We start from the raw sequence: 57671 nt of genomic DNA on the forward strand, positions 1-57671 counted from the left end.
CGCCGAACGGTCGGCTGACGCTGTTCGACAAGCGCACTTCCTGAATCAGGCCTTTCGGTACTTCGCGCACGAAGCGCGAAACCTTGTTGTAGGTCTCGCTGCCGTACAGGCGTCGGGTTTCAGCATAGGTCATCACCAGATTCTGCATCGCCCGGGTAATCCCCACGTAAGCCAGACGCCGCTCTTCTTCGAGACGCCCCGGTTCTTCCAGGCTCATCTTGTGCGGGAACAGGCCTTCTTCCATGCCCACGAGGAACACGTAAGGGAATTCCAGGCCTTTGGCGCTGTGCAGGGTCATCAGCTGAATGCTGTCTTCGTGTTCGTCAGCCTGAGTGTCCCCGGCTTCCAGCGAAGCATGGCCGAGGAACGCCGCCAGTGGCGTCAGCTCTTCGTCCTCTTCGGTGTTCTCGAAGTTGCGCGCGGCGCTGACCAGTTCCTCAAGGTTTTCTACCCGGGCCTGGCCTTTCTCGCCTTTTTCCGCTTCGTGATAGGCGATCAGGCCGGACTGCTCGATGACGGTTTGCGTCATCAAATGCAGCGGCATTTCCAAGCACTTGGCGGCGAGATTTTCGATCAGCTCGATAAACGCACCCAGCGCCCCGGCGGCGCGACCGGTCAGGCCTTTGTTGGCGACCAGTTGGCGCATCGCTTCCCACATCGACACATCGCTGTGGCGTGCATGGTCGCGAATCGCTTCGACGGTTTTTTCACCGATGCCACGGGCTGGAACGTTGATTACCCGCTCCAGCGCCGCATCGTTGCCACGACCTTCGAGCAAACGCAGGTACGCCATGGCGTTCTTGATTTCCGCCCGTTCGAAGAAGCGCTGGCCACCATAAATGCGGTAGGGAATGCGCTCACGCAGCAAGGCTTCTTCGAGAACGCGCGACTGGGCGTTGGAGCGGTACAGAATCGCGATATCGCTGCGGGCCAAGCCGGTTTTCAGCGCGCTTTCGATGGTTTCGACAACATAGCGTGCTTCGTCGTGCTCGTTGAACGCGGCGTACAGATTGATCGCTTCGCCGTCGCCGCCGTCGGTCCACAGCTCTTTGCCCAGACGTCCGGTATTGTTGGCGATCAAGGCGTTCGCGGCCTTGAGGATGCCGGCGGTGGAGCGGTAGTTCTGCTCCAGACGAATGGTCACCGAATCCGCGAAGTCGGAAGAATACTGATGAATGTTCTCGATTTTCGCGCCGCGCCAGCCGTAGATCGACTGGTCGTCGTCGCCGACCACCATCAGGCTGTCGCCACCCTTGCCAAGCAAGCGCAACCAGGCGTACTGCACGGCGTTGGTGTCCTGGAACTCGTCCACCAGAATATGGCGGAAGCGCTTTTGATAATGCGCCAGCAGGCCCGGGTGATCGCGCCACAGGTCGAGGGCACGCAGCAGCAGTTCGGAGAAATCGATGACGCCGGCACGCTGGCACGCCGCCTCATAGGCCTCATAGATGCCGCGCATGGTCGCCAGGTACAAATCGCCGCTGGCCTGAATGTGTTGCGGACGCAGGCCTTCGTCTTTCTGGCCATTGATGAACCACTGCGCCTGACGCGCCGGCCAGCGTTGCTCGTCGAGGCCGAGTTCGCGGATCACCCGTTTGACCAGTCGTTGCTGGTCATCGCTGTCGAGAATCTGGAAAGTCTGGCTCAGGCCTGCTTCCTGCCAGTGCGCCCGCAGCAAGCGGTGCGCCAGGCCGTGGAAAGTGCCGACCCACATGCCGGCCGGGTTGATCCCCAGCAACTGCTCGATGCGATGACGCATCTCGGCAGCGGCCTTGTTGGTGAAGGTCACCGACAGAATGGAGTGGGGCGAGGCGTTTTCGACCTGGATCAACCAGGCGATACGGTGCACCAGCACTCGGGTTTTACCGGAGCCAGCACCGGCCAGGACCAACTGACGGCCAACGGGGGCTGCTACGGCCTGGCGTTGGGCATCGTTGAGGGAGTTCAGCAGAAGGGAGAGATCATCGCGCATCGGGGCATTCTAGGGTGCGCCGCAGGCCCGGGCAAACCGAGCTTTGCATTAGCCGATGAAACTCCTGTCGATGACGACCGGTCGGTCACTGGCTACAGGCATTGGCCCGCCGCGTTCCCAGGGTTTGGCCGCTGGCAAAGGACGGAAAAGTTTAAGTGAAATTATGATCTTGAGCAGTTTGGCAACGGGATCTGCTTGTGTATGCTCCGTCCACGTTTCGGGCGCACGCCCTCCTTATAAGAACAAGAACGTTGCCCATGACCCTCAGCTCCGAACTGTCGGGCCCCTCCGTGGATCCCCGGGTTATCCGCAAGCACTATGCCGTCGAGATGGCGGTCGAGCGCACGCGTCTGCTGTATCAGGGCTCGTTGTTGCCCACGCTGTTCATGTTGATCAATGGTCTGGTCTGCGCCGCTTTGCTCTGGAGCCCGCAGCGCTATTTCGTGGTCAGCGTCTGGCTGGTGTGGTTGCTGTCGCTGGTGGCGTTGCGGGTGATTCAGGTGGCGGCGTTCGATTCGGCGATCCCTGATCGTCAGGCGCAACCGATCTGGCGGCGGATGTTTCTGCTCGGGTCGACCATGACCGGTCTGACCCTGGCCGGTGCCGGCATCGCCCTGGTGCCCGCCGACAACTTCATTCAGCAAGCCTGGGTATTCGGCCTGATCGGCGCCGCAACCCTCTCGGCTAGCGTCGCCTACGCGGTGAGCCTGCCGGCGTTTCTGTCGTTTACCTTGCCCTGCCTGTTGCCGGCGATCGGTTATCTGTTCTGGGGCGGTGACGAGCAGGCGCGCGGTTGGGGCTGGCTCGGGCTGATCCTGCTCGGCTCCCTGAGCGTGGTGGCGTGGCAGGTCAATCGGCTGATTGATCGCGGTTTGCTGCGGCGCTTCCAGAATCAGCACTTGATCGAACACCTGCAGCAAACGCAGGCACGCAGCGAACAGCTCAATCAGGAATTGGCCAAAGAAATCGACCAGCGCCGCTGCGCCGAGGGCAAATTGCGTGAAGCGCAGGTCGAACTCGAAGACCGCGTGGCCCAGCGCAGCCTTGAACTGGACGCGGCCAATCAGGCCCTGAGCAAAAGCGAAGCGCGGCTGGCGCTGGCGTTGAAGGCCAGTGAGCTGGGGCTGTGGGACTGGAACCTGCAAACCGACGAAGTCCACCACACGCAGATTCAGGAGCTGTTCGGCCTCGCTCCGGAATACGTCACGGCGCTTTTGCGCGACCTCAAGCCACGTCTGCATCCAGACGATGTGCCGACGCTGAAGTACGCATTGATCGAGCACTTGAAGGGGCGCACCGAGGACTATCAGATCGAATACCGCGTACGTCACGGCGATGGCCATTGGGTGTGGATCGAAGACCGAGGCCGCGCCGTAGAGCGCAGCGACAGCGGCCGGGTGATCCGCATGGTCGGCACCCGCCGCGACATCAGCGCCAGCAAAAGCCTCGAAGAGCAGCAGCGCCTGGCGGCGACCGTATTCGAAGCGGCCAGTGAAGGCATCGTGATTCTCGACCCGAACTATGCGCTGATCGCGATCAATCAGGCGTTCAGCCGGGTTACCGGTTACGACATCGAGGACATGCTCGGGCGCAACGTCGTCGAGCTGCCGTGCAGCCGCGACGCCCGCCGTCATTACGTGGCGATACGTCATGCCTTGGAGCAGCACGGCAGTTGGCAGGGCGAACTGGTGGAGACGCGCAAGAATGGCGAGCTGTATCCGCAGTGGCTGCAACTGAATGCAGTGCGTGATGGTCGGGGAAATGTCAGCCATATCGTCGGCTTCTTCGCCGATCTGTCAGCACGCCGCGAATCCGAAGAGCGCATGCGCTATCTGACCCATTACGACGAGCTCACCGGGTTGGCCAACCGCTCGCTGTTCCGCGAGCGCTTGCATGAAGCGCATCAACGTTCGCGTCAGGGCCGGCGCAGCCTGGCGTTGCTGCACATCAATCTCGATCGCTTCAAATTGCTCAACGACAGTCTCGGCCATGAGATTGCTGACCAGTTACTGCAGAAAATGGCGCGCCGGCTGGTCAACGCCTTACCGGAAGCGGATACCATCGCCCGCTTGTCCGGTGACGAGTTCGCCGTACTGTTCGATGCCTACGGCAATCTCTCAAGTCTGGCCCGGGTCGCCACGCGCCTGTCGAGCAAGTTGCGCCTGCCACTGACGGTCGAAGGGCATGAGCTGGTGGTCAGCGCCTCGATGGGCATCAGCATGCTGCCGGACAACGCCCGGGAAATCTCCGCACTGGTCAGCCAGTCGAACATGGCCATGCAACATGCCAAGCATCTTGGCGGGAACAACTTCCAGTTCTACACCGACAGCCTGCAGGCCAGCACCCTTGAGCGCTTGCAGCTGGAAAACCATCTGCGCAAGGCCATCGAAGACAAGCAGCTGAAAGTGTTCTATCAACCGAAGCTGTGCCTGCAAACCGGGCGTTTGAATGCGGCAGAGGCACTGGTGCGCTGGGATCATCCAACCATGGGCCAGGTGCCGCCGGGGGACTTCATCGGGCTGGCCGAGGAAACCGGTCTGATCGGGCCGATCGGCGAATTCGTCCTGCGTCAGGCGTGCTGGCAGGCCTGCGAATGGCAGCGTCAGGGGCTGGAGCCGATTCGTGTTTCGGTGAACCTGTCGGTGCATCAACTGCGTCAGGGCAAACTGGTCAGTCTGGTGCGGCAGGTGCTAGAGGAAACTGGCCTGGCGTCGCACTACCTCGAACTGGAACTGACCGAGAGCCAGTTGCTCGACAGCGTCGAGCACATCATCGCGACCTTCCAGCAACTGCGCGATCTGGGGGTGAAACTGGCCATCGATGATTTTGGCACCGGCTATTCGTCGCTGAGTTACCTCAAGCGCATTCCGGTGGATTACGTGAAGATCGATCAGGCATTCATTCGCGGTTTGGGGGAGGGCAGTGAAGATGCGGCGATCACTCGCGCGATCATTGCCATGGCCCATGGGCTGTCACTGAAAGTGGTCGCCGAAGGTGTCGAGCGCCAGGAGCAGCTGGAATTTTTACGCGCCGAGCGTTGCGATGAAGTGCAGGGTTACCTGATCAGCCGGCCGGTGGAGGCGAGCGGTCTGGCCGGGCTTTTGCGCGAACAGGAAAAACCGTTTTAAGGGCTACATGCATCCCATCGCGCCTGATATGGGGACATGGAGTTACGCATTGAGCAGGCAAAAAGCCAATTCATGTAGTATAACTACAAGCGTGCTACATCCTTGCCCATAAGAAGAGTCCAGCCCCTTGAATCTGCTGCAACACATCGCCCAGTCACGTCACCTGTTACGCAAGTCGGAGCTCAAGGTCGCCGACCACGTGCTGCTTGACCCTGCGGCGGTGATGCACAGTTCCATGGCCGACCTGGCCCACAGCGTTGGCATCAGCGAGCCGACCATCGTGCGCTTCTGTCGCGCCATTGGTTGCTCCGGTTTCCAGGATCTCAAGCTCAAACTGGCGCAAAGCCTGGCCGCCGGAGCCAGCTTCGGTCAGTTCGCAATCCATGAAGACGACTCGGTTGCCGATTACAGCCTGAAGATTTTCGACACCACATTGCACACCTTGATGGAGGTTCGCGAGAAGCTCGATCCGGTTGAGCTGCAGCGTGCGGTGACGTTGATGTCGCAGGCGCAGCGCGTCGAGTTCTACGGCTTCGGCGCGTCGGGCGCGGTGGCGGCGGATGCGCAGCACAAGTTCTTCCGTTTGCTGCTGACGGCGGCGGCGTATTCCGATCCGCACATGCAGGCGATGTCGGCGGTGACGTTGAAACCGACCGATGTGGCGATCTGCATTTCCCAGTCGGGGCGTTCCAAGGACCTGCTGATTACCGCCAATCTGGTGCGTGAGAGCGGCGCTTCGCTGATTACTCTGTGCCCTAGCCAGACGCCGTTGGCCGAACTGTCGACCGTCAATCTGGCAATCGATGTGCACGAAGACACCGAAATCTATACGCCGCTGACTTCGCGTATTGCTCACCTGGTAGTGATTGACGTGCTGGCGATGGGCGTGGCGATGGCGCGTGGGCCGAGTCTGGTCAATCACCTGAAGAGCGTGAAGCGCAGTCTGCGCAGCTTGCGCTTGTCGCCGAAAGCCGTGAAAGCGCTGGATGACTGAAGTTATCTAAGTAATCGCGAGCAGGCTCGCTCCCACAGGGGATTTCCTGTGAACACAGATTCTGTGTCATACCGAGATCAGATGTGGGAGCGAGCCTGCTCGCGAAGGCGTCCACAAAAACACCACAACCCTGCGCAAGTTTCATCGCACTGTCATCCCCGCGCAGCCAAACCGTCATCCCTCCCGCCTATGGTGAAACTCCCGTAATCGCCTTGGGAGACTCGAAATGGCTCAGCCCTACGAAGAACGCAACAGCGCCGCGAAAACCCGTCGTCAGCAGGAAGACCAGCGCCGCATGGAGTTTCGCCGCGCTATCGAAGATCGCTTCGAACTTCGCCAGCTACAAGCCGAAATCGGCGATTTTCCCGAGATCAACCATTGGCAGGCAGCACCCGCAGCTTCCCGTCGAAGCGCTCAACCAACGCGCTGATCTGCACCCGTTCGCTGCGGATAAACGCCAGGAAGGCGTGTGCCACCGGTGACAAGCGTTTGGCCTTGGCTTGCACCAGACACCAGCTACGGAATAGCGGCAATTCCTCGACCGGCAACTCGACGAGGCCGCCGGTCGCCAGTTCCAGGTTCAGGGCGTGGCGCGTCAACAGCGCCAGGCCCAGACCCGCCTGAACACATTCACGCTGAGCTTCGGCCGAGGCCACTTCCTGAGTCTGGGTGAAGTGCACGCGTTTCTCTTTGAAGTACTCTTCGCAGGCCAGTCGTGTGCCCGAACCGGGCTCGCGGATCAGCAGCGTGTAGGGTTCCAGATCCTGCAACCGCAGCGGGCCCATGTGTGCCAGCGGGTGATCCGGGCGCGCCACGGCAACAATCGGGTTGTTGAGGAACGGCAGGAATTCCAGACCCATGTCCTGCGGCACCATCGACATGATCACCAGATCGTCGCGGTTGTCGGACAGCCTGCGAATCACCTGGCCACGGTTGACCACGGTCAGTTGCAGATTCACTTCCGGGTGCTGACGCTTGAACGCGGCGAACAGGTGCGGCACGAAGTATTTGGCGCTGGATTCCACCGCCAGTTTCAATTGGCCCTGCAGCGAACCCTGCATGTCGGACAGTTGCATATCGAGGTTTTCCAGACGCCCGAAGATGTCCCGGCTGGCGCGCTGAAGTGCTTCGGCGGCTTCGGTCATGTAGAGTTTTTTGCCGACGTAATCGAATAATGGCTGCCCGATCAGCTCTTCGAGCTGACGAATCTGTAGGCTGACGGCCGGTTGCGTGAGCGACATTTCCTCGGCTGCGCGGCTGTAAGAGCGTAAATCACACACTTCGTTGAAGATCTGCAACTGACGCAATGTCATACGCATCAATGACTTACGCATTTCTTATAGGCTCTGTCGGCAGGCTGATTGTTTAACTATAAGTCTTTACTTATGGCTAACCCAATTTTTATTCATTTTTGTTAATCCCTCATGAGCGCTAGTGTGGACCTGCGACTGAATTGAAACATTTGGTCACGCGTCGACCTGGGTCTAGCAGGTCGTGGTGCCACCGGCTCAAGGGAACCTCCAAGTGATAACAAAGATCCTGATCGCCAACCGTGGTGAGATTGCCGTACGAATCGTGCGAGCCTGCGCCGAAATGGGCATTCGCTCGGTTGCGATTTTTTCCGACGCCGACCGCCATGCGCTGCATGTGAAGCGCGCGGACGAGGCCCACAGCATCGGTGCCGAGCCACTGGCCGGTTACCTGAACCCGCGCAAACTGGTGAACCTGGCGGTTGAAACCGGCTGCGATGCGTTGCACCCCGGTTACGGTTTCCTTTCGGAAAATGCCGAGCTGGCAGACATCTGCGCCGAGCGCGGCATCAAATTCATTGGCCCGTCGGCGGAAGTCATTCGCCGCATGGGCGACAAGACCGAAGCCCGGCGCAGCATGATCAAGGCCGGTGTACCGGTGACGCCGGGCACCGAAGGTAACGTCGCCGACATCGAAGAAGCCTTGGCCGAGGGCGACCGCATCGGTTACCCGGTGATGCTCAAAGCCACTTCCGGTGGTGGCGGTCGCGGTATCCGTCGCTGCAACAGCCGCGAAGAACTCGAACAGAATTTCCCTCGGGTGATTTCCGAAGCGACCAAGGCCTTCGGTTCGGCGGAAGTGTTCCTGGAAAAATGCATCGTTAACCCCAAGCACATCGAAGCGCAGATTCTCGGTGACAGCTTCGGCAACGTCGTGCATCTGTTCGAGCGGGACTGCTCGATCCAGCGCCGTAACCAGAAGCTCATCGAAATCGCCCCGAGCCCGCAACTGACCCCGGAACAGCGCGCCTACATCGGCGACCTGTCGGTGCGTGCGGCCAAGGCTGTCGGTTACGAGAACGCCGGTACCGTGGAGTTCCTGCTCGCCGAGGGCGAGGTGTACTTCATGGAGATGAACACCCGGGTGCAGGTGGAGCACACCATCACTGAAGAAATCACCGGGATCGACATCGTCCGCGAGCAGATTCGCATCGCCTCCGGCCTGCCGTTGTCGGTGAAGCAGGAAGACATTCAGCACCGTGGTTTCGCCTTGCAGTTCCGTATCAACGCCGAAGACCCGAAGAACAACTTTCTGCCGAGCTTCGGCAAGATCACCCGTTACTACGCCCCCGGCGGCCCGGGCGTGCGCACCGACACAGCGATCTATACCGGCTACACCATTCCGCCGTTCTACGATTCGATGTGCCTGAAGCTTGTGGTCTGGGCGCTGACCTGGGAAGAGGCGATGGACCGTGGCCTGCGCGCCCTCGACGACATGCGTCTGCAAGGTGTGAAGACCACCGCCGCGTACTACCAGGAAATCCTGCGCAACCCGGAATTCCGTAGCGGCCAGTTCAATACCAGCTTCGTTGAAAGCCACCCTGAACTGACCAACTACTCGATCAAGCGCAAACCCGAAGAGCTGGCCCTGGCCATCGCCGCCGCCATCGCCGCCCACGCAGGCCTGTGAGGAATACAACAATGTCCAAGAAGATCTTTGTCACCGATACCATCCTGCGCGACGCTCACCAATCGCTGCTCGCCACCCGCATGCGCACCGAAGATATGCTGCCGATCTGCGACAAGCTCGACAAAGTCGGCTACTGGTCGCTGGAATGCTGGGGCGGCGCGACGTTCGACGCCTGCGTACGGTTTCTGAAAGAAGACCCGTGGGAGCGTCTGCGCCAACTGCGCGCGGCGCTGCCTAACACGCGCCTGCAAATGCTTCTGCGCGGGCAGAACCTGCTGGGCTACCGCCACTACAGCGACGACGTGGTCAAAGCCTTCGTCGCCAAAGCAGCGGTCAACGGCATCGACGTGTTCCGCATCTTCGATGCGATGAACGACGTGCGTAACCTGCGCGTGGCGATCGAGGCGGTGAAGGCTGCCGGCAAACATGCCCAGGGCACCATCGCTTACACCACCAGCCCGGTGCACACCATCGATGCGTTCGTCACTCAGGCCAAGCAGATGGAAGCCATGGGTTGCGACTCGGTGGCGATCAAGGACATGGCCGGCCTGCTGACTCCGTACGCCACTGGCGAACTGGTTCGCGCGTTGAAAGCCGAGCAATCGCTGCCGGTGTTCATCCACTCCCACGACACGGCCGGTCTGGCGACCATGTGCCAGCTCAAGGCGATCGAAAACGGCGCCGATCATATCGACACCGCGATCTCCAGCTTCGCTTCGGGCACCAGCCACCCGGGCACCGAGTCGATGGTTGCAGCGCTCAAGGGCACCGAGTACGACACCGGCCTGAACCTCGAACTGCTGCAAGAGATCGGTCTGTACTTCTACGCCGTGCGCAAAAAATACCACCAGTTCGAAAGCGAATTCACTGCCGTCGACACCCGTGTGCAGGTCAACCAGGTGCCGGGCGGGATGATCTCCAACCTTGCCAATCAGTTGAAAGAGCAGGGCGCCCTTAACCGCATGGCCGAAGTGCTGGCGGAAATCCCACGCGTGCGCGAGGACCTCGGCTTCCCGCCACTGGTGACCCCGACTTCGCAAATCGTCGGCACCCAGGCGTTCTTCAACGTGCTGGCCGGCGAGCGCTACAAGACCATCACCAACGAAGTGAAGCTGTACCTGCAGGGCGGTTACGGCAAAGCGCCGGGCGTGGTCAACGAGAAGCTGCGTCGCCAGGCGATCGGCAGTGAAGAGGTCATCGATGTGCGTCCGGCCGATCTGCTCAAGCCGGAAATGACCAAGTTGCGTGCTGATATCGGCGCCTTGGCCAAGTCCGAAGAAGACGTGCTGACCTTTGCGATGTTCCCGGACATCGGCCGCAAGTTCCTCGAAGAGCGTGCCGCCGGCACCCTCACCCCTGAAGTACTGCTGCCGATTCCGGAAGCGGGCGGTGTGACCAAGGCGGGCGGCGAAGGCGTGCCGACCGAGTTCGTCATCGACGTCCACGGCGAAACTTACCGCGTCGATATCACCGGTGTCGGCGTCAAAGCTGAAGGCAAGCGTCACTTCTACCTGTCCATCGACGGCATGCCGGAAGAAGTGGTGTTCGAACCGCTCAACGAATTCGTCGGCGGTGGCAGCAGCAAGCGTAAGCAAGCCTCTGCACCGGGCCACGTCAGCACCACCATGCCGGGCAACATCGTTGATGTGCTGGTCAAGGAGGGCGATACCGTCAAGGCCGGCCAGGCTGTGCTGATCACCGAAGCGATGAAGATGGAAACCGAAGTCCAGGCAGCGATTGCCGGCAAGGTAACCGCCATTCATGTGGCCAAGGGTGATCGGGTCAATCCGGGTGAAATTCTGATCGAGATCGAAGGCTGAGATAACGGCCGCGATCCAACGTTTTAAACCTCGGGGGGGCATGTGCTCCCCTTTTTTTTCATCCGGAATTTGTCTGCATCACATGAGGCCTATGTGGGAGCGAGCCTGCTCGCGAAGAGGAGTGTCAGTCGATATTTATTCAACTGACCGATCGCATTCGCGAGCAGGCTCGCTCCCACAGTGACGATGTTCAATCCGTCAGAACGCCATGCGCCATTGGCCCATTACGCCATGAGTGCGGCTGTCAGTGGCCATTTCACCCGTGAGACCCACACCGACCGTGTGATTGGCAGACAGCCCGAGATCGAGGCCGGCATCCACCGACAGGCTGTTGCGATCCAGCGCGGCACCGGCAATTTCAAAGCGTTTGCCACCCTTGACCAGTTGCTGGCGGGTGTCGCTTTCGATCTCGCCAAAGGTGTGTTTCCAGCCGGCACTGAATCGCGGTGTCAGCGTCATGCCGTTGTCCAGCCGATTGATTTTCGCCGTGCGCAGGCCAAAGGTACTGCTGAGGTTGTCGCGGGTTTGTCCGAAGACTTTCAGCGCCGCATCCCCGCCGTTTTCGCGGTAGCTGTCGCGTTGATAGCGCTGATAGCCGACGCTGGCGAACGGTTCGAGCGTCGCGTTGTGCCGGCCGATGTTGACCGCCAGTTCGGCAAAGGCTTGTTGGGTGTTGGCGTCATAGTTGCCCTTGAGGCGATCGCTGAAGCCGTTGAAGGCCACGCGACGTTTACTGGCGCCGTCATGACTGGCGTAGGTCGCCCCGAGACGCAGCGAGAAGGGGCCGTCCTGACGTGCGGCGTAGGCACCGAGGTGCCAGCTGTCGAGGTCGCCATCGTATTGCCGGGCATCGAGTCTGGTCTGCGATTTACCGCCGACCAGGCCGACATGCCATTGCTCGTTGAGCCGCCAGTCGGCGCCCATGACCAGGCCTTGGGTAGCGTGTTTGAGGGTGCTGTCGAAGTTGCGGTCGACTTTGCCACCATGGCCAAGCGCCTGAATCCACACGCGCCCGGAATCGGCAGCGCCGGCGGCCTGACGCGGCGAGTTGCCGGAACTGTAGGCAGAACCGTAACGGCTGTTCAGTTGCTGCATGGCCGAAAGCATGCTCGCGCTTACGGGAGTGATGCTGCTCAGCGTGGCTTTGGCGAGGTTTGCATTGCTGCCGGCGGCGAGTTGTTCGAGGGCGACCGGTGCGGTGGTTTTGTCGCTGGTCAGAAGCGCGGCGACTGCTGCGTTTGCAGGTTTTATAGGCGCAGGTGCGGGCGGTTCGGCGGTCTCGTTAACTTGCGCAGTAAGAGGTTCGTCCGGCATTGGCGATGGGACGGACTCTGCAGTGGGAGTCGGCGCTGAAGTCGGGACAGGAACAGAAATTGGAGCTGGTGCAGACGCCGTCAATGGCGTTGTTGTCACTGATGGCGCAGGTGCTGTTGGATCGACAATGGCCTCGGCAGCGGCACGAGTGTTGGCTGTCGTGGCAGCGCTCGAAAGCGGCTTACCGTTACGGGCGTAAGTCAGCCCGACGGACTTTTTGTTGTATTGCGCAGTGGCTGTCATGAAGGCGAGGTCGCTAACGACCGTACCGAATTCGCCTTCTACCTTGCCCGCTTCGAGGATTTTGTACTGTCTGCTTTGCGGATATTCTCCCGGACCCGCAACGACTTTCAGGGTGGCGCCTTCCAGCTTGGCGGTGCCATCAACCTTGATCGTTTGACTGCCACCGGGGGTGACCTCATAAGCCAGTTCGGCGGTCGGGGACAAGCGCAAGTCGCCTTTCACGCGCGGGCTGCCTAGCACCTCATTGACGGTGAGCAGGCCGGCGACCTCCAGGCTTCCCACCACACCTTTACCGGCAAAGCTGCCACCGCTCTCGACATACACGTCGCCCTTAATGCTCCCCAGGTTGGTCAACGTGGTACCGCTGTTGACCAGCACGCCCTCCTTGAAGTCTCCCTTGGAACTCAGCGCCCAATCGCCCCGGCTGAGGAACAGGCCGTTGAAATTACGTGTGTCTTTCAGCTCGCCGCCTGCCGCTGCATCCAGGAACAGGACGTTATCTCCCCCGCCACCATCCAGCAGGCCGGTAAAGCTTGCGCCGTCCGTGAGCGTGATCAGATCGTTTACAGCGGTACCTTTAAACGTTTCTTTAGGGGTTTTAAATGCGATGGGCACCGTACTTGGGTCGGTGAGAAATCCCTTCAGTCGTTCAAGCGCCATTTTTTTAGGGCTGGTTTCGGACAATTCAGTGACATCCGCTACTGCGGTTGAATCAGCGACTTCAGAGGGTTGCTGAGCGTTGGCAACCGCTACGCAACCCAGCGCCAGCGAAATGGCCAAAGCCAGATGTTTTGGTTTGAACGTGTGTCGAATGGTCATTGAGTCGAGCCTCGGTTAGCAGGAGACCCAACTCTATTGATGCACTGAAAAATTCGATGTCGGCTGCTTCCCGCAGGCTTGCAGGCGACATCGCATCGTTTTGTAGAAAATGACCGCGAGATCCGCAACCAGGATTTTTACTCGGTTGCAGCGTTCCCTTTTCCTACAACCATTCAAGACCCCGCCGGCTGTTCAACCCTCAAAAGCTCATCTGCCACTGCCCGATCAAACCGTGATTGCGGCTGTTGCTGCCGATCTCACCGCTGTATCCCACACCCAGCGTGTGCCGCGCCGAGATCCCCACATCCAGACCGGCCTCCAGCACCAGGCTGTCGCGATCCAGCGAGCTGCCATCGACACTGAACGCCGTGCCGCCAGTCACAAACGCCTGACGAGTCGAGCTGCTGACATCGCCATAGGTGTGTTTCCAGCCAGCGGCCATGCGCGGGGTCACGCTCATGCCGTTGTCCAGGCTGCTCAGGTGCGCCAGGCGCAGGCCGAAGGTGCTGCTGAAGTTGTCCTGGGTCTGGCTGTCGACTTGCAGCGCGGCGGCGCCACCTTTTTCCTTATAGCTGTCGCGGTGGTAGCGCTGATAACCGAGGCTGGCGAATGGTTCGGCGCTGAGGCGGCCGCTGCCCATGGCATAGCCGAGTTCGGCGAAGGCTTGCTGGCTATCGGCGTCGTAGTCGCCTTTCGGGCGGTCGCTGAAACCATTGAAGGCGATGGTGCGTTTGCTTTCGCCCTGATGGCCGCTGTACGCCGCGCCGAGGCGCAAAGCGATCGGGCCGTTCTGGTGCAGCGCGTAGACGCCGGCGTGCCAGCTCTCGACGTTGCCGTCGACGCCGGTCGCGTCCAGATCGGTTTTCGAATAGCCACCGAGTACGCCCAGCCGCCATGCTGGATTCAGCGACCAGTCGGCACCCAGCACGCTGCCCTTGGTGCGTTGTTCCAGACCACTGCTGCCATGTTCGCCATCGAGCTTGCCGTAGCCGCCGATGCCTTGCAGCCAGAGCCGCCCGCGAGCGTTCGGATCATTCAGGTTGCGCGCCTCGGTCGGCACGCCGTTGGCCGCCAGCACGGGCGTGTCGCGCTGATCGAGGCCGACCAGCAGTCCCGGGCTGGCGCCCATTTGCTGCATCGCCGAGAGCATGCTGCTGCCGACCTGACTGCTGGCGCCGAGGGTGGCGCTGGTCAGGTTGGCGTTGCTGGCGCCGGCCAGTTGCTCGATTGCCGCGCCAGCGCTGCTTTGGCTGGTATTGAGCAGGGCGTTGTACAACGCATTGTCTTTGCCGATTGAGGCGAGGCTGTTGGCGGCGTTGCTGCCGTTGCCGGTCGTGGCGAACTCATTGAACGCCACGTCATTGCGGGTGTAGGTCAGGTCGACCTGGGTTGGCGTGTAGGCGAGGGTCGGCGTCAGGAACGCATAGTCGCTGCTGACCTTGCCGAAAGTGCCGTTGACCTGCGCCGCTTGCAGCACGGTGTAGTGGCTCTGCCATGGATAGGTGCCGCTGCCGGGATTCACCGCGAGGGTTGCGCCGTTGAGATTGGCGATGCCGCCAACCTGCACGGGCGCGCTGCTGCCGTCGGCGTTGACACCGTAGGCGAGAGTGGCGGTGCTGCCCATGGTCAAATCGCGAACAATCGTGGCGCGGCCGAGTCCGGTGTCCGTGTGCAAAATGCCGTTAACGTTAAGATTGCCCACCGAGCCGCCACCGGCATACACACCGCCCGCGTCGACGGTCAGGTTGCCAGCGATGCTGCCTTGATTGATCAGCGTTGCGCCGTTGCGCACCGCGCCGCCGTCGCTGAAATCGCCACTGCCCGACAGCGTCCACGCGCCTTGCTTGACCTCCAGCCATTCGAAGTTGCGACTGGCGCCGAAGCTGCCACCGGCCGCATCGTCCATCACCACCCGGTCGTAACCGCTGCCGCCATCTACCACGCCGACAAAGCGACTGCCGTTGCGCAAGGTCAGGCTGTCGTTACCGCCACCCAGATCCAGCGCCAGGCCATTGCTGCCGCTGATCGTGCCGCCGTTGATGACGTTGTCGGCGAAATCACCGACGAACTTCACGCCAAAACCGTTGAGGCCTTGAATGGTGCCGAAGTTTTCCAGCGTGGTCGCCGCCAGTCCCGAGCCGCCGCTGCCATCGTCGACCAGAATGGCGCTGTCGGCACCGCTGATCAAAGCGTTGCTGGCGTTGAGGATGGAACCGCCACCCAGCGCGATACCCTCGCTGCCGTTGGCGAAACCACCCTTGTCCACACCGCCCGCACCGACGCCCTGAATGGTCCCGTAGTTTTCGATGTGGGCGATCTTGTCGATGTCCACGCCGTCGCCGTCACCGTTCGCTTGCAAGCCTGAGTAAGCCCCGGTGATGGTGCCGTGGTTGATCACCGTGCCATCGCCGTCGGAACCGAAGCCGGAACCATTACGGCCGGTGATCTGCCCGTAGTTGATCAGCGTCGCGCCAAGATCGGTGGTGATGCCGTGCCGGCCACCGGAAATCACCCCGTAGTTGGTCACATTGACGCCGCTCGCGGAATCGATATCGATGCCGTCGAATTTCTCGTCGGCATTGTGCGAATCGCCGGTGGAAATCTCGCCGTAGTTGGTAATGGTCGCATTGGCGCCGGTCTTCATGCCGTCACTGGCGTCGCCGCGAATCAGCCCGCCGACGCGGTTGATAATGGTGGTTTTCACGCCGGCACTGCGTAGCGCATCGAGGTCCAGTCCCTGGCCGGTGGTGGAGCGAATCACGCCGCTGTTGTCGATCAACAGACTGCCGCTGACAAAGTTGCTGTCGATGCGCAAAGCATCGTTGGCGCCGAGAATCTGCCCGCCGCTGCGGTTGTAAATCGTGTAGTTGCGCGCCTGGGTCAGGTCACCGCTGCTGTCGATGGCCCGGCCACCGCTGGAAACGATTTTGCCGGCGTTATCGATCACCACACCTTCACTACTGGTCTTGTCTTTCAGGCTCACGGCCTTGCCGCTGTTGGTGATGCTGCCCGGTGCGGAAATCGTCAGCGTATCGCTGCCTCCCAGCGTCTGTGCTGCCGTGGTGGCGGTGTCGATCTGCACGGTTTTGCCGTGGGCTGCCGTGGCGGTGATCAACAGGGCAATGGCGAGAGACAGACGCTGGGGCGGGAACGGCATGAGTGGACGGCCTTCTTGTTATAAGCGGGCCGTCCTGTATAGCGAAGGGTTTTTACAGAATGATGTCGATGGTTGGTCTGCATTGTTTTGCATTCAGATCTGATAGATCAGTGATTAATCTGCATTTTGTTGCAGATTTAGACGTTCTGTTGGGCTTGAAATGCACTATATTGCATCTATCAGCAACAAAAGCTCTGTTGAATGCATTTAAATGCAGGTGAGAAAGCATGTACGACCTGACCTTACAGATATTCACGGCGGGTAAATGGCAAGACGCAATGATTCTGAGCTTCGACGATCCTGATAAGGGTTTCGAGAGTCGCTGCAGTTTTGGTTACGAGACGACCTACCTTGCTGAAAATATTGACGCCATGGGTTCTCCGTTTTCCAAGGCAGTGAGTGCGTTGTATCCACTGGATTGGGACGGTCGCCGTTCCAAAACGCCGGCATTCGTGCACGACATTGCCCCCGCGGGGGCAGCCAAACGCTTTTTGCTTGCGCGTCTAGGTCAAGAAAAACCAGCGAACATCAGCGCCGATTTGTATCTGCTCGGTCGCAGCACGCCAGCCCCTATCGGCAATATGCGCATAAAAGAGTCGGCCGAGGCTATCGATGAGCGCAAGCCAATAGGATTCAAGCGTGAGGATGTCATCCAGCGTGACAACCGCTTTCTCGAATATGCCTATGAGTTGGGTGCGGCAATCGGTGGAGCTACCGGCGCGGGAGGTGAAGCGCCGAAGCTTTTATTGGCCGAGAACAAGGCTGGTCTCCTGTATCCCGATGCCGTATTGGATGACGACGAAGTCAGGCAGCACTGGTTTGTGAAATTTGCCAGAAACAGAGGTGGTCTGACCGATCAAGACATCCTGCGAAGCGAATTCCATTACTACAAGGCGCTTCAGAAGCTCGGCATTGAAACGATCGCGGCCGAAGGCTTGGCACTGGAAGAAGCGAACAAACCAAGTTTGTGGATGCAGCGTTTTGATCGCAAGGTGAGCGATGGCGAAGTAAGCCGCTTGGCTGTCGAATCGATTTACTCGCTGGCTCAAGTGACGACACCGGGAAGTGCGATGAACCATATCGAGGTCATCCACATGCTCGCCGGACTCTGGCGCAGAGCAGGGCAGGCCAGTCAGATACCCGCTCTTGTGACCGACTACTTACGCCGGGATCTGATCAACAAAATCCTTGGTAACTCGGATAACCATGGTCGTAACACCGCGATCATTCGTCAGGCAAACAACTTTCGCCTGGCGCCGATTTATGACTTGGCGCCTATGGTCATGGATGACGAGGGCGTGACCCGTACGACCAAGTGGCCAAGAGATCTGGAGCGAGCGGGAGATGTCGATTGGCGTGGAGTGTGCCGTGCGTTGGCGGATATCGCTGAGCCGGATGACCCATTGGCTGCGCTGTGTGATGCGCCAGCTCTATTCGAACGATTGCGCGAAGATGCCCAACGTCTGGCTGCGCTGCCAGACATATTGACGGCCAGTGGTTTGCCCGACAGAACCATGAACCACCCAGGCATTCATCTGAAAAATCTGGAGCAACGCTTGAAAGAGTGGGATCTGCAATGAGCATGACGGTAGCTGAGCGCACGGTGCTCATCGAAAGCATTCAAGAGGCGCTGGCCGAAGGGACACTAGAGATCGGTGAAGCCGTTCGCCGTTTGCGCGTGGAAGTGACCGGTCTGCATCAGACCCAGTTTGCCAAGATGTGCAAGATATCGGTGCGCACGCTGGTACATATCGAACACGGCGAGGGTAATCAGACACTGAAATCGTTGAATGCAGTGTTTCGTCCGTTTGGCCTGAAAATGGGCGTCATACGGTTACGCCGAGAGACCCATTAAAACCCGACGCAGCCCGCAATGTGCCAATCGCCCTAGCTCCGTCGAACGTAAGCCTTGCCGTAATGCCGCTCCATGCGTGCCTGAATCAACTCCAGGCCAATCGACATCAGCCAGTAAATGATCGCCGCCGTCGTCAGCATTTCGATATAGCGGTAGCTTGAGCGCCCGTATGACTGGGCGAGAAACATCACTTCCCAGACGCCCATTACCGAAATCAGCGACGAGTCCTTGAGCATCGAGATGAACTGGTTGGTCGTGGGCGGGATGATCGTGCGCATGGCTTGCGGCAGGGTGATGCGCCAGAAAATCACCGTCTCGCGCATCCCCAATGCCAGTGAAGCTTCGCGCTGGCCGTGGTCGACCCCGAGGATGCCGGCGCGGAAGATTTCGCTGAGATAGGCGCCGTAGTTCAACGACAGGGCAATGATGCCCGCGACAATGGCGCCAGGCACGATGCCCAGTTGTGGCAAGCCGAGGTAGATCAACAGGATCTGAATGAGCAGTGGCGTGCCGCGAAAGAACGAGGTGTAGAAGCTGGCGATACCGAACGCCACGGCGCTTTTCGACAGGCGCGCCAATGCCGTGATGAAGCCCAGCAGGGACGAGGCGACAATCGAGCACATACACAGGAAAAGCGTCAGCGCCGCGCCTTGCAGAAAGCCGTTGGGCGCCAGGTGCAAACCGACCAGGTTGGGCAGTTTGTCGAGGATGATCGAGAACTTCAGGTCGAAGCTCAGGAAGAACCCGGCGAACAGGCAGAACAGCGCCGCCCATGTCAGGTAAAGCCGCGTACGAAAACCGAACAGGCGTTGCAGGCGTGATTCAGCCACCGGTTGTGGTGGCTGTGGAGGTGTCGGGAAAGAAGTCATTGGCTGATATCAGCGCCGATCCATTTTTGTGACAGCTTGCTCAGGGTGCCGTCCTGCTTCAGTTGCGCGAAGACTTCACGCACTTTGGCGTCCCATTGCGCATCGCCCTTTTCGATGGCCACCGAATTCGGCTCCGAGTACAGCGGCGCGCCGGCCAGTTTGAAGCGTTTGTCTTCGTTCAGGCGTGGCTGCGCGGTGACGAGGTTGGTGAGGATTGCATCCAGGCGCACGCCGGCGCCCAGGCCCAAATCCTGGAAGGCGACGTTGTCGGTGTCGTACGGCGCGATCTGCACATCGTCGAACGGGTACTGCAACTGCTTGTCTTCGGCACCTTCGATGACCAGGTTCTTGTTCAGATAGCTTTCGTAACTGGACGCGCTGGTGAGGCCGACTTTTTTGCCACTCAGATCCTTGGCAGCGTGAATCCGATCATCCTTGGCGTTGACTACGATCACTGCGGGCGAGGCGTAGTACTCGACCGGGAAATCGAACACTTCGGCGCGGGCCTTGCTCGGCGTCATCGAGCAGATGCAGATATCGTAGCGCCCGCTCCAGCGGCCGGCCGCAATGACGTCCCAGGACGGTGTTTCCAGTCGCAACTTCACGCCCAACTTGTCAGCCACGGCCTTAGCGACGTCCACATCGAAGCCATCAAGCTGGTTCTGGTCATTGAGAAACGAGAACGGCGGATAGCTTTCCATCAGCACGCCGACCAGTTCTTTCTTTTGCTCGATACGGTCCAGCGTCGTGCCACCAAAGGCTTGCGTGGAGGCGACCAGAATGGTCAGGCCCAAGGCCAGTAGCGGTTGAAATTTCACAGTCGATCCCCTGGGTAAAAAAGAGGTTGTTTTTAACGGAATGGTGCGTATTAAATAGTTATAAGAACGACTCTGATAGTGAGTTATTTTCATAAGCATATGAGTGAAAAGCATATGGGCGCAGGCAGCACGATTATTCTCGATGGCGGCATGGGCCGTGAGTTGCAGCGCGCCGGGGCGCCATTTCGTCAGCCGGAGTGGTCGGCGCTGGCGTTGAGCGAGGCGCCGCAAGCGGTTCAGGCGGTACATGCCGCTTATATCGCCAGTGGTGCCAATGTGATTACCACCAACAGTTACGCCGTGGTGCCGTTCCATATTGGCGAAGAGCGTTTCGCCGCCGAAGGGCAGGCGCTGGCTGCGTTGGCTGGTGAGTTGGCGCGACGTGCGGTGCAGGCCTCGGGGAAATCCGTGCGAGTGGCCGGCTCATTGCCGCCGCTGTTTGGCTCCTATCGTCCGGATCTGTTCAACGTCGACCGAGTGACCGAGTTGCTGGCGCCGTTGGTCAATGGTCTGGCCCCGCACGTTGATCTGTGGCTGGCGGAAACCCAAAGCTCGATCATCGAGGCGCGTGCCATTCACGCCGGGTTGCCGAAGGATGGCAAACCGTTCTGGTTGTCGTTCACCTTGAAGGACGAAGACACCGATGAAGTGCCGCGCCTGCGCTCTGGTGAGCCAGTCGCCGAGGCGGCTGCGGTGGCGGCTGAGTTGGGCGTCGAGACGTTGTTGTTCAATTGCAGTCAGCCGGAAGTGATCGGTGCCGCGATTGATGCCGCGCGTGACACCTTCGAGCGTCTGGGGGCGAAAATTCACCTTGGTGCCTACGCCAATGCGTTTCCGCCGCAGCCAAAAGAAGCTACGGCCAATGACGGACTTGATCCGCTGCGCGATGACCTGGATCCGCCGGGTTACTTGCACTGGGCGATTGACTGGCAGCAGCGCGGTGCGAGCCATTTGGGCGGTTGCTGCGGGATCGGGCCGGAGCACATTGCGGTGCTGGCGCAAAAGCTGGTGTAACCGCAGATCAAAAGATCGCAGCCTGCGGCCACTCCTGCATGGGATTTGAATTCACCGTGTAGGAGCTGCCGCAGGCTGCGATCTTTTGCTTTTCAGATAATCAGGAACGGCACTCGACCAAACCTTTCACCTGCCCGTCGGGCGTCTGATTTTCATCCGACAGCCACCGCTCGAAACCTGCCGCAATTGCCGGCCACTCTCCATCCAGAATCGAGTACCACGCAGTGTCGCGGTTCTGGCCCTTGACCACCATGTGCTGGCGGAACACGCCTTCGAAGCTGAAACCCAGACGTTCGGCGGCGTATTTCGAGCGGGCGTTGCCGTTGTTGCATTTCCATTCGAGGCGGCGGTAGCCGAGTTCGAAGGAATATTTGGCCAACAGGTACACCGCTTCGGTGCTTCTCGGCGAGCGCTGCATCGGCGCGCCGAAGGTGACGTGGCCGATTTCGATACGGCCCTGGGCCGGGACAATCGACATCAGGCTGAGGATGCCTTGTACCTGACCGCTGGCGCGATCGACGACGCTGAAGAAATACGGGTCGCTGGCGGCCGCGTGGTTGTTCAGCCAAGCGTCGAAAACGCTGCGTTCCGGGAACGGGCCGTAGGGCAAATAATCCCACAGTTTCGGGTCGGCACCGGGGCCTTCGAGTGCGGCGAACAGCTGGTCACCGTGGCGCGCCGGGTCGAGTCTTTCCAGACGAATAAAACGCCCTTCAAGCAAGGTGGCGGTGGGGGCGGCGACGCCTTTCCAGTCAGCGAGTGAAGCGGTCATGCGTGCGTCTCCTTAAAGGGCTTGGCGAAACTGGATGAAGCCCGGGCGTTCGGCGATACGCTCGTAGAGCTGGATCGCGGTGGCGTTGGTTTCGTGGGTCAACCAATGAACCTTGCAGCAGCCGTCAGCCTTGGCGGTGGCGTAGACGTGTTCGATCAACCGGCGGCCGACGCCGGTGCCCCGGGTCTGCGGGACCACCAGCAAGTCCTGCAGGTAGCAGGAGTTTTCGATGCTCCAGTTCGAACGATGATAGATGTAATGCACCATGCCTACCGCTTTACCGCCAGCCCAGGCGAGGGCGGCGTGGGTCGGTTCGTTCGGGTCGAGAAAACGCTGCCAGGTGCTGTGCGTCACAGCGTCCGGCAGTTCGGTGTTGTAGAAACGCAGGTAGGCCTGCCATAGCGGCAGCCAGGCGGCGTGGTCGTCGGCGCTGACCGGGCGAATGTCGATCTGACTCATGGGGGATTTCCTTAGCGCATCAATCGGGCGAGGGTTTGATCATTGATGTCCGGGCTGGCGGCCAGGCCTTCGCGCACGCCGGCAATGTCTTCGGCGCTGCGGTTCTGGCTGAGCTTGCGCTTGCCTTCGAGACGGTCGATGGGAATGGCGAAACCGACAATCGCCTTGAGCATGCCGTCGATGTAATCGGCGGGCGCGTCGGCGACTGACCACGGTTGGGCGCGGCCGGCCTCATGCCGGTCGGTGAGGGTGCTGACGATGTCGAGCAGGCGTCCGCCATCGCTGAAGGTTTCGGCGTGGCCATAAGCGTGCACGGCGATGTAGTTCCAGGTCGGCACGACTTTGCCGTGTTCAGCTTTGCTCGGGTAAAAGCCCGGGCTGACGTAGGCATCGGCGCCGGCGAAGATCAGCATGGCTTCGGCGCCGTCGCGCAGGTCTTTCCACTGTGGGTTGGCGCGGGCCAGGTGCCCGTAGAGCGTGCCGTACTCGCCTTGTTCGCAATGCAGCAGTACCGGCACATGGCTGGCCTGCAAGCCGCTTTCGCCATGGCTCACCAGAATGGCGAGGCGGGTGGCGAGAATCAGTTCGTGCAGTTGGGACAACTCTTCGATGGCAAAGGCGCGTGGCGTGTACATGGGCATATTTTCCTTGGCGAATGCCAGCATCCTAGGCAGGCTATTGGTCTGTTGTAAGAGCCATTGATGACCAATTTCATAGGTCCATTGTCATGCCCGATTCGCCGCTGTTATCCATGCCGTTCAACCCTGCCGGGATCGAGCTTGATCGCCGTCAGGGTTTGAGCCGTCAGCTGTATCAGGCTTTGCGCCTGCGCGTACTGGATGGACGGCTGGCGAGTGGCACGCGGTTGCCAGCCAGTCGCGATCTGGCGGCGGCGCTGGGGATTTCGCGTAACAGCGTTGTGCGCGCCTACGATCAACTCTATGCCGAGGGTTTTATTGAAGGGCGAGTGGGGGACGGAACCTACGTCGCACAATTGATGCCAGTAACGGCCTCGGCAAAAAAACTATCCACAAAAGTATCCACAGGGTTTTCAACAGGCTTACCCACAGCCTTATCCACAAATTGGCTGGATTTACCTGTGGTTTCATCCAGTAAAGTTATCCACAGCGGTGGTTTTTCGCGCATTGAAAACAACCATTTGTCCAAGCCACCGAGCGGTCCACCGCGAGCCTTTCGGGTCGGGGTTCCGGCGTTTGATCTGTTCCCGTTCGAGGTGTGGGCCAAGCTGAATGCGGCTTTCTGGCGTAAACCGGATCTGGAGCAACTGTGTTACGGCGACCCGTCCGGCGATGCGCGCCTGCGTGCAATGATCGCTGCCTATTTGCGCAGCTCGCGCGGCATGCAGTGCTCGCCTGAGCAAATTGTGATCACCAGCGGCGCACAGCAAGGCATTAGTCTTTGTGCACAGCTGCTGGTGGAGCCGGGCGACGGTGTGGCGATCGAGAATCCGGGTTACCGCGCGGCCGGTCATGCGTTCGCGGTGGCGGGCGCTCGTTTGCACGGGATTGCCGTGGACGAGGAGGGCATGGACTGCTCGGCGTTGTCGGCCACCGGGGATTGTCGTGTGGCGTATGTCACGCCCTCTCATCAGTACCCGACAGGCGTGGTGATGAGTCTTGCCCGGCGCCTCGAACTGCTCGCTTGGGCCGAGCGCAACCAAGGCTGGATCGTCGAGGACGACTACGATGGCGAATACCGCTACACCGGTGCGCCGCTGGCGCCGTTGGCGGCACTCGATCGACAGGGGCGAGTGCTGTATGTCGGCACTTTCGGCAAGGTTGCCTTTCCGGCATTGCGCCTCGGTTATCTGGTGCTGCCGCCGGCGCTGGTCGATGCCTTCTCGCAACGCCGCGCGGTGGATGTCCGCCATTCCGAGGTCAGTACCCAAGCGGTGATGGCCGAGTTCATGGCGGCCGGGCATTTCCAGCGGCATATCCGGCGCATGCGCCGCGCCGCCCTGAGCCGTCGCAATACCTTGCTCCACGGTTGGCCGACCGCCATTGCCGGTGTTGGAGATTTGCCCGCCGTTTCCGCCGGGCTGCACCTGACCGTGGCCGTAACAAGCATCGAACGCGAGCAGCAGTTGATTGCGCAGGCAGCAGGCGTTGACGTGGAGATCAACGGCTTGAGCAGTTACTGGCTGCCGGACTCCACTACACCGCTGGACCAGCGTGCCGGGCTGGTCCTGGGCTTTGCCGCCGTCCCTGAACCTGACATTACAGCGGCACTGAAGCGCTTGCGGCAGGTTTGGCAGGCGTGAAGAACAGATGCTCGGCTGACTGTCGTGAAATCTCGCTGCGATGGATTTCGAGGAGCTGCGAACTGGTGGGATCGCTCGGCTCGTGGGAACCGCCGATGTGTCGTTGCGCGACTGTTTTCATATGCCCGGCGGTGAACGAAGCGACGGGAGCGTCGACACTGCTGTAGTGGAAGTGTGCGTAACACAGCACCTTGCCGATGTGGGCATCGCGTACTTCGTATTCGTCGAGAAAACCCCTTGAGTGGCCTTTGAGCCGGCGACGGGTAATGGTTTTGGAGACCGTTACTTCACCTTTTTCTTTGAGCCACTGCACCCTCGCCGCAGTCGGTGGTTGTTGTTTGACCAGTCCGATGCGAATGCTGGTGCCTTTTTCGTCAAGGGCGTTAGCGGCCTCGTCAAGCTTGTGGCTGATTTCTTCGGTCGGCTTTTTGAAGTCTGCGGTCAGATTACTGGCGGTCAATGCTTCATCAATCGCCGCATTGGCTTCGCGCAAGACAGCGGCATGCTTGTGGTATTCCTCCTCGACCTCGACAGGTATCCGCCGCCCTCGTTTGAGGTGAGCCTCGACACGTTGGTGGAATGCATCCAGGCCGTCGATCAGCGCCTGGCCGGCACGGCTGCTGGCACTCACGGAAGAATGGGCCTTGGGTTGGCGGGTCTTTGCCGTGCGCTGTTCTACCCAGACACCGGGTGACTCTTCCTGGAATGTGGCGATGACACCCGTCAGGGTGGTTCGTACTTCCACCTGGTCGGATTTTTGCCCCTTGATGCGTTTTTTTCGATTGCCGACTACCGTGCCTCTGGATTGGGTTTTGATGATCTGGCGCGTTGATGATCTCGCCTTCGAAGGCCCCGGTGTCGGTCCCAGCAGGTGCTTGAAGTGCAGCAACTCGGCCAGTTTTACATCCGTGCGCGCCCTGAACCCGTTTACCCGTTTACGCACATGCTGCAGTCGCTCAGTGTTGATCTGTTCGGGGTAGTCGATGAGCAGATCACCAAAGCGCTGATCGATAGCGGAAAACTGTTCGGCCACATTGCTCAGGACATCGATGCGTTCGCGCAGGTTGTCGAGGCTTTCATCCTCGGTCAGATTCAGCGTGCTCTGGATACTCAACGCGGCGTCTTCGACGAGACTGGCGAGTGCCTGATAGGCATTGGCGGCGTCCGCTGTCGTACCGGCCTTGATGCAAATCTCTTGGCCAATACTGATCTGCAAAAGCTTGAGGTCGTTCAGATCATATTTCGGCAATGCCTTGCGATAGGTTGGAATAATTTTGACGGCATCTTTTCCCAACAACGTCAGTTCGTCAAAACGGCTATTGGCCAACTCTGTTTTTTCAATGATGGCCTGGGTCTGGAGGGTCATTCTTTCAAAGGTCTGAACAAACGCCTGCGCGATGAAACCGGCTTCATCGGCAAGCATTGTCTGCATGGCCTTCAGGTCAGTCCGAAATACGGCGGAATGCAGGTCGAGCCATTCCTGCCCGAGAAACAGCTGCATTTGCAGTCGCTCAATCATGACGGTCCGGTAGTTCGGAATCGGCTCTTTCTGATTCAACGCCTTGATCTGTTCAATATTCGCGCCGTACGCTTTGAGCTGTGCGTCTAGCGTTGCCAGATAGTGCTCGCGTGCCGGTCCTCGTGCTTGCCCGACCGCATCGTTGAAGGCTTTGTGGTCAGCATCACGCTGAATCTGCTTGGCTTTCATCGTTACGTCGAACGCACTGATTTCGGCAGTCAGTTGCCTGGCGTCCATTTTGCTCACGTCCTGAACGGCCTCAAGTGCGCTGTCAAGTCCGCCGCCTCGCAGGCGCAAGCGAAGGTCGACCACCCATTGGCCGTTGGCCGTGCGGGTCAGTTGCGGCCCGTTGCGTGGCGGTTGCTGGCGCGAGTCGATGATCTGCACCTCGGCGTGCTCATTGAGCATGACTTCGAACCAGCGCTGGCCTACGGGAGCGAACCACTGTTGTTGGCGGGGATAAAGATGCCTGTGCGTGCCCTCGGTGGCGGCATCGCCGATGCCTTTGGGTTTGGCGATCTGAAAGCTGTCGAGCAGCGCTGCGAGTGCGACCGGGGATCGTTTCAGCGCCGTGAAGGGGTTGACCACCATCTCATGCGCAACGGGCAGTGCAGTGCTGGATACGTCCGGCAACTGCAACGGTTTGCTGACGACGAGTTCGGTGGTGACGGTGGCGGTGGGTTCTTCCTGCGGGATCGACTCGCTGAATGGCTTGTCGCCGACCGCTGCGCGATGGGCGAGCACCATGCCCAAGGCCAGGAGAATGTCGGTGAGGGCTGTCCAGGCAAGCTTGCCGGATTGCTCATTGGCCTCGTCGCTGATCTCTTGCAGGTCGTCCATGATCTGCCAGATCCACGCTGCCGTGCCGACGCTGCGCCCGAGGAATGGCAACGCCGCGTTGAACAGCATCCAGCCGCCGTGTTTGAGCGTTGCCCAGCGTGCTTCTGCATCAGAGACCGATTGCCGATCGGCCTGGGTGATGACAGCCTGCACGTTGCTGTTATGCAGGGTCGCCAGTACATCGTGCTCAATCGTTGCGGTCGCCAGCGTAACGGGGCCGGACATGTCGAAAGCGGTGAAGGGGTTCACCAGCAATTGCGGGATAGTCCAGACTGAAGGCAATCGGGCGGTGAAGACGAACTGGCTGTACTTGAAGCGCACATCGTCCGGCAACCAGGCCAGGACCGACTCGCGCAGCTCCTGTGAGTGCTGGATCTCGTAAAACAGGTTGGCGTGTGAGGGAAATTGCATCAGTGCCGTTTCGAACAGTGGTCGATAAAGGAGGCACGGCCCTTTGTCCGCCTCGCGCGGGCCGATGATGAACATATTATTGACGATGTCCGCCTGTGATCGACTGCGATGGGCCACGAACCCCAGCGGGCGAATGACGATTTCATCGCGATCGACATGACGCTCATCGCCGGTGTTTGCCAGTGCGGCAACCACATAGCGGTAACCCTGTTCAGTGATGCCGGTCTTGCCCTGTATTTTGTGCTGTAACGCCAGCAGCGGCAGCTCGATGGGCAACTGGCTGGCATAAAGTGCTTGCACTGCCGACGCCTGCTCATTGTTGTCAATCAGCAGGTTTTGCAGGTACGCCGGGTAGGTCTGGCCGATATCGACGCTGCTGACCAGTTGTTGCAGGTAGCTTGCGGTCATCCACTCAGGCAACACGCCGCCATCCTTGTAACGTACGGTTTTGTTGCCGGCTGGCTGCCCCGCGAGGTTCTGCAGCGCGAGTTCAATGAGCGACAGCGTCTTGGTCTGCGTGTTACCCGGAAAGACAAATGTGCCCCAGACCACCAGGCTGGTGATGCTGATCTCGATGTCATCGATCCTCACCTCGCCGGCTTGCGGATGATCCTTGGCTATCTGTTGTTTCAGGGCATCACGGGTGAACGCTTGCAGGCTGATGACTTCGCTTTGAAATGATTTTCCCTTGTTCGTGTGCTGCACCATCGTCAGATCCAGCAGATGCCGGCTGTAACGGGTTTGATCGGCGGGAGAGGCGCTGTCGAGCCATTCTGGCAGCATCGGACGCAGGCGATCGATATGAGGTTTGAGGCGCGGTGTCGGCTCTCGCGGATTGCCGACAGTCCCGGTGTGCGGATATAGCTCGCTGGAACTCGAACCCTGAAAATAATTGATCGCGCCCAGCGCCTCGGCTTCCAGGGCGACCAGTGTGCAGGCTTGATAGTCGAAGAAATGGCCCTGTGGTTCGACCAGTCGCCATTTCAACCCGGCACCGGAGGCACCTTGCCAATAACGACGCGGCAGGGCTTCGCCGAGTTTTTCCAGCGATTGAAAACTCTCGAAGCCCTGCAGCACCGAGTGGGTCATGATCAAGGTGCGCTTGTCATCGGTGCCGATCAGTACCGCGGTATCGAGCAGGGTCACATGCTTCTGCTCGTCACCCTCGCCACGGTCAAGATCAATCAGGCAGGCGCGGGTCTTGTATTTGTCGGTGGGCAGTCGCTGGTGTTTGTCCGGGTATTTATAAAGCGCTTCGGCCATGGCTCGCTGGTCGGCATCCCAGCCAGGGTTCGCGTCGACCTTCCACAAATTGCGCAGGGCCTGTGACATCTGCTGCCAGCGCGGCTGCCCTGGGTAGGTGAAATCATCCCAGTAATTGACCTGGTGTTCCTTGTAGGCGATGAACAGCAACGGTGCCAGCTCATTGAGCAGCTTACCGATCGCGCTGATTTTCACCGGCAGCTGGATGGCGGGCGGCAGGTCGGGCTGCAAGGTCAGATAATGCTCACCGTCGAGATACGCCACAGTCGTGCCGGAGAGGCCCAGGCGTACCAGGGTGTCGGTCAGCGATTCGATCAGGTGGCGACCCGGGACGACCCGATCATCTTCAATGACCCAGGTCGGTCTTACGACCATGGCCAGCTGCGGGTCGAGATCGAGGTCGGGATACAGCGTCCTGAGCGCGGGGCGCAGCGTTTTCGACGCAACTTCTCGCAGTGAAGGGCCGGTCACCAGTTGAGTCACGACATCGACGGCGCTGGGCGAGGGGATTTCGGGCATGGGCAACTCCTGCTCTGATGGGCGCGCCCAAGGGCGGCGGTCCGGGCAAGGTAGCGGCGAGCGGCGGCGCACGTGCGGTACATACATATTGCGGGCAAAAAAAGACCCGCCTGGGCGGGTCTGGTGTTTACGATTGCGACGGGAATCCGGTTATCGTTCGAAGCCTTCCAGTACGTTCACCGCGTTGATGCCGATTTCCTCCACCGCGTAACCGCCCTCCATGACGAACAATGTCGGTTTGCCGAGTGCAGCGATGCGCTTGCCCATCGCCAGGTAATCGGGGCTGTCGAGTTTGAACTGCGAAATCGGGTCATCCTTGAAGGTGTCGACGCCGAGCGATACGACAATGACGTCGGCGCCGTAGCGATCGATCTCGTCGCAGGCCTGATCCAGCGCCGCACTCCACACGTCCCAGCCGGAGCCGGCGGCTAGCGGATAGTTGAAGTTGAAACCTTCCCCAGCGCCTTCTCCACGCTCATCGTCGTAGCCGAGGAAAAACGGAAACTCTGCTTCCGGGTGGCCGTGGATCGAGGTGAACAGCACGTCGCTGCGCGCGTAGAAAATCGATTGCGTGCCGTTGCCGTGATGATAGTCGACGTCGAGGATCGCGACTTTCCTGTGGCCCTGATCGAGAAAGGCTTGTGCAGCGATGGCGGCGTTGTTGAGGTAGCAATAACCGCCCATCAAATCGCTGGCAGCGTGGTGTCCCGGTGGCCGGCACAACGCGAAGGCAGCGCGCGCGCCACGCTGGATTTCTGCTTGCGCGGTCAGGGCAACTTGCGCCGCGCTGTACGCCGCTTGCCAGGTGCCGGCGGTGATCGGTGCGCCGCCATCGAAGCTGTAATAGCCGAGCTGGCCGTGCAGGCTGGTCGGTTTGATTGCACGCAGAGTGCGCGCCGGCCAGGTGTAGGGCAGCAGATCGCCGTCGGTATTGAATTCAGTCCAGCGCGCCCACGCGCCTTTGAAAAAGTCGAGGTAGTCACGGCTGTGGATGCGGGCGATCGGCTCCAGACCGAAATCCTTCGGCGCTTCGACCGGGCCGAGGTTCTGGTTTTTAACGCGCTGCAGCACATGGTCGGCGCGCGACGGCATCTCGAAGCACGGCTTCAGTTGGCCATCGATGAGTTCGCAGCGGCCATGGTGCAGGTGGTGATCGTCCGAGTAGATCGTCAGCATTTGTTGTTCTCCGCAGGGCTGATTCGGTTGCTCCCAGTGTTGCGGCGCGAGGTGAATCGGAAAACGGCAGGAAAGGCCAAAAGGGGATGGATATGGCCAAAAAAACTGACCGCAATTCGCCCCTCAGGCCCGGAATTGACTCGGCGCCACGCCGCTCCAGCGCACGAAGGCATGACGAAAGCTCGCAGTCTCACTGAAGCCAAGGGTCTCGGCGATGCGGTAGATCGGCAACTGATCCTCACACAACATCTGCTTGGCTCGCTCGAAGCGCAGTTCATCGAGCAATTCCTGATAGCTGCAGCCCATGTCCTTGAGATGCCGGCGCAGAGTGCGTGGTGAGCACTTCATCTGTTGCGCCAGACCTTCCAGCCCCGGCGCGGCGTTCAGTTGGGCGCTGAGCAACTGGCGGATGCGCCCGAGCCACGCTTGGCGTCCGGTGAACTCAAGGTTCTGCTTGCGGCAGCGTTCGGCCATGGCTTGATGGGTGATGGCATCGGCCAGCGGCAGCGGTTGATCGAGCCAGTGACGGTCGAAGGCGAAGGCGTTGTCCTTGGCGGCGAAGTGCAGCGGGCTGTCGAAGTGCTCGGCATAACTGTCACGGTAATCCGGTGCGGCGTGTTCGAAGCGCGTGGCGAGCAAGGGCAGCGGATGCCCGAGCAGGTCATCACAAATGACTTTCAGCGACACCAGGCAGAACTCGGCATTGAACACCGCCATCGCCGGGCTCTCGCGATAATCGGCAGCGACGAACCAGACGCGTTCGCCATCGTCCTCCAGACTCAGTTCGAAAAGTGTTCCCAACAGCGCCGGATAACGAATCGCCAGACGCAAAGCGTCACCGAAGGTGGCACAGGTCAGCAAGGCATAGCCAAGGATGCCGTAGCAGGAAACGTGCATGCGCCGGCCCAGCTCCAGGCCGATGTCGTGCTTAAGCGCGACTGCATTGGCGCAGACCTGCATCTCCTGATTGGTGGTGATGCGCGTGTCGGCCCGGCTGAGATCCGCCGCACTGATGCCGCTGCCGGCCAGCAACGCTTCGCTCGACAGGCCTTCGGCTTTGAAGGTGTTGAGGATTAGCGAGACGGCGTTGAGGGTGGTGAGGTGGGAGTGCAGCATAAGATCTTCCAGCCTGAGGATGGCTGGAACGCAGCAAATTGCATGCCGCAGCAGCCCCTCACCCCAACCCTCTCCCAAAGGTAGAGGGGGCCGATTGGGGGATATTGGCGAGATGCACCGAGGTGATACATCTCTGCCGAATCCACAATCGACGCGATTTATCAGGTCGACGGACAGCGAAAAACAACTCGGTCAGTGCCCTCCCCTCCGGGAGAGGGTGAGGGCCGATCCAGAGCCTTGCTCAGAGCAACTCACCACACAAATCCAGTTCGATCAGCCGACGCATTTCCGCCGTTTCCAGCCCTGCACCGAGCATTCCATGCAACTTGCCGAACGCCGCCTCACGAGTCATGCCACCACCGGACAACACGCCGACACCGCGCAATCGACTGCCAGCCTCGTAAACATCCAGCTCAACGCCGCCTTCATGGCATTGCGTGACCGCCACAACGACTACGCCGTTATCCCGCGCACGGCCAAGGCTTGCCAGAAACTCAGGGTTGTCGCTCGGCCCTGTACCGCTGCCGTAGCACTCCAGCACCAGACCCTGAATGCCGCTGGCGAGCAGACCATCAAGGACTTCGGCGCTGATGCCGGGGAACAGTGGCAGCACGGCAACCTTGGCCAGTTGCTTCGGCTGGTTGTAGTTCAACGACGCTGGAATCGAAGGCGCTTTCACGCCGCCGCCCTGACGCTCAAGTCGTTTGAACGGATGACGGCCGAAGCTGCGCACCTTCGCGCAACGGGTTGGCGCCAGTAGCTCACCGTGGAAGTACAGATGCACACCGGGCGCCAGGCCTTGGCCGAGGGCGACCAGTGCGCCGCCGAGGTTTTCCCAGGCATCGCTGTCGGTAACACCGGCCGGCAGCATGGAGCCGGTGAAACACACGCGAGCATTCAGCCCCAGTAACTGGAAGCTCATCGCCGCCGCACTGTAAGCCAGGGTGTCGGTGCCGTGCAGGATCAGCACGCTGTCGCAACCTTGCACATCCACGGCATCGACCACCGCTTCACGCAGTTGCTGCCAATAGGCCGGGGTCATGTTGGCGCTGTCGATCAGCGGCGACATTTCCCGGAAGCGCCACTGCGGCACAACGAGCTCAGGCTGACTGTGCAAGTAGTCGCGCATCCGCGCTTCGAAACCGGATGCCGGGGCCAGACCGTTGGCGCTGGCCTGCATGCCGATGGTGCCACCGGTGTAGAGCACCATGACGTGTTGGGCAGCTGGGTAGGAATTGGCAATCATCTGAGGGTCTCCACAAGAGATGACATTGTAGGAGTGAGCCTGCTCGCGATAGCGGTTCATCATTCAACATTAGTGTTGGCTGAAAGACAGCTATCGCGAGCAGGCTCACTCCTACAAGTTATTGCATCACAATAACTGACGGGCGCAGAGGATGCGCCCGTCATTCACCTGTCAGCGTTGCGCTGCAGGTACGCCTTGCGGCTCGGCTTCGGTCTTGTCGGCAGCGGCAGACGGGTTGGTCGGCCAGGCCTTCAGGTCGAGATCCAGATCGGTAAATTTGCTGGAGTCGAACACGGGCTGTTTAACGCCGGCACGGCGCTGCTCGTCGTAGTCGCGCATTACGCGCATGCCGACCTTGAACAGCATGGCCAAGGCCACCAGGTTGACGAAGGCCAGACAGGTCATGGTGATGTCGGCGAAGGCGAACACGGTCGACAGGTCCTGCATCGAACCCCATACCACCAGCGCCAGCACCAGGCCGCGGAAAATCATCAGCGCGGCGCGGTTGCGGGTGAGGAACTGCAGGCTGTTTTCGCCCAGGTAGTAGTTGTAGAGGATGCAAGTGAAGACGAACAGCGACAGCGCGACGCTGACGAACATGCGACCCCAGTCACCGACCACAGCGGCCAGCGAGTTCTGGGTCAGGACGATGCCGTCACCTTCGAAGCCCGGGGTGTAGAAGCCCGACAGCAGAATCAGCAGCGCGGTGCAGGTGCAAATCACGAAGGTGTCGAGGAACACGCTGAAGGCCTGAACCACGCCCTGGGCGCCCGGGTGCTTCACGGCAGCCACGGCAGCGACGTTCGGCGCACTGCCCAAGCCTGCTTCGTTGGCGAACACGCCACGCTTCACGCCCATGACAATGGCGCTGCCGAGCAGGCCACCAAAGGCAGGGTCGAGGCCGAAGGCGCTCTTGAAGATGGTTTCCAGCATGGCTGGTACGTGTTCGATCTGAGTACCGATCACATACAGGGTCACGCCGATATAGGCGAGGGTCTTGATCGGTACCAGCAGGTCGGACACCGAGGCAATGCGCTTGATGCCGCCGATGAAAGTGATGGCCAGCAACACTGCCAGGACGATACCGGTGTGTTGTGGGTTGAATTCAAAGGCGTTCTGCAGCGAGTGAGTCACGGTGTAGGACTGCAGGCCAATGAAGGCAAAGCCGTAGGTGACCAGCAGCAGGACCGAGAACACCACCGCCATGCCTTTGAGTTTCAGGCCGTGCTGGATGTAGTAAGCCGGACCGCCACGGTACAGGCCGTCGCCATCGGCGCGCTTGTAGACTTGGGCCAGGGTGCATTCGAAGAAGCTGCTGGACATGCCGACCAGTGCGGTCACCCACATCCAGAAGACCGCACCTGGACCACCCAGGGTCACGGCGATGCCGACACCGGCGATGTTGCCTGCACCGACACGGCCGGCAAGGCTGAGCATCAGGGCCTGGAACGAGCTGAGTTGCCCGGCGCTGCCTTTGAGGCTGTCGCGGAACACCGCGAACATGTGGAAGAAGTGCCGCAATTGAACGAAACGCGAGCGAATCGTGAAGTAGCTACCGAGCCCGACAATGAGCACGATCAGTACTTTCCCTGAGAGGAAGTCGTTGATGACTTCGAGCATGGATTTTTCCTCGCTGTTTTTTGTGTGAGCAAATGCTGGATGGTAGAAATATCGTGTTACACCGGTGTGCGCACGGCACGACAGGTGAGGCGATGGTTTCGTCCCGAATCCATTTCGCGGGTTTGTTATTAGTTCGGGTTTCGCATGGGTTGTGGCCTCGTTACCGACGACCGCTCACGCGAAGAGGGGCGGCACTATACCGATCAGTGCGGCGCCCGTCTGCACGGTTGTGGTGCAAGCGACGAAACGAAGCTGTGAAACACCCGGCGTTACCGGCGCCGGGCTTGTGCGGGAACTGCTTTTTTGTGGGAGCGGACTCCCCCATTGTTCAGTCCCCAGACATACGGGTCTCAGGGTCAGAAAGTTAAAAAAAAGGGCTTGGGGACAAATCCCCAAGCCCTCAAAAGGTGAGAGGTGTCTAGTCCCTCGACCTGGTGAGCGGTGCTACAAACTACGCGTCGGCTCAGGCTTTAAGCGGAACCAGACGCGGAGCAATCATGTTTTCCGGGCGCAGAATGTCGGCGAGCATGGCTTCGTCGAGCAGACCTTCTTCGCGCACCAGTTCCAGTACGCCGCGGCCGCTTTCAAGGGCGAGGCCGGCAATACGGGTGGCGTTTTTGTAGCCGATGTACGGGTTCAGTGCGGTAACCAGACCAATCGAGTGTTCGACCAGTTCGCGGCAGCGCGCTTCGTTGGCGGTGATGCCGACGATGCAGTGCTCGCGCAGCATGTCCATGGCGCGTTGCAGCAGGCGGATCGAGTCGAAGATCTTGAAGGCGATCAGCGGCTCCATCACGTTCAGCTGCAGTTGGCCGCCTTCGGCTGCCATGGTCAGCGCCAGGTCGTTACCGATGACCTGGAACGCTACCTGGTTAACGGCTTCCGGGATCACCGGGTTGACCTTGCCGGGCATGATCGAGCTGCCTGGCTGACGCGCTGGCAGGTTGATTTCGTTGATGCCGGTGCGTGGGCCGCTGGACAGCAGGCGCAGGTCGTTGCAGATCTTCGACAGCTTGACTGCGGTGCGCTTGAGCATGCCGGAGAACAGCACGAAGGCGCCCATGTCGGAAGTCGCTTCGATCAGGTCGGCCGCCGGCACTACCGGTTGACCGCTGATCAGGGCCAGACGCTGTACAGCCAGCGCTTGATAACGCGGGTCGGCGTTGATGCCGGTACCGATCGCGGTGCCGCCCAGGTTCACTTCAGTCAGCAGTTCCGGGGCCAGCGACTTCAGACGCGCCAGGTCCTCGCCCATGGTGGTGGCGAACGCGCGGAATTCCTGGCCGAGGGTCATCGGCACGGCGTCTTGCAGCTGGGTACGGCCCATTTTCAGGACGTGATCGAATTCTTTGCCCTTGGCCGCGAACGCCTGAATCAGGCTGTCGAGGCTGGCCAGCAGGGTGTCGTGACCGAGCAGCAGACCCAGACGGATCGCCGTTGGGTAGGCGTCGTTGGTCGACTGCGCCATGTTGACGTCGTCGTTCGGGTGCAGGTACTGGTACTCGCCTTTCTGGTGACCCATTGCTTCCAGAGCAATGTTGGCGATCACTTCGTTGGCGTTCATGTTGGTGGAAGTACCGGCGCCACCTTGAATCATGTCGACCACGAACTCTTCGTGGAAATCACCGCGGATCAATCGGGCACAGGCTTCGCTGATGGCAGCGTGCTTGGCTTCGCTCAGGTGACCCAACTCGCGGTTGGCGTCAGCGGCGGCCTGTTTGACCATCGCCAGGCCGACAACCAGTTTCGGGTAATGCGAAATCGGAACGCCGGAGAGACGGAAGTTGTTCACCGCTCGCAGGGTCTGGATGCCGTAATACGCTTGAGCCGGTACTTCGAGGGCGCCAAGCAGGTCGTTTTCTGTGCGGAAAGATGCAGCGGAGGACATGATAGAAATCATCTCGATATGGACCCGGTCTGTGCCGGAACGCTGCGAATGCTAGGCTTGTGGGAAATTTTGGGCCAATGCTGTTCAGCACTGCCCTATGCACATTCGGCATAATGCCCGTGTGACGCCGCGTGCGCGGCAGACGTGTGACCTGTTTTGGTGCGTGTCCTGGAGGACGTGATGAATCTGGAAAGCAAATGGCTCGAGGACTTCAGTGCTCTGGCCGCCACCCGCAGCTTTTCGCAGGCGGCCGAACGGCGCTTCGTGACCCAGCCGGCGTTCAGCCGACGGATTCGCAGTCTGGAGGCTGCGCTGGGGCTGACTCTGGTCAACCGCTCGCGCACGCCGATCGAACTGACGGCAGCGGGGCAGTTGTTTCTGGTGACCGCGCGCACCGTGGTCGAGCAGCTCGGTGAAGTGCTGCGCCATCTGCATCATCTGGAAGGCGGGCAGGGCGAAGTGATGCAGGTCGCTGCCGCTCACTCCTTGGCGCTGGGTTTCTTCCCGCGCTGGATCGCGCAGTTGCGTAATGAAGGGTTGAACATCGCCACCCGATTGGTTGCAACCAACGTCGGCGATGCGGTGCATGCGTTGCGCGAAGGTGGCTGTGATTTGATGCTGGCGTTCTACGATCCGGATGCGGCAATGCAGATGGACCCGGAGATTTTCCCTTCATTGCATTTGGGCCAGACGGAAATGCTCCCTGTGTGTGCGGCGGATGCCGAGGGCAAGCCCCTGTTCGATCTCGAAGGTGATGCGAGCGTGCCGTTGCTGGCGTATAGCGCCGGTGCGTTTCTCGGACGTTCGGTGAATGGTTTGCTGCGTCAGCGTCAGCTGCGTTTCACCACTATTTACGAAACGGCGATGGCTGACAGTCTGAAAAGCATGGCACTGGAAGGCCTGGGTATCGCCTGGGTACCGCAATTGAGCGTGCGTGCTGAGCTGGCTCGTGGCGAGCTGGTGGTCTGCGGCGGCCCGCAATGGCATGTGCCGCTGGAAATTCGCCTGTATCGCTGCGCCTTGGTGCGTAAAGCCAACGTCCGTCTGCTGTGGCGCAAGCTAGAAGGCGGCGCCGCACAAAACTCCTGAACCCACCCGCGGCCCCTGTGGGAGCGAGCCTGCTCGCGAAAGCGGTGTGTCAGACAACATAAATGCTGACTGATACTCCCTCTTCACGAGCAGGCTCGCTCCCACAATGGAATTTGAGGTGCGTCTGCGCTGACCTTAAAGTCAATAAAACCGGGCCTTTCGCTCATTTGACAGATGGTCGTTTCGGGGGCTGTTTATTGCTTTCTTTGCGGTATACTGCGCGGCCTTCGGCCGGCACGTCCGGCCATTTTTCGTACAATCAAGCCACGCAACCTGCGTGGCTTGTTGTTTTATGACGCGCCTGCGGGCGCTCCAGAGAGAAGAGGCGCGACGATGAGTGCACTGGTTGGCGTGATCATGGGCTCCAAGTCCGATTGGTCCACCCTTAGCCACACCGCCGATATGCTGGAAAAGCTCGGCATCCCGTACGAGGTCAAAGTGGTCTCTGCCCACCGCACCCCGGATCTGCTGTTCCAGTACGCCGAAGAGGCTGAAGGTCGTGGCATCGAGGTGATCATCGCCGGTGCCGGTGGCGCAGCCCACTTGCCAGGCATGTGTGCGGCCAAGACCCACCTGCCGGTGCTGGGTGTGCCGGTGCAGTCGGCCATGCTCTCGGGCGTCGACTCGCTGCTGTCGATCGTGCAGATGCCAGCGGGCATTCCGGTCGCCACCCTGGCCATCGGCAAGGCCGGCGCGATCAACGCTGCCCTGCTCTCGGCGAGCATCCTCGGCGCCAAGCATCCGCAGTTCCACGCGGTACTGAAAACCTTCCGTGCCGAGCAGACAGACAGCGTCCTGGACAATCCAGACCCACGTATTGCCTGAGGTTGTTGAGATGAAGATCGGTGTAATCGGTGGCGGCCAGTTGGGTCGCATGTTGGCTCTGGCGGGTACGCCGCTGGGCATGAACTTCGCTTTTCTCGACCCTGCGCCGGACGCTTGCGCCGCTGCGCTGGGCGAACACCTGCGGGCCGATTACGGCGATCAGGATCATCTGCGCCAACTCGCCGATGAAGTCGATCTGGTGACCTTCGAGTTCGAAAGCGTCCCGGCCGAAACCGTGGCATTCCTGTCGCAATTCGTCCCGGTTTATCCGAGCGCCGAAGCCCTGCGCATCGCGCGCGACCGCTGGTTCGAAAAGAGCATGTTCAAGGACCTGGGCATCCCGACTCCGGCTTTCGCTGACATTCAGTCGCAAGCCGATCTGGACGCTGCGGTGGCTTCGATCGGTCTGCCGGCCGTGCTGAAAACCCGCACCCTGGGTTATGACGGCAAGGGCCAGAAAGTCCTGCGTAAGCCGGAAGACGTGGTCGGCACTTTCGCCGAACTGGGCAGCGTGTCCTGCCTGCTGGAAGGCTTCGTGCCGTTCACCGGTGAAGTCTCGCTGATCGCCGTGCGTGCCCGCGATGGTGAAACGAAGTTCTATCCGCTGGTGCACAACACCCACGACAGCGGCATCCTCAAGCTGTCGGTGGCCAGTACCGATCACCCGTTGCAGGCGCTGGCCGAAGACTACTCGAGCCGCGTGCTCAAGCAACTCGACTACGTCGGCGTCATGGCGTTCGAGTTCTTTGAAGTCGACGGTGGCCTCAAGGCCAACGAAATCGCCCCGCGCGTGCATAACTCCGGGCACTGGACCACCGAAGGCGCCGAGTGCAGTCAGTTCGAAAACCATCTGCGCGCCGTTGCCGGCCTGCCGCTGGGTTCGACGGCCAAAGTCGGCGAGAGCGCGATGCTTAACTTCATCGGTGTTGTACCGCCGGTTGAGAAAGTCATCGCTATCGAAGACTGCCATCTGCATCACTACGGCAAGGCCTTCAAGGCCGGGCGCAAGGTCGGTCACGCCAATCTGCGTTGCGCCGACATGGCTACGCTGCAGGCGCAGATCGTCAAGGTCGAAGCGCTGATCGCCGAGTAACGACAGTTTCATTTGGCAGCGGCGGAACCATTCAGGGGCCGCCGTTCTCTGATGGCAGGATGCCAAAGTCTGACTAGGCTTCGCATATCTACTATTCAGAGGGAAATGCCATGGGAATTATCGGAACCATCTTTATCGGCTTGATCGTCGGCCTGCTGGCGCGGTTCCTGAAACCGGGCGATGACAGCATGGGCTGGATCATGACCATCCTGCTCGGTATCGGCGGTTCGCTGGCAGCCACCTACGGCGGCCAGGCTCTGGGCATCTATCACGCAGGCGAGGGCGCAGGTTTCATCGGCGCACTGGTCGGCGCTATCGTGTTGCTGGTGATCTACGGCCTGATCAAAAAGAACTGATCCAAAGCGACAAAGCCCTCTCTGCCAAAGTGGCCGGGAGGGCTAGAATGCTCGGCGATTTACTGTTCTTTCCTTTCTATACCGAGCACCTTCATGCGCCGTCTTTTGTTGACTCTCCTTTTCCTGGGCAGCGGTTTGGCCCACGCCGGCGAACTGCCGGAAACCGATTGGCTCGAACTGATGCCCAAGTCGGACCAAAAGGCCCTCGAGGCCATGCCAGAAATCGACCACAACTCCCCGGAAGCCACCGGCACCTTCACCGAGAAGGGTGGGATGAAGCAGGCCAAAGGTCTGCCGGCAGTGATGTATTCGACCAAAACCGTGGCGTCGATGAACGACAAGCACATCCGCATCGGTGGTTATCCGGTGCCGCTGGAATCCGACGCCAAGGGTCGCAGCACGCTGTTCTTCCTCGTGCCGTACCCGGGAGCGTGCATCCATGTGCCGCCACCGCCACCGAATCAACTGGTGCTGGTGCGTTATCCGAAAGGCTTGAAGCTGGACGATATCTACACGCCGCTGTGGGTGACCGGCACGCTGAAGGTCGAGAAGGTCAGCAATGATCTGGCCGATGCGGCGTATGCGCTGGAAGCGGACAAGGTGCGGGTGGTGCAGGAATCTGATCTGTAGGACCTATACAAAACAATTGTGGGAGCGAGCCTGCTCGCGAAAGCGGTGTGTCAGACATTTGAATGTTGACTGATACAACGCCTTCGCGAGCAAGCTCGCTCCCACATTTCGTATTGCGGCGCGTCTTAAAGCGGTTGGCTGCCGACGCTAACACCCATGGTATGGCTCGCACCCGGTGCCAGCGTAACCACGTCATCCATCACATTCGCCGTCTCGATGCACAGCATGCGCTGCCAGCCATCGTTATCCATGTCGGCCAGCGCGGCGGCACGGTCGATCCACGGGTTCCAGATCACCGCCGTGCGCGAACCGGTAGCCGTCAGCACAATGCGTCGTTCCCACGTTGGATCGACAATGCTCAGCTGTGGCGGAGCATCGAGGTAGATGCGGTCGGTCTCTCCGGCAAAATGCAGGTCGCCTTGCTGACTGGTGGTTTTCCAGTCATCCAGCGTCTCGATGTAATTCAAACCATCCACGCCATCAACATTCACATTGCGCACGTCACTGACCGCGAAGTAAGTGTGCAGCGCCTGGCTCAGGCTGACGCTGTCACTGCCACGGTTATGGCTGGTCAGGCTGAAACTCAGTTGCTCGGACAAATGCAGGGTCAGGGTCAGATCGACCTGATGTGGCCAGCCCGTCAAACCACCTTCGGGGTAGGGCAGCTTGAATTCGACCTTGACGCCGTCAGCCTCCGATTCGATGCCGCCCAGCTCCCAATCCATCGCTCGCACCAGACCGTGCGCGGGTGCCGGTTGCTCACCGGTAAACATGGCCTGCACGCTCTGCGGGTTACGCTCGAACTTGCCGAACCACGGCCAGCACACCGGCACGCCGGCGCGGATACTTTTGCCGGTCTTGAACTCGGCCTTGTCGTTGAGCCAGATGATCGGCGGCTGGCCATCGATCTGATAACTGAGGATGTGCGCGCCTTGCTGGGCCACCAGCACTTCGGCCTGACCGTGGCGGATGCGCCAGCAGTTCAGTTCATCCAGTTTCACGGCTTCAACGTTGGGCGTGTTCATGGGACAGCTCTCGATCAGTAACAAGGACAACTATCGACCGTAAAACGGCGACGATGTTTAACGCGCGCGTGGTGGAACCGAGCGAGTGCGACCGCTGCCGTCGATGGCGACGAAGACGAAGACCGCTTCGGTGACTTTACGCCACTCGCTGGACAACGGGTCGTCGCTCCACACTTCGACCATCATCTGGATCGAGCTGCGGCCGATTTCCAGGGTCTGGGTATAAAAGGACAATTGCGCGCCGACAGCCACAGGCACGAGGAACGCCATGCGGTCGATGGCGACGGTGGCGACGCGTCCGCCAGCGACACGGCTGGCCATTGCGGTCCCGGCCAAATCCATCTGTGCCACCAGCCAGCCGCCGAAAATATCGCCAAAGCCGTTGGTTTCGCGAGGGAGTGCGGTGATTTGCAGGGCCAAGTCGCCTTGCGGGATCGGATCTTCTTGTTCGAGCTCTATCATGCCGGGGGTGCCTCTGACCCGTGACTCTTCGTTGGTATTGCTGGTGGTAGCCGTCTTCGGGAAAAACGATTCAGCACCGAACATACTACGTTCGTCACGTTTTCCATCAGGCGCCTAAGGAGAAACTCTGCGAAACCGGCTAATCCCGAGCAAAGGCCGGGCCAACGACGTTTTCGCACAGCAACCCCCTACAAATCGGAGCAGGTTGCGAGTATATCGGTCGGTAGACTCCGCGACGACCATCCGGTTCTCATTTCGACCGTCAAATACGCACCTCTATGTGCTTTTTCGAACAATTTGCTATGGTGCCGAACCTGCCCAAGCCACCGCCAGCGTTGTTGTGGCGGCAGATCCGACTATAAGAGAAGCCCTTGCCATGACCACAGCGCCTTCGAGCCTCGCGCAGCCCGAGCAACCCGCACGACCGTTGACCCGCAATGACTACAAGACTCTGTCGCTGTCCGCCCTTGGCGGCGCGCTGGAATTCTACGATTTCATCATTTTCGTCTTCTTCGCCACTGTGGTCGGCAAGCTGTTCTTCCCCGCCGACATGCCCGAGTGGCTGCGCCTGATGCAGACCTTCGGCATTTTCGCCGCCGGCTATCTGGCGCGACCGCTGGGCGGCATCGTCATGGCGCACTTCGGCGACCTGTTGGGGCGCAAGAAGATGTTCACCTTGAGCATTTTCATGATGGCCGTGCCGACCCTGATCATGGGTCTGCTGCCAACCTACGCGCAGATCGGCCTGTGGGCGCCAATCCTTCTTCTATTGATGCGGGTGATTCAAGGCGCGGCAATTGGCGGTGAAGTGCCGGGCGCGTGGGTCTTCGTTTCCGAACACGTACCGCAAAAGCACATGGGTTACGCCTGTGGCACCCTCACCAGCGGCCTGACTGCCGGCATTTTGCTCGGCTCGCTGGTCGCCACCGCGATCAACAGCATTTATACGCCGGCGGAAGTATCCGATTACGCTTGGCGTATTCCATTCCTGCTGGGCGGTGTGTTCGGCCTGTTCTCGGTTTACTTGCGCCGCTGGCTGCACGAAACCCCGGTGTTCGCCGAACTGCAATTGCGCAAGGCGCTGGCCGAAGAAGTGCCGCTGCGCGCGGTGCTGCGTGATCATCGCGGCGCGATTGCGATTTCGATGCTGCTGACCTGGTTGCTGTCGGCCGGGATCGTTGTGGTGATCCTGATGACCCCGACCGTGCTGCAAACGGTCTATCACTTCACGCCGACCGAGTCGTTGCAATCGAACAGTCTGGCGATTGTGTTCCTGAGCATCGGCTGCATCATTTCCGGTGCACTGGCGGATCGCTTTGGTGCCGGTCGCGTGTTTGTGTTTGGCTGCCTGGGCTTGCTGATCAGCTCGTGGACCTTCTATCACAGCCTTGCCGATCACCCGAACTGGTTGTTCCCGCTGTACGCGTTGACCGGTTTTCTGGTCGGCACCATCGGTGCGGTGCCATATGTGATGGTTAAAGCGTTTCCACCGGTGGTGCGTTTCAGCGGGTTGTCGTTCTCGTACAACGTGGCTTACGCGATCTTTGGCGGGTTGACGCCTATGGTGGTCAGTCTGCTGCTGAAAGAAAGCGCGATGGGCCCGGCCTACTATGTGGCAGTGCTGTGCGCGATGGGGATTCTGGTCGGGGCGTGGCTCTGGAAGAAAGGGCGCTGATTTTCTCTCCCGCCTGATCGTTCCCACGCTCCGCGTGGGAATGCATCCTGTGACGCTCCGCGTCACCTCTCAAATGCGGACGCAGAGCGTCCATGGCGGCGTTCCCACGCAGAGCGTGGGAACGATCTGTCGCGACATGCTGGCCTTTCATCCAATTGTCATATTTCAGCCATAGAGTGTTCACACGGCCTGCTAATACTTGGCCCCGACTTAACACACCCTATCTGCTAGGAGTAAGGCATGAAACTGAAGCGTTTGATGGCGGCAATGACTTTTGTCGCTGCTGGCGTTGCGACTGCCAACGCGTTCGCCGCTGTTGACCCTGCTATCCCGAGCTACACCAAGACCACTGGTGTGTCGGGCAACCTGTCCAGCGTCGGCTCCGATACCCTGGCCAACCTCATGACCCTGTGGGCTGAGAACTACAAAAAAGAATACCCGAACGTAAACATCCAGATTCAGGCCGCTGGCTCCGCCACTGCGCCACCTGCGCTGACTGAAGGCACCTCCAACCTGGGCCCGATGAGCCGCAAGATGAAGGACACCGAACTGGCGGCCTTCGAGCAGAAGTACGGCTACAAGCCAACCGCTATCCCGGTTGCCGTGGACGCCCTGGCTGTGTTCGTGCACAAGGACAACCCGATCCAGCACCTGACCATGGAACAGGTTGATGCGATCTTCTCGTCCACCCGTCTGTGCGGCGCCAAAGCCGACGTGAAAACCTGGGGTGACCTGGGCGTGACCGGCGACCTGGCCAACAAGCCAGTACAACTGTTCGGTCGTAACTCGGTATCCGGCACCTATGGCTACTTCAAAGAAGAAGCCCTGTGCAAAGGCGACTACAAACCAAACGTCAACGAACAACCAGGTTCGGCGTCGGTGGTGCAGTCGATCAGCTCCTCGCTGAACGGCATCGGTTACTCGGGTATCGGTTACAAGACCGCCAGCGTGAAAACCGTGCCATTGGCCAAGAAAGGCAGCACTGACTTCATCGAAGACACCGAAGAAAACGCCCTGAACGGCAAGTACCCGCTGTCGCGTTTCCTCTACGTTTACGTCAACAAAGCCCCGAACAAGCCTCTGGCTCCGCTGGAAGCTGAGTTCGTGAAGCTGGTGCTGTCGAAACAGGGCCAGGAAGTTGTGGTGAAAGACGGTTACATCCCGTTGCCAGCCAAGGTTGCTGCAAAAGCACTGGCTGACCTGGGTCTGCAGGAAGGCGGCGCTGTCGCAAAGAAGTAACAAATTGAGTCTAGGGTGAACCCCACCGGACTCAGGTAAAAGGCCGGACCTGCGCGCAGGCCGGCCTTTTCCACACCTCAAATTTTTGATCCTCTGCCAGTCCCGCTGGCGGTGGATTTGCTGCGTCACTGCATTGTCATCTTTCTGTCATACAGGATCGCTAGGGTGAGCGCATGAATGATCTGGCCAATTCCCAAATGACTACTAATCCTCCCAAGCGCATTGATTTCAATACGCCTGAGCTGCAACGCAAGCGCCGCATTCGTGCGCTCAAGGATCGCTTCACCCGCTGGTACGTCCTCGTTGGCGGTCTCGCGGTGCTGGCAGCCATCACCCTGATCTTCTTCTTCCTCGCCTACGTGGTCGCGCCGCTGTTTCAGGGTGCCGACCTCACCGCGAAAGACTCGATCACCCCGGCCTGGATGCAGGACGCCGGCAAGCCACTGATGATTTCGCTCGAAGAGCAGAATCAGGTGGCCATGCGCGTTTCCGACAAAGGCCAGGCATTGTTCTTTGACATCGACAGTGGCGCTGAGCTGAAGCGCGTCGATCTGCCAGTGCCAGCCGGTGCCACCGTGACCTCCATTGGTGAGGACCAGCCGGGCCATCCGCTGGTAGCCGTGGGTCTGTCCAACGGTCAGGCGCTGGTGTTCCGTCACACCTATAAAGTCAGCTACCCCGATGGCAAGAAAACCATCAGCCCGGCCATCGAGTATCCGTATGGCGAGACGCCGATCGCGCTGAACGAAGCCGGCGGCGCGCTGGAGCATGTCAGCCTGAACGCCACCGACACGACGTTGATGCTGGTCGGTTCGACCGGTTCGCAACTCAACGTGCTGTCGCTGACCAGCGAAGAAAACATGATGACTGGCGAAGTCACCAACGAGCAGAAGCGTATCGATCTGCCGCAAATGACTGAGCCGGTGAAAAACATCTTCGTCGACCCGCGCCAGCAGTGGCTGTACGTGGTCAACGGTCGTGCTCAGGCCGATGTGTTCAGCCTGCGCGACAAGAGCCTCAACGGTCGCTACAAACTGCTGGAAAACGCTGATGCCGAAGTCACCGCGACCACGCAACTGGTCGGTGGTATCTCGCTGATCGTCGGTGACTCCAAGGGTGGTCTGGCCCAGTGGTTCATGGCCCGTGACACCGATGGTGAGCTGCGCCTGAAGCAGATCCGCACTTTCCAGATGGGCACCACGCCGATCGTTGAAATCACCGCCGAAGAGCGTCGCAAGGGCTTCCTTGCTCTGGATGCTAGCGGCAAGCTTGGCGTGTTCCACAGCACCGCGCATCGCACCTTGCTGGTCGATCAAGTGGTAGAAGGCCAGGGCGTGTTCGGTCTGTCGCCACGTGCCAACCGTGTCATCGTCGAAGCCGACGGCAAGCTGCAACCGCTTCTGCTCGACAACCCGCACCCGGAAGTTTCCTGGAGCGCGCTGTGGAGCAAGGTCTGGTACGAGAACTACGACGAGCCAAAATACGTCTGGCAATCGACCGCCGCCAACACCGATTTCGAACCGAAACTGAGCCTGTCGCCACTGACCTTCGGCACTCTGAAAGCTGCGTTCTACGCCATGCTGCTCGCTGCTCCACTGGCCGTTGCCGCTGCGATCTACACCGCGTACTTCATGGCCCCGGGCATGCGCCGCAAGGTCAAGCCGGTGATCGAGCTGATGGAAGCGATGCCGACCGTGATCCTCGGTTTCTTCGCCGGGCTGTTCCTCGCGCCTTATGTAGAAGGGCATTTGCCGGGCATTTTCAGCCTGTTGATGTTGCTGCCGATCGGCATTCTGGTCGCCGGTTTCACCTTCAGCCGCCTGCCTGAATCGATCCGCCTGAAAGTCCCGGACGGTTGGGAAAGTGCGCTGCTGATTCCGGTGATCCTGTTTGTGGGCTGGCTGTCGCTGTACATGAGTCCGTTCATGGAGAACTGGTTCTTCGGCGGTGACATGCGCATGTGGATCTCTCACGACCTGGGCATTACCTACGACCAGCGCAACGCTCTGGTGGTCGGTCTGGCCATGGGTTTCGCGGTGATCCCGAACATCTATTCGATCGCTGAAGACGCCGTGTTCAGTGTGCCGCGTGGCCTGACCCTCGGCTCGCTGGCGCTGGGTGCCACGCCGTGGCAGACCATGACCCGCGTGGTGATCCTGACCGCCAGCCCAGGGATCTTCTCGGCGCTGATGATCGGCATGGGCCGTGCGGTCGGCGAAACCATGATCGTGCTGATGGCCACCGGTAACACCCCGGTCATGGAAATGAACCTGTTCGAAGGCCTGCGCACCCTGGCGGCCAACGTCGCGGTGGAAATGCCCGAGTCGGAAGTCGGCGGCAGCCACTACCGCGTGCTGTTCCTCTCGGCGCTGGTGCTGCTGTTGTTCACCTTCGTCATGAACACCCTGGCAGAACTGATTCGTCAGCGTCTGCGCAAGAAATACTCGTCGCTTTAAGCAAAGGTAGAAGTCTGTGAAACAGAACTCCCTGAAAGGATGGTTCAAGAGCGGCGCCCCGGGCGTCTGGATCAGCGGTGGCGCGGTGTCCATCGCGGTCATCATGACCATTGGCCTGCTGGCGGTGATTGCCGTGCGCGGTCTGGGTCACTTCTGGCCGGCGGATCTGGTGCATGCCAGCTACGACGTGCCGGGCCAGGCCCAGCATCTTGTGGTCGGCGAAGTGGTACAGAAAGAAGAAGTGCCACGTGCTCGCCTGAAGAGCGCCGGTTTGCCGGTGCCTGACGTCGGCCCGGAATTCATGACCCGCGAGCTGATCAAGGTCGGCAACCGGGATCTGAATGGCAACGACTTCACCTGGGTCGTCGGTGAGTGGCTGACCAACCAGACTACGCCGCCCGAGTTGATGGCGATCGAACGTCGCGAGTGGGGCAACTTCTACGGCTATCTGGTCAACGTCAAACAGGACGGCAAGGTCATCGCCGAAGGCGAGGCTGCGTGGCCAGAGCTGCAAGCGCGGATCAACCGTGTGAACGGTCTGGCGGCGCAACTGAAGTCGCTGGAGAAGACCGACATCGGTGCAATCAACGCAGGGCTGGAGCGCATCCGTCTGCACGGTCGCAAACTGGAACTGGAAGGCAAGCTCGACGCCACCGCGCAAGCGGACATGGAATCTGAGCGCGCCGAACTGAATGCGCGTTATCAGGACATCGAAGCGCGTCTTGCCGATCTGCATGCACAGTTCAATCGCGATGCCTTGACCGCTCGCGATGCCAACGGCAAAGAGATTGAAATCGGTCTGGGCAAAGTGGTTCACGCCTACCAGCCAAACGCGATGAGCACCTTCACCAAGGTCGGTTTCTACTTCAGCAAGATCTGGGAATTCCTTTCGGACGACCCGCGTGAAGCCAACACCGAAGGCGGGATTTTCCCGGCAATCTTTGGCACCGTGATGATGACGCTGATCATGGCGATGATCGTCACCCCGTTCGGTGTGCTGGCGGCGGTGTACCTGCGTGAATACGCCAAACAGAACACCCTGACGCGGATCATCCGTATCGCGGTGAACAACCTCGCTGGCGTTCCGGCGATCGTTTACGGCGTGTTCGGTCTGGGCTTCTTCGTTTACGTACTCGGTGGTTCGGTCGACCGCTTGTTCTTCCCCGAAGCACTGCCGGCACCGACCTTCGGTACACCGGGTCTGCTCTGGGCCTCGCTGACGCTGGCGCTGCTGGCGGTGCCGGTGGTGATCGTCGCGACTGAAGAAGGTCTGGCACGTATTCCGCGCACCGTGCGTGAAGGTTCGCTGGCACTGGGCGCGACCAAGGCTGAAACCTTGTGGAAGATCGTCATCCCGATGGCCAGCCCGGCAATGATGACTGGCATGATCCTCGCCGTGGCCCGCGCCGCCGGTGAAGTGGCGCCGCTGATGCTGGTGGGTGTGGTGAAACTGGCGCCGTCGCTGCCGGTGGACGGCAACTACCCGTACCTGCACCTGGATCAGAAGATCATGCACTTGGGCTTCCACATCTATGACGTCGGCTTCCAGAGCCCGAACGTCGAAGCGGCGCGTCCGCTGGTGTATGCCACGGCGCTGTTGCTGGTACTGGTGATCGCGACGTTGAACCTGTCGGCGGTGTATATCCGCAACCACCTGCGCGAAAAATACAAAGCACTGGATAGCTAAGGACGACGCGAACCCTGTGGGAGCGAGCTTGCTCGCGAAGCTTTTGGCGGCCGTGAGGGCCCCTTCGCGAGCAAGCTCGCTCCCACATTGAATCGCGACCGCCGCAATATTGATGGAAGCTGCACCGAGCAGTGTTCCGAACCGAATTTGTTAGCACAGGGAGCCTCCCATGCAGCACGAAACACATACCCACGGCATCAACATGTCCGCCCTGGGCCGCGACAAGCAGAGCCTCAATCTGGCGCAGGAAACCGTGGCCATCGAAGTCCCCGGCCTGAGCCTGTACTACGGCGAGAAACAAGCGCTGTTCGACGTCAGCATGAACATCCCGAAACAGCGCGTGACCGCCTTCATCGGCCCGTCCGGCTGCGGTAAATCCACGCTGCTGCGCACCTTCAACCGCATGAACGACCTGGTTGACGGCTGCCGCGTAGAAGGCGCGATCAACCTCTACGGCAATAACATCTATCGCAAGGGCGAAGACGTTGCCGAGCTGCGTCGTCGCGTCGGCATGGTGTTCCAGAAGCCCAACCCGTTTCCGAAGACCATCTACGAAAACGTCGTTTACGGTCTGCGCATCCAGGGGATCAACAAGAAGCGCGTCCTCGACGAAGCGGTCGAGTGGGCGTTGAAAGGCGCGGCACTGTGGGACGAAGTCAAAGATCGTCTGCATGAATCGGCACTCGGCTTGTCCGGTGGTCAGCAACAGCGTCTGGTCATCGCCCGTACCATCGCGGTTGAGCCGGAAGTGCTGCTGCTCGACGAACCGTGCTCGGCCCTCGACCCGATCTCGACGCTGAAAGTCGAAGAGCTGATCTACGAGCTGAAGTCCAAGTTCACCATCGTTATCGTTACGCACAACATGCAACAGGCCGCGCGGGTGTCCGACTACACGGCGTTCATGTACATGGGCAAACTGGTGGAATTTGGCGACACCGATACCCTGTTCACCAATCCGGCGAAGAAGCAGACCGAAGACTACATCACCGGTCGTTATGGCTGACAGTTGCGGGTTATTCACAGAATTGACGCTGCGGCCCACCGCACCTTACCGGACGCTCCAAGGACGCCAACATGATTAGTAAAGAAGGCCTTACCCACCACATCTCCGCGCAGTTCAACGCTGAGCTTGAGGAAGTGCGCAGCCACCTCCTGGCCATGGGCGGGCTGGTCGAGAAGCAGGTCAACGACGCGGTCACCGCACTGATCGAAGCCGACTCCGGTCTCGCTCAGCAAGTGCGCGAGATCGATGACCAGATCAACCAGATGGAACGCAACATCGACGAAGAATGCCTGCGTATTCTCGCCCGTCGTCAGCCGGCGGCATCCGACTTGCGTTTGATCATCAGCATTTCCAAGTCGGTGATCGACCTGGAGCGCATCGGTGACGAAGCGACCAAGATTGCTCGCCGTGCGATTCAATTGTGCGAAGAAGGTGAAGCGCCACGCGGTTACGTCGAGGTTCGCCACATCGGCGACCAGGTGCGCAACATGGTCCGCGATGCGCTGGACGCGTTTGCCCGTTTCGACGCCGATCTGGCGTTGTCGGTGGCGCAATACGACAAGATCATCGACCGCGAATACAAGACCGCGCTGCGCGAGCTTGCGACCTACATGATGGAAGACCCGCGCTCTATCTCGCGGGTCTTGAGCATCATCTGGGTGCTGCGTTCGCTGGAGCGGATTGGTGACCACGCGCGCAACATCTCCGAATTGGTCATCTATCTGGTGCGCGGCACCGACGTGCGCCACATGGGCCTCAAACGCATGAAAGAAGAAGTTGAAGGCACAAGCGGCGAAACCGCTAATGTTCCGGGCGATGCTGACGATAAGTAAGATTGCCTGAGAAAAGCGCCCGGCCCTTTGGCCGGGCGTTTTTGTTTGTGCTTTTCATGGGCAGATTCGATTAAAAAGCAGCACCCGCGAACGAAAAGTCCCGGCGTGACTGAAGAGTTTTGGCAATGTGCCATCAGCCAGCGTTATGCTTGCCGGGATTTTAATAGGGGTGTTGGATGAGCAAGATCAGTGTGTTGGTCGTGGACGATGCTTCGTTCATTCGTGACCTGGTGAAAAAGTGCCTGCGTAATTACTTCCCGGGAATCCGCACCGAGGACGCCGTCAACGGCAAAAAGGCTCAGGCCATGCTGGCCAGGGAAGCGTTCGACCTGGTTCTGTGCGACTGGGAAATGCCGGAAATGTCCGGTCTCGAGCTGCTGACCTGGTGCCGCGAGCAAGACAACCTCAAGACCATGCCGTTCGTCATGGTCACCAGCCGTGGCGACAAGGAAAACGTCGTGCAGGCGATTCAGGCCGGCGTTTCCGGCTACGTCAGCAAGCCGTTCACCAACGAGCAACTGCTGACCAAGGTCAAACAGGCGCTGAATAAGGTCGGCAAGCTCGACACCCTGATGAACAGCGCGCCAACCAAAATGAACTCGGCGTTCGGCAACGATTCCCTGAGCGCCTTGACCGGTGGCAAGCCTGCCGTGGTCGGTGGTGCTCCGGCTGCGGCGGCGGTCAACCCGTTTGCCAAACCGGTTGCTGCCGCGCCAGCGCCGGCTGCTGCGCCATCCCGTGGCCTGCTCAACAGCCCACCGGTCAAGGCACCAGCCGCCGCGTCGGCACCGGCCAGCGGTCGCGGCCAAGGCCAATTGCGTCTGCCGAGCGGTACTCAGCAATGCGTGATCAAGGCTCTGAGCATCAAGGAAGCGTTGCTGTTGGTGAAACGCACCGACACCTTGCCGCAGATCCTCGACAGCGCCGTGCTCGATCTGGAGCAGGGTGACAACGCTGAAATCGCCCGTCTCAATGGCTATTTGCACGCGGTTGTCGCTTTTGAGCCGAAACCGGACAGCGACTGGCTGCAACTGACCTTCCGTTTCGTCGACCAGGACGCGCAGAAACTCGACTACATCTCGCGCCTGATCGCCCGCGGCACGGCGCAGAAGCACTTCGTTCCCGGCGCGTAATCTTCGTCGCCTGACAGTCCGCCTTTGCGAGCAGGCTCGCTCCCACCCTGGAATGCATTCCAATTGTGGGAGCGAGCCTGCTCGCGAAGGGGCCATCAAAAGCACCACCCATCTCCCGCTCCTGCCAATTTGAAACATCTGTCGACTAGCCTGGTCTGCTTCACCTGCTAGGCTCATTCCCAGGCCTTACTTCGACAGACTCTTGCCCATGCTCGCGCGCCTGCTGTTTTTCTGTGGTCTCTTCATAGCCTCCACATCGGCTGTGGCCATGACCATTTACAAATCCACCGATGCCAACGGCGTGGTCTCCTACAGCGACCGGCCGAGCAAAGGCTCGCAGGTGTTCGTGTTTCAGGACCGCATGGTCGAGCGCCTGGAACGGCAGGTTTACCTCGATATCAAGAAGCAGAAGGGCACAGACGTGGTCTTCGTGCGCAACGATTTGTATGCGCCGGTCAAAATTGCCTTGGCATTCACCGGGCTGAGCAATGTGCGCGGTGCGCCGGCGCAAACCATCCACCGGGTGCTGCCGGCGCGCAGCAACACGCGGTTGGCGTTGCTGACGGCGATATCCGGCAAGCAGCCGCTGGTGTATACGCCGCAGTTCCACTATTCCCTCGGTGACCCCACTGGTATCGCGCAGGGCTATCGCTATCCACTGCCATGGCGTGGCGGGCCGTTTCGTCTGAGTCAGGGCGCCAACGGTCAGTACAGTCACTATGGGCCGAAGAATCGCTATGCGATGGACATCGCCATGCCGGTGGGCACGCCGATCATTGCCGCGCGGGCCGGGGTGGTGGTGAAGACCGAGAATTCCCAGAGCGGGCGCGGTTCGGATGCGTCCGGCAATTTCGTGCGGGTACTGCATGACGACGGCACCATGGGCGTGTACCTGCACCTCAAGCAAGGTTCGGTGAGCGTGCGCGAAGGGCAACGGGTGGCGGTGGGCAGTCCGCTGGCCCTTTCGGGCAATACCGGCAACAGCAGCGGCCCGCACCTGCACTTTGTGGTGCAGCGCAACACCGGTGAGGGGCTGGTGTCGATTCCGTATCAGTTCATCCAGCCGCTGGGGGCGTTGCCCAACTTTGCGTTGGGCAAGCAATAAAGCAAAAAAGATCGCAGCCTGCGGCAGCCCCTACACAGGAATGCGATCCTGTAGGAGCTGCCGCAGGCTGCGATCTTTTAGCGGGCAACGCGGTTTCCCGCATTGCACTCAATCCAGCATCAACACCTTCGCCAGCACAATCTTCGGCCCTTTCATCTTCTTGATGATGATCCGCAGGCCTTCGACTTCCAGCACTTCTTCCTCTTCCGGCACCCGTTTCAGGGTTTCGTAGACCAGCCCGGCGAGGGTTTCCGCTTCGATGTGGTCGAGGTCGATGCCCAGCAGGCGTTCCACCTTGAACAGCGGCGTGTCGCCACGCACCAAGAGCTTGCCCGGCTGATAGGCGAGGATCCCGCGCTCAGCCTTGCGGTGTTCGTCCTGAATGTCACCGACCAGCACTTCCAGTACGTCTTCCATGGTCAGGTAGCCGATGATGTTGCCGTCAGCCTCCTCGACCACGGCGAAGTGCGAGCCGCCCTTGCGGAACTGCTCCAGCAACTGCGACAGCGGCATATGGCGCGACACGCGCTCCAGGGGACGGGTCAGCTCAGCCAGGTTGAACGACTCGGGAATGTGGTCCAGCGCCGCCAGTTCCAGCAGCAGATCCTTGATGTGCAGCAGGCCGACGAACTCCTGGCGCTCACTGTCGTACACCGGATAACGGCTGAACTTGTGGCGACGGAACATCGCGAGGATTTCTTTCAGCGGCGCATTGAATTCAAGGGTGATCAAATCTTCACGGGAGTTGGCCCAGTCGACCACTTCCAGCTCGCCCATTTCCACCGCCGAGGCCAGAACGCGCATGCCCTGATCGCTCGGATCCTGGCCACGGCTGGAGTGCAGGATCAGTTTCAGTTCTTCGCGGCTGTAATGGTGTTCATGGTGCGGACCGGGTTCGCCTTGCCCTGCGATACGCAGAATCGCGTTGGCGCTGGCGTTGAGCAGGTAAATCGCCGGGTACATCGCCCAGTAGAACAGGTACAGCGGCACCGCCGTCCATAGCGACAGCAGCTCGGGTTTGCGGATCGCCCAGGATTTCGGGGCCAGCTCACCAACCACGATGTGCAAGTACGAAATGATGAAGAACGCGGTGAAGAACGACACACCTTTGACGATCTCCGGCGACTGCACGCCGACCGCGCTCAGCAGCGGTTCGAGGATGTGTGCGAACGCCGGCTCACCGACCCAGCCAAGGCCAAGGGAGGCGAGCGTGATACCGAGCTGACAGGCCGAGAGGTAGGCATCGAGCTGACTGTGCACGGTGCGCAGGATGTGCCCGCGCCAGCCGTTCTGATCAGCGATGGCCTCGACCCGGGTCGAGCGCAGTTTGACCATGGCAAATTCCGCCGCAACGAAAAAGCCGTTGAGCAAAACCAGGATCAGAGCAAAAAGGATCATGCCGAAATCGGCGAAAATTGTAGCGAGGGACAAGCCAGGGGAAGGGTCCATGATGGAGTTTTGCGGGTTCCGTGTGATTCAAGAGAGAGAAAAATCGCGCCTGAAAGGCAGGCACAAGTCAGCCAATGTAGCGGCTGACATGGCGATTGCCTAGTGGCGAGTGCCGGTCGGTCTTACTCGGTGGCGCTGATGGCTCGCGCCTGAGCCACCTGAGCCGGGGCGAAATGGCAGGTGAACGTGCTGCCGTGACCGGGCACGCTGCTGATCTCCATGCGTGCGCGGTGGCGCAGCAACACGTGTTTGACGATGGCCAGACCCAGCCCGGTGCCGCCGGTGTTGGAGTTGCGGCTGGAGTCGACGCGGTAGAAACGCTCGGTCAGGCGCGGCAGGTGTTTGCTGTCGATGCCGATGCCGGAATCCTGCACGCTCAGGTGCGCGCCCTGAGCGTCACCCCACCAGCGAATGCGGATGTTGCCCTCGGCCGGGGTGTACTTCACGGCGTTGAACACCAGATTGGAAAACGCACTGCGCAACTCCGCCTCGCTGCCCTTGAGCAACAGGCCGGCATCGGCTTCGAGGCTGATGCGCTGGTTCTTCGCGCCGGACAATTGCTGCGCATCGCTCTTGATCGATTGCAGCAGGGTGTCGATCTGCACCGGATGGTTGTCCGACGGGTAATCGGTGGCCTCCAGTTTCGCCAGCAACAACAAATCGTTGAGCAGCGTCTGCATGCGCCCGCCCTGTTGTTGCATCTGCTGCAGCGCGCGACTCCAGCGCGGATTCACTTCCTCGACGTTGTCGAGCAGGGTTTCCAGGTAGCCGCAGATCACCGTCAGCGGCGTGCGCAACTCGTGGGAGACGTTGGCAATGAAATCTTTGCGCATCTGTTCCAGCTGATGGATGCGCGTGACGTCGCGCACCAGCATCAAGTGTTCGTTGTTGCCGTAGCGGGTCAGGTACAGCTGAATGCGCACGCGATCGTTGGTCGGCGAGGGGATTTCCAGCGGCTCGGCGTAGCTGTCCTGCTCGAAGTACTCCTTGAAACGCGGATGGCGCACCAGGTTGGTCACCGGTTGGCCGCTGTCCTGGGGGGTCTTGAGGCCAAGCAAGGTTTCGGCGGCGCGGTTCCACCATTCCAGATTGCCGTCGCTGTCGAGCATGATCACCGCGTCTTTCAGCGCAGCGGTGGATTCCTGCACCCGGTCGATCACCGCTTGCAGGCGCCCGCGCACGCGCTGATCGCGGCGTTGCAGGTGGTAGATGCTGTCGAACACTTCACCCCACAGGCCATAGCCATCGGGCGGTGCTTCGTCGGGTTGATGCTGGCGCAGCCATTCGTGTAGACGCAGCAATTGCTTGAGCGTCCAGGCCAGATAAATCCCCAGGCCCGCCGCAAGGCTCCAGCCGTAATAGCCGGTGATCAGGCCGATCACCAGGCAGGCGGTGACCAACAGCAGCATGTGGCGAATCAGGGTGCCATGCCAGTTTTGATTCACGGGAAATACGGTCCTTGTCTGCGAGTCTGGCGGTCGGATCAGGCCTTGGTGGAAAACCGGTAGCCGGTGCCGCGCACGGTTTGTACCAGATTTTCGTAGGCGTCGCCGAGCGCCTTGCGCAGGCGCCGGATGTGCACGTCGACGGTGCGTTCTTCAACGTAGACGTTGCCGCCCCAGACCTGATCCAGCAACTGGCCACGGGTGTAGGCGCGTTCCTGGTGGGTCATGAAGAATTGCAGCAGACGGTATTCGGTCGGGCCCATTTCGGCCGGTTTGCCGTCGATGGTCACGCGGTGGCTGATCGGGTCGAGCAGCAGGCCGCCGACTTCAATCGGCGCTTCGCCGTCGGTCGGGCCGGCGCGGCGCAGCACGGCTTTGAGGCGGGCGACCAGTTCGCGCGGGGAAAACGGTTTGGTGATGTAGTCGTCGGCGCCGACTTCAAGACCCTGGATCTTGTTGTCCTCTTCGCCCTTGGCGGTGAGCATGATGATCGGGATGTCCCCGGTCAGCTCGTCACGCTTGAGACGACGGGCCAGTTCGATGCCGGAGGTGCCGGGCAGCATCCAGTCGAGCAGGATCAGGTCCGGCTTGCGGTCGACGATGATGGCGTGGGCCTGCTGCGAGTTCTCGGCCTCGAGGCAGTCATAGCCGGCCATTTCCAACGCAACGGCGATCATTTCGCGAATGGGCGCTTCGTCGTCGACGATCAGAATGCTCCTGCCAACCATGCCTTAATCCTCTTGTCATTTAACTGTCTTGCGCCGCATTAGATAACGGAATTATTGCAGTCGTGTGACAGTATTTTAGTCCGGCGGCGATTGTGCAAATCCTCAACTAAGCTCTAAGTCCGAATCCTGACAACCACAAAAGAAGGTTTCCATGACCCAAATGACTGTTTCTTTCAAAGCCCTGCTGATGGCTGCTGCCCTGACTCTGCCTGGATTTGTACTGGCCGCGGATCCTGCGATGGAGAAGGACGGCATGTACACCGATCACAAGGGCATGACTCTGTACACCTTCGCCAAGGACTCGGGCGGCAAGTCGATGTGCAACGACAAATGCGCAACGAACTGGCCTCCGTTGATGGCGACGGCGGGTGACAAGTCGATGGGTGACTGGACTGTCATCAAGCGCGACGACGGCTCAATGCAGTGGGCCTATCAAGGCATGCCGCTGTACACCTTCGTGATGGACAAGAAGGCCGGTGACATGACCGGTGACGGCAAAATGGACGGCGCCTGGAAAGTCGCCAAAGCCAAATAAACGCGGTCCCTTGTAGGAGTGAGCCTGCTCGCGATAGCGGTGTATCAGTCGGCATTTTCGTTAACTGATACACCGCTATCGCGAGCAGGCTCACTCCTACATTGATTTGCGTTTAGCGCAACGCGTAATCCAGCACGATCCCGACGAAAATCGCCAATCCAGCCCAATGGTTGTGCAAAAACGCCTTGAAACAACGCATCCGGTCGCGATCCCGCGTGTACCAGAATTCCCACGCATAACACCCGGCAGCCACCAGCAGGCCAAGATGGAACCAGATGCCCAGCTCAAACTTGGATCCCGCCAGCATCAGGCAACCCAGTGACAATGCCTGCAAACTCAGGATGATCACCCGGTCCGCCTCGCCAAACAGAATTGCCGTGGATTTCACGCCAATCTTCAAATCGTCATCCCGATCGGTCATTGCGTAATAGGTGTCGTAACCCACTGTCCACAGCAGGTTGGCGATCCACAGCAGCCACGCTGCCGCCGGCAGTTCACCGGTCTCGGCCGTGAACGCCATCGGCATGCCCCACGAAAACGCCGCGCCCAGCACCACTTGCGGGTAATAGGTGTAGCGCTTCATGAACGGATAAGTGAAGGCCAACGCCAGACCACCGAGCGAGAGCCAGATCGTCGGTGCATTGGTGCACAGCACCAGCAGAAAACTCACGCCCATCAACAGCGCAAAGAACACCAGCGCCTCTTTCGAACTGATCTTGCCGCTGGCCAGCGGTCGCTGCGCGGTGCGTTTGACGTGGCCGTCGACCTTGCGGTCGGCCCAGTCGTTGATCACGCAGCCGCCGGCGCGGGTCAGTACCACGCCGAGGACGAAAATCACCACGTTGGCCAG

44 protein-coding genes (2 of these 44 running past the window's edge) are annotated in these 57671 nt (G+C 60.0%); 23 read left to right on the forward strand and 21 right to left on the reverse strand.

Annotated elements, in window-relative coordinates; all coding sequences use genetic code 11:
- Positions 1-1972, reverse strand: partial view of a DNA helicase II gene (uvrD, locus tag AC0ZWN_RS09565; protein ID WP_476334849.1) — the 5' portion only. It extends 212 nt beyond the left edge of the window; the window shows 1972 of its 2184 coding nt (coding positions 1-1972); the start codon lies at positions 1970-1972; the stop codon falls past the left edge of the window.
- A 257-nt stretch (positions 1973-2229) separates the two neighbouring features.
- Here uvrD and AC0ZWN_RS09570 point away from each other — a divergent pair, with 257 nt between their 5' ends.
- The 3 genes from AC0ZWN_RS09570 (at position 2230) to AC0ZWN_RS09580 (ending at position 6524) form a co-directional block, all read left to right on the forward strand.
- On the forward strand, positions 2230-5100 hold the full coding sequence (locus tag AC0ZWN_RS09570) for a putative bifunctional diguanylate cyclase/phosphodiesterase (RefSeq protein WP_476334851.1): 2871 nt from the start codon (positions 2230-2232) through the stop codon (positions 5098-5100).
- A 127-nt stretch (positions 5101-5227) separates the two neighbouring features.
- Complete coding sequence (gene hexR, locus AC0ZWN_RS09575; RefSeq protein ID WP_007962240.1) at positions 5228-6094, forward strand: transcriptional regulator HexR; 867 nt, start codon at positions 5228-5230, stop codon at positions 6092-6094.
- A gap of 226 nt (positions 6095-6320) precedes the next feature.
- Positions 6321-6524, forward strand: coding sequence for a PA3496 family putative envelope integrity protein (locus AC0ZWN_RS09580; protein ID WP_093429603.1), 204 nt, complete (start codon positions 6321-6323; stop codon positions 6522-6524).
- Here the strand turns inward: AC0ZWN_RS09580 and AC0ZWN_RS09585 are convergent.
- On the reverse strand, positions 6466-7428 hold the full coding sequence (locus AC0ZWN_RS09585; protein ID WP_093429604.1) for a LysR family transcriptional regulator: 963 nt from the start codon (positions 7426-7428) through the stop codon (positions 6466-6468). The genes AC0ZWN_RS09580 and AC0ZWN_RS09585 overlap by 59 nt on opposite strands.
- A 190-nt stretch (positions 7429-7618) precedes the next feature.
- Between AC0ZWN_RS09585 and AC0ZWN_RS09590 the strand changes: the two genes are divergently transcribed.
- Both AC0ZWN_RS09590 and oadA read left to right on the forward strand, forming a co-directional pair.
- Entirely contained in the window at positions 7619-9034 is a 1416-nt protein-coding gene (locus AC0ZWN_RS09590) for an acetyl-CoA carboxylase biotin carboxylase subunit (protein WP_025112637.1), read from the forward strand.
- 11 nt (positions 9035-9045) lie between these two features.
- Entirely contained in the window at positions 9046-10854 is a 1809-nt protein-coding gene (oadA, locus tag AC0ZWN_RS09595; RefSeq protein WP_476334852.1) for a sodium-extruding oxaloacetate decarboxylase subunit alpha, read from the forward strand.
- A gap of 198 nt (positions 10855-11052) precedes the next feature.
- Here the strand turns inward: oadA and AC0ZWN_RS09600 are convergent, their stop codons facing one another.
- Both AC0ZWN_RS09600 and AC0ZWN_RS09605 read right to left on the reverse strand, forming a co-directional pair.
- Positions 11053-13230: an autotransporter domain-containing protein gene (locus AC0ZWN_RS09600; protein WP_476334854.1), complete on the reverse strand. Its 2178-nt coding sequence runs from the start codon at positions 13228-13230 to the stop codon at positions 11053-11055.
- 199 nt (positions 13231-13429) lie between these two features.
- A complete protein-coding gene (locus tag AC0ZWN_RS09605; protein ID WP_476334855.1) occupies positions 13430-16387 on the reverse strand; it encodes an autotransporter outer membrane beta-barrel domain-containing protein in 2958 nt (985 codons plus the stop codon).
- A 227-nt stretch (positions 16388-16614) separates the two neighbouring features.
- Between AC0ZWN_RS09605 and AC0ZWN_RS09610 the strand changes: the two genes are divergently transcribed.
- Both AC0ZWN_RS09610 and AC0ZWN_RS09615 read left to right on the forward strand, forming a co-directional pair.
- Positions 16615-17967, forward strand: coding sequence for a HipA domain-containing protein (locus AC0ZWN_RS09610; RefSeq protein ID WP_476334857.1), 1353 nt, complete (start codon positions 16615-16617; stop codon positions 17965-17967).
- Positions 17964-18242 carry a helix-turn-helix domain-containing protein gene (locus tag AC0ZWN_RS09615; RefSeq protein WP_476334859.1) on the forward strand — a complete coding sequence of 93 codons (279 nt, stop codon included), beginning with the start codon at positions 17964-17966 and terminating at the stop codon, positions 18240-18242. The genes AC0ZWN_RS09610 and AC0ZWN_RS09615 overlap by 4 nt, the downstream gene beginning before the upstream one ends.
- Before the next feature lie 32 nt (positions 18243-18274).
- Here the strand turns inward: AC0ZWN_RS09615 and AC0ZWN_RS09620 are convergent, their stop codons facing one another.
- Both AC0ZWN_RS09620 and AC0ZWN_RS09625 read right to left on the reverse strand, forming a co-directional pair.
- Positions 18275-19111 (reverse strand): amino acid ABC transporter permease, encoded by an 837-nt coding sequence (locus AC0ZWN_RS09620; RefSeq protein WP_476334861.1) that lies wholly within the window; start codon positions 19109-19111, stop codon positions 18275-18277.
- Positions 19108-19929: an ABC transporter substrate-binding protein gene (locus AC0ZWN_RS09625; RefSeq protein WP_476334862.1), complete on the reverse strand. Its 822-nt coding sequence runs from the start codon at positions 19927-19929 to the stop codon at positions 19108-19110. The genes AC0ZWN_RS09620 and AC0ZWN_RS09625 overlap by 4 nt, the downstream gene beginning before the upstream one ends.
- Before the next feature lie 114 nt (positions 19930-20043).
- Here AC0ZWN_RS09625 and AC0ZWN_RS09630 point away from each other — a divergent pair, with 114 nt between their 5' ends.
- Positions 20044-20943, forward strand: coding sequence for a homocysteine S-methyltransferase family protein (locus AC0ZWN_RS09630; RefSeq protein ID WP_476334864.1), 900 nt, complete (start codon positions 20044-20046; stop codon positions 20941-20943).
- A 100-nt stretch (positions 20944-21043) separates the two neighbouring features.
- On the opposite strand, the gene AC0ZWN_RS09635 is transcribed toward AC0ZWN_RS09630, so the two are convergent.
- The 3 genes from AC0ZWN_RS09635 to AC0ZWN_RS09645 are packed head-to-tail and all read right to left on the reverse strand — an operon-like array spanning position 21044 to position 22809.
- Positions 21044-21715, reverse strand: a complete 672-nt coding sequence (locus tag AC0ZWN_RS09635) for a GNAT family N-acetyltransferase (RefSeq protein WP_095125053.1) — start codon at positions 21713-21715, stop codon at positions 21044-21046.
- Between the two features lie 12 nt (positions 21716-21727).
- Positions 21728-22174, reverse strand: a complete 447-nt coding sequence (locus AC0ZWN_RS09640) for a GNAT family N-acetyltransferase (RefSeq protein ID WP_099757550.1) — start codon at positions 22172-22174, stop codon at positions 21728-21730.
- An 11-nt stretch (positions 22175-22185) separates the two neighbouring features.
- On the reverse strand, positions 22186-22809 hold the full coding sequence (locus tag AC0ZWN_RS09645) for an FMN-binding negative transcriptional regulator (RefSeq protein WP_093429613.1): 624 nt from the start codon (positions 22807-22809) through the stop codon (positions 22186-22188).
- 92 nt (positions 22810-22901) lie between these two features.
- Between AC0ZWN_RS09645 and pdxR the strand changes: the two genes are divergently transcribed.
- Positions 22902-24455: a MocR-like pyridoxine biosynthesis transcription factor PdxR gene (gene pdxR / locus AC0ZWN_RS09650; protein WP_095049632.1), complete on the forward strand. Its 1554-nt coding sequence runs from the start codon at positions 22902-22904 to the stop codon at positions 24453-24455.
- Here the strand turns inward: pdxR and AC0ZWN_RS09655 are convergent.
- The 6 genes from AC0ZWN_RS09655 to aspA form a co-directional block, all read right to left on the reverse strand.
- Positions 24412-29007 (reverse strand): dermonecrotic toxin domain-containing protein, encoded by a 4596-nt coding sequence (locus tag AC0ZWN_RS09655; protein WP_476334868.1) that lies wholly within the window; start codon positions 29005-29007, stop codon positions 24412-24414. The genes pdxR and AC0ZWN_RS09655 overlap by 44 nt on opposite strands.
- Positions 29008-29157: 150 nt before the next feature.
- Entirely contained in the window at positions 29158-30183 is a 1026-nt protein-coding gene (locus AC0ZWN_RS09660) for a histone deacetylase family protein (protein WP_476334870.1), read from the reverse strand.
- Positions 30184-30306: 123 nt separating this feature from the next.
- Positions 30307-31299, reverse strand: coding sequence for an AraC family transcriptional regulator (locus AC0ZWN_RS09665; protein WP_116254211.1), 993 nt, complete (start codon positions 31297-31299; stop codon positions 30307-30309).
- Positions 31300-31540: 241 nt separating this feature from the next.
- The gene (locus tag AC0ZWN_RS09670) at positions 31541-32545 is read right to left on the reverse strand and encodes an asparaginase (RefSeq protein ID WP_095125049.1); all 1005 of its coding nucleotides are present in this window, start codon (positions 32543-32545) and stop codon (positions 31541-31543) included.
- A 171-nt stretch (positions 32546-32716) separates the two neighbouring features.
- Positions 32717-34165, reverse strand: coding sequence for an alanine/glycine:cation symporter family protein (locus AC0ZWN_RS09675; RefSeq protein WP_095049637.1), 1449 nt, complete (start codon positions 34163-34165; stop codon positions 32717-32719).
- Positions 34166-34628: 463 nt separating this feature from the next.
- A complete protein-coding gene (gene aspA / locus AC0ZWN_RS09680) occupies positions 34629-36053 on the reverse strand; it encodes an aspartate ammonia-lyase (RefSeq protein WP_095049638.1) in 1425 nt (474 codons plus the stop codon).
- A gap of 180 nt (positions 36054-36233) precedes the next feature.
- Between aspA and AC0ZWN_RS09685 the strand changes: the two genes are divergently transcribed.
- The 5 genes from AC0ZWN_RS09685 to AC0ZWN_RS09705 all read left to right on the forward strand — a co-directional run bounded on the left by AC0ZWN_RS09685 (position 36234) and on the right by AC0ZWN_RS09705 (position 40046).
- Positions 36234-37142, forward strand: a complete 909-nt coding sequence (locus AC0ZWN_RS09685) for a LysR substrate-binding domain-containing protein (RefSeq protein WP_095137742.1) — start codon at positions 36234-36236, stop codon at positions 37140-37142.
- 333 nt (positions 37143-37475) lie between these two features.
- A complete protein-coding gene (purE, locus tag AC0ZWN_RS09690) occupies positions 37476-37967 on the forward strand; it encodes a 5-(carboxyamino)imidazole ribonucleotide mutase (protein ID WP_007954291.1) in 492 nt (163 codons plus the stop codon).
- A gap of 10 nt (positions 37968-37977) precedes the next feature.
- Positions 37978-39060 (forward strand): 5-(carboxyamino)imidazole ribonucleotide synthase, encoded by a 1083-nt coding sequence (locus tag AC0ZWN_RS09695; RefSeq protein ID WP_007920221.1) that lies wholly within the window; start codon positions 37978-37980, stop codon positions 39058-39060.
- 110 nt (positions 39061-39170) lie between these two features.
- Entirely contained in the window at positions 39171-39416 is a 246-nt protein-coding gene (locus AC0ZWN_RS09700) for a GlsB/YeaQ/YmgE family stress response membrane protein (RefSeq protein WP_007920223.1), read from the forward strand.
- Between the two features lie 93 nt (positions 39417-39509).
- Positions 39510-40046, forward strand: coding sequence for a DUF3299 domain-containing protein (locus AC0ZWN_RS09705; protein WP_007920225.1), 537 nt, complete (start codon positions 39510-39512; stop codon positions 40044-40046).
- A 125-nt stretch (positions 40047-40171) separates the two neighbouring features.
- Here the strand turns inward: AC0ZWN_RS09705 and AC0ZWN_RS09710 are convergent, their stop codons facing one another.
- On the reverse strand, positions 40172-41071 hold the full coding sequence (locus AC0ZWN_RS09710; RefSeq protein WP_476334875.1) for a D-hexose-6-phosphate mutarotase: 900 nt from the start codon (positions 41069-41071) through the stop codon (positions 40172-40174).
- A 57-nt stretch (positions 41072-41128) separates the two neighbouring features.
- A complete protein-coding gene (locus AC0ZWN_RS09715) occupies positions 41129-41533 on the reverse strand; it encodes an acyl-CoA thioesterase (protein WP_003229628.1) in 405 nt (134 codons plus the stop codon).
- A 376-nt stretch (positions 41534-41909) separates the two neighbouring features.
- Between AC0ZWN_RS09715 and AC0ZWN_RS09720 the strand changes: the two genes are divergently transcribed.
- The 8 genes from AC0ZWN_RS09720 (at position 41910) to AC0ZWN_RS09755 (ending at position 52664) form a co-directional block, all read left to right on the forward strand.
- A complete protein-coding gene (locus AC0ZWN_RS09720; protein ID WP_194935754.1) occupies positions 41910-43208 on the forward strand; it encodes an MFS transporter in 1299 nt (432 codons plus the stop codon).
- Positions 43209-43448: 240 nt separating this feature from the next.
- Complete coding sequence (locus AC0ZWN_RS09725) at positions 43449-44447, forward strand: phosphate ABC transporter substrate-binding protein PstS (protein ID WP_038359380.1); 999 nt, start codon at positions 43449-43451, stop codon at positions 44445-44447.
- Between the two features lie 422 nt (positions 44448-44869).
- Positions 44870-46903, forward strand: coding sequence for an ABC transporter permease subunit (locus AC0ZWN_RS09730; RefSeq protein ID WP_176471262.1), 2034 nt, complete (start codon positions 44870-44872; stop codon positions 46901-46903).
- Between the two features lie 16 nt (positions 46904-46919).
- Positions 46920-48590 carry a phosphate ABC transporter permease PstA gene (gene pstA, locus AC0ZWN_RS09735; protein ID WP_095049643.1) on the forward strand — a complete coding sequence of 557 codons (1671 nt, stop codon included), beginning with the start codon at positions 46920-46922 and terminating at the stop codon, positions 48588-48590.
- Between the two features lie 169 nt (positions 48591-48759).
- Positions 48760-49593, forward strand: coding sequence for a phosphate ABC transporter ATP-binding protein PstB (gene pstB, locus AC0ZWN_RS09740; protein ID WP_095049644.1), 834 nt, complete (start codon positions 48760-48762; stop codon positions 49591-49593).
- A 71-nt stretch (positions 49594-49664) separates the two neighbouring features.
- Positions 49665-50426, forward strand: a complete 762-nt coding sequence (gene phoU / locus AC0ZWN_RS09745) for a phosphate signaling complex protein PhoU (protein WP_007954334.1) — start codon at positions 49665-49667, stop codon at positions 50424-50426.
- 176 nt (positions 50427-50602) lie between these two features.
- Positions 50603-51559, forward strand: coding sequence for a response regulator (locus AC0ZWN_RS09750; RefSeq protein WP_476334879.1), 957 nt, complete (start codon positions 50603-50605; stop codon positions 51557-51559).
- A gap of 208 nt (positions 51560-51767) precedes the next feature.
- Entirely contained in the window at positions 51768-52664 is an 897-nt protein-coding gene (locus AC0ZWN_RS09755; protein ID WP_476334881.1) for a peptidoglycan DD-metalloendopeptidase family protein, read from the forward strand.
- Positions 52665-52772: 108 nt separating this feature from the next.
- Here the strand turns inward: AC0ZWN_RS09755 and AC0ZWN_RS09760 are convergent, their stop codons facing one another.
- The 3 genes from AC0ZWN_RS09760 to phoB all read right to left on the reverse strand — a co-directional run bounded on the left by AC0ZWN_RS09760 (position 52773) and on the right by phoB (position 56286).
- Positions 52773-54113, reverse strand: coding sequence for a hemolysin family protein (locus tag AC0ZWN_RS09760; protein ID WP_007920256.1), 1341 nt, complete (start codon positions 54111-54113; stop codon positions 52773-52775).
- A 122-nt stretch (positions 54114-54235) separates the two neighbouring features.
- Entirely contained in the window at positions 54236-55522 is a 1287-nt protein-coding gene (gene phoR / locus AC0ZWN_RS09765; RefSeq protein ID WP_476334929.1) for a phosphate regulon sensor histidine kinase PhoR, read from the reverse strand.
- A 74-nt stretch (positions 55523-55596) separates the two neighbouring features.
- Entirely contained in the window at positions 55597-56286 is a 690-nt protein-coding gene (gene phoB, locus AC0ZWN_RS09770; RefSeq protein ID WP_007896474.1) for a phosphate regulon transcriptional regulator PhoB, read from the reverse strand.
- 151 nt (positions 56287-56437) lie between these two features.
- On the opposite strand from phoB, the gene AC0ZWN_RS09775 reads away from it, so the two are divergent.
- Positions 56438-56821 carry a COG4315 family predicted lipoprotein gene (locus AC0ZWN_RS09775; protein WP_476334883.1) on the forward strand — a complete coding sequence of 128 codons (384 nt, stop codon included), beginning with the start codon at positions 56438-56440 and terminating at the stop codon, positions 56819-56821.
- Between the two features lie 112 nt (positions 56822-56933).
- Here AC0ZWN_RS09775 and ubiA read toward each other — a convergent pair whose 3' ends face one another.
- On the reverse strand, positions 56934-57671 hold the 3' portion of the coding sequence (ubiA, locus tag AC0ZWN_RS09780) for a 4-hydroxybenzoate octaprenyltransferase (protein WP_093429631.1). The gene runs 153 nt beyond the window's last position; only the last 738 of its 891 coding nucleotides appear in the window; its start codon lies off the right edge, out of view; it ends in the stop codon at positions 56934-56936.

This window comes from Pseudomonas sp. 3B-A001-10F (assembly GCF_056313565.1).

Coding starts and splice junctions, on each gene's coding strand:
- AC0ZWN_RS09570 (WP_476334851.1), top strand. CDS start 2,230: ATGACCCTCAGCTCCGAACTGTCGGGCCCCTCCGTGGATCCCCGGGTT.
- AC0ZWN_RS09580 (WP_093429603.1), top strand. CDS start 6,321: ATGGCTCAGCCCTACGAAGAACGCAACAGCGCCGCGAAAACCCGTCGT.
- AC0ZWN_RS09585 (WP_093429604.1), bottom strand. CDS start 7,428: ATGCGTAAGTCATTGATGCGTATGACATTGCGTCAGTTGCAGATCTTC.
- oadA (WP_476334852.1), top strand. CDS start 9,046: ATGTCCAAGAAGATCTTTGTCACCGATACCATCCTGCGCGACGCTCAC.
- AC0ZWN_RS09600 (WP_476334854.1), bottom strand. CDS start 13,230: ATGACCATTCGACACACGTTCAAACCAAAACATCTGGCTTTGGCCATT.
- AC0ZWN_RS09605 (WP_476334855.1), bottom strand. CDS start 16,387: ATGCCGTTCCCGCCCCAGCGTCTGTCTCTCGCCATTGCCCTGTTGATC.
- AC0ZWN_RS09610 (WP_476334857.1), top strand. CDS start 16,615: ATGTACGACCTGACCTTACAGATATTCACGGCGGGTAAATGGCAAGAC.
- AC0ZWN_RS09615 (WP_476334859.1), top strand. CDS start 17,964: ATGAGCATGACGGTAGCTGAGCGCACGGTGCTCATCGAAAGCATTCAA.
- AC0ZWN_RS09620 (WP_476334861.1), bottom strand. CDS start 19,111: ATGACTTCTTTCCCGACACCTCCACAGCCACCACAACCGGTGGCTGAA.
- AC0ZWN_RS09630 (WP_476334864.1), top strand. CDS start 20,044: ATGGGCGCAGGCAGCACGATTATTCTCGATGGCGGCATGGGCCGTGAG.
- AC0ZWN_RS09635 (WP_095125053.1), bottom strand. CDS start 21,715: ATGACCGCTTCACTCGCTGACTGGAAAGGCGTCGCCGCCCCCACCGCC.
- AC0ZWN_RS09640 (WP_099757550.1), bottom strand. CDS start 22,174: ATGAGTCAGATCGACATTCGCCCGGTCAGCGCCGACGACCACGCCGCC.
- AC0ZWN_RS09645 (WP_093429613.1), bottom strand. CDS start 22,809: ATGTACACGCCACGCGCCTTTGCCATCGAAGAGTTGTCCCAACTGCAC.
- pdxR (WP_095049632.1), top strand. CDS start 22,902: ATGCCCGATTCGCCGCTGTTATCCATGCCGTTCAACCCTGCCGGGATC.
- AC0ZWN_RS09655 (WP_476334868.1), bottom strand. CDS start 29,007: ATGCCCGAAATCCCCTCGCCCAGCGCCGTCGATGTCGTGACTCAACTG.
- AC0ZWN_RS09660 (WP_476334870.1), bottom strand. CDS start 30,183: ATGCTGACGATCTACTCGGACGATCACCACCTGCACCATGGCCGCTGC.
- AC0ZWN_RS09665 (WP_116254211.1), bottom strand. CDS start 31,299: ATGCTGCACTCCCACCTCACCACCCTCAACGCCGTCTCGCTAATCCTC.
- AC0ZWN_RS09670 (WP_095125049.1), bottom strand. CDS start 32,545: ATGATTGCCAATTCCTACCCAGCTGCCCAACACGTCATGGTGCTCTAC.
- AC0ZWN_RS09675 (WP_095049637.1), bottom strand. CDS start 34,165: ATGCTCGAAGTCATCAACGACTTCCTCTCAGGGAAAGTACTGATCGTG.
- aspA (WP_095049638.1), bottom strand. CDS start 36,053: ATGTCCTCCGCTGCATCTTTCCGCACAGAAAACGACCTGCTTGGCGCC.
- AC0ZWN_RS09685 (WP_095137742.1), top strand. CDS start 36,234: ATGAATCTGGAAAGCAAATGGCTCGAGGACTTCAGTGCTCTGGCCGCC.
- purE (WP_007954291.1), top strand. CDS start 37,476: ATGAGTGCACTGGTTGGCGTGATCATGGGCTCCAAGTCCGATTGGTCC.
- AC0ZWN_RS09695 (WP_007920221.1), top strand. CDS start 37,978: ATGAAGATCGGTGTAATCGGTGGCGGCCAGTTGGGTCGCATGTTGGCT.
- AC0ZWN_RS09700 (WP_007920223.1), top strand. CDS start 39,171: ATGGGAATTATCGGAACCATCTTTATCGGCTTGATCGTCGGCCTGCTG.
- AC0ZWN_RS09705 (WP_007920225.1), top strand. CDS start 39,510: ATGCGCCGTCTTTTGTTGACTCTCCTTTTCCTGGGCAGCGGTTTGGCC.
- AC0ZWN_RS09710 (WP_476334875.1), bottom strand. CDS start 41,071: ATGAACACGCCCAACGTTGAAGCCGTGAAACTGGATGAACTGAACTGC.
- AC0ZWN_RS09715 (WP_003229628.1), bottom strand. CDS start 41,533: ATGATAGAGCTCGAACAAGAAGATCCGATCCCGCAAGGCGACTTGGCC.
- AC0ZWN_RS09720 (WP_194935754.1), top strand. CDS start 41,910: ATGACCACAGCGCCTTCGAGCCTCGCGCAGCCCGAGCAACCCGCACGA.
- AC0ZWN_RS09725 (WP_038359380.1), top strand. CDS start 43,449: ATGAAACTGAAGCGTTTGATGGCGGCAATGACTTTTGTCGCTGCTGGC.
- AC0ZWN_RS09730 (WP_176471262.1), top strand. CDS start 44,870: ATGCAGGACGCCGGCAAGCCACTGATGATTTCGCTCGAAGAGCAGAAT.
- pstB (WP_095049644.1), top strand. CDS start 48,760: ATGCAGCACGAAACACATACCCACGGCATCAACATGTCCGCCCTGGGC.
- phoU (WP_007954334.1), top strand. CDS start 49,665: ATGATTAGTAAAGAAGGCCTTACCCACCACATCTCCGCGCAGTTCAAC.
- AC0ZWN_RS09750 (WP_476334879.1), top strand. CDS start 50,603: ATGAGCAAGATCAGTGTGTTGGTCGTGGACGATGCTTCGTTCATTCGT.
- AC0ZWN_RS09755 (WP_476334881.1), top strand. CDS start 51,768: ATGCTCGCGCGCCTGCTGTTTTTCTGTGGTCTCTTCATAGCCTCCACA.
- AC0ZWN_RS09760 (WP_007920256.1), bottom strand. CDS start 54,113: ATGGACCCTTCCCCTGGCTTGTCCCTCGCTACAATTTTCGCCGATTTC.
- phoR (WP_476334929.1), bottom strand. CDS start 55,522: ATGCTGCTGTTGGTCACCGCCTGCCTGGTGATCGGCCTGATCACCGGC.
- phoB (WP_007896474.1), bottom strand. CDS start 56,286: ATGGTTGGCAGGAGCATTCTGATCGTCGACGACGAAGCGCCCATTCGC.
- AC0ZWN_RS09775 (WP_476334883.1), top strand. CDS start 56,438: ATGACCCAAATGACTGTTTCTTTCAAAGCCCTGCTGATGGCTGCTGCC.